A 45,103-nucleotide genomic window follows, 5' to 3' on the forward strand; every position below is an offset into this window, starting at 1 on the left:
TTTTCCTGTCCAGACACGAAATTTAATAACCCCCCAATTTCAACCAGCTCCAAAGGCCAATGAGCGACAAGAAAATAGCGACATGAAGAAACCACAAGCTAACCAGCATGCGGCGCAATCCACCAGGAAATTTTTTTACATCCTGAACGTCTAGAAGGCCTTTACGAACGCAAATCGCCCTCATCGACAACATCACGGATGCCGAGCCGGTACGCATCACTTTACCTACCAAACCTGCATGACCAAAAATCTTTTTATTACCAGAAACCATCAAACTATTAGAAAGCAACGACTCTATTTTACTCAAATAGCGAACCGAAACATAAACCCATATAAATATGACTATGAACATAGCCACCATCAAGGGAAGGCCTAACCACCTGGCGTCGAACTCAATCATTGCGCCACCTCATATATCAACTCACCAAGCATTTCACCGATATCACCTACGATCGAACCGCCTGTAGCGCCACCCACGGCACCGCCAATGACAGTGCACGCGAGAGCCCCCGGACCGCCTGTCGTCACTCCAAGGAAAAGCACGCAACCAGTTCCCCCTAGAAATCCACCAATCGCCCCGCCAGTGATCGATCCCCCCGTACTGCCAACCAGAGAGACGCCTTCCACATATTTAGCCTTTCTGCAGTCTTCAGAGCGTCCAAAGGTACATGCATGATGGATACTCAGCCCTGTTGAAGCCACGTCGAGCCCCAAGCCGATATAAGTACCCTTCTTTATCAAATTGGCTGCTCTCGAGATTCCTGCGATCTTCTCGGCGTACCCAGCAATCTCACCCGTATGCAGGTAGCTCTTGGTTGATATCTCGAGGACTCTCTTCACCGAACCTCTATTTCGCAGGCCTGAACCGTACGCAGCCAATTTATTCAGCTGCTCTTCTAGCTTCATGAATAAGGTCATTCGCCTGGTATAAAACTCATTACGCCCCTTAATTGTGCCATCTCTCAAATATTGACGATGTAAGACCTCAATATCTTCCAGGGTCTTCTTGATCGACTCAAGGTGCCTACTCCAGCCATCGCTTACAGCGCCAGCCCCCATGGAGGCGTGGGTGAGGAAACTTTTCAGCATCTCGTAGTTGTCCAGAAAGAAGTCATCCACCCCAGCACCATTGACCTCCAGCTGATGATGTATTCCCGCTGCCTTCGCCATTAAAAAAGCCTCATGGCTCGTACACAATGGCGTACTGGGGTCACCAACAATCACCAGTTCCCCTCCAACAACCACGCCATTGGCGATATGCGCATTTAGCACATCAAACTTGGCCCGCTGATTGGCCGACATGGGCGTGCCGGCCTTCAGCGACTCAAACGATTGCGCCTGAGGATTGATAAAGCTGCGTGCCTCGGACATGGTCGCACCTCACGCATACTTCTTGTTGGCGATGCGGTCCCAGCCGCCGGTCACGTTGCCGCCCGCGCTGCCGTCGCGGCGCTTCTGCCGCGTATAGGTGGTCTTGATGCGGCCGTAGTTCAATTGAATCACTTCTATCGGCACCCCGGCGCTGGCGCTCTGGGCGTAATCGGCGATGATCACTTCTTCGAGAATGACTTCGTAGTACTTGAGCTTTTCGGTACCGGCCCGGCACACCACCAGCTTCACTTCCTTCAGGTGCTGGCCGGCACAGCTGGCCTCAAGCAGCTTGCAGCTGGCGCTGTCCAGATACTTGGTAAAGGTGAAGTTGGTGAGCGTGGTCCGCCCGGAAGATGCGCCGCCCGCGGAGCTTGCGGTGGCAGAGGTGCTCTGGTTGGCGCCGAACTTGTAGCCGATGATCTCGATCCAGTTGGCGTACTGCTCGTCCAGTGCTTCGCCAGTGATCTCTGCGATTTGAATATAAGCATCGAAGGCCATGCTTACCTCTCCTTGGTAAGGATTGGGCTGATAACGACGGCATTTCGAGATCGCCGTCTTGAGGTAGTTCCCGAAGGCGAAGGGCGGATTGCGCTGCGTGCCCTCAGGTGCGATTGACCCTAGCTCCCCACACCTGGCGGGGCAATAGAACGCGAGCAAACAAGGCTACTTTGGGAAATTGCTTACAGATTTGCCGATGAAGTCAGCCCGCTCTCAAAGGGTTCGAGCAAATTTTTAGATCTCGACCAAGACCGTTGTGACGACAAAAAATCTCTGCACGCGATACTGGGGAAAAAGGGCTGCGGATTGTGTGTGGGGAGATTGCGCAAATCGAGCGCCGCCCGCGCGGCGCTCGGTCTCCCAAGGACCACCACCAAAGAAATCTTCCATCGGTCGCAAGCCCTGAACTTCCCTGCCCCCACAGCCCTCCACCGGGCATCACCACCGCCGGAGGTTGGAAGGATGAAACCGCTACTGCCCATAGCCTATGCCACTGCCCTGCTCTGCGCCCTGCCCGCTTGGGCATGCACACGTGAAGAAGCAACGCAGAAACGTGAGGAGCTGGCCGGGCTGGTCACTCAGTTGACCGAGCAGAACCCGCAAAAGGCCAAGGAGATCAATGATGAGCTTCAGGGGATGGATCTGGGGACGGCGAGCAAGGACTTGCCCGACAAGTGTCAGCTGATCGACCAGCGGATCAAGGAGTTGAAACAGGCAGAGAAAAAGGCGGAGTGATCGTTCGTCGCCTGCGCACGCCCTTCGCAGATGCGAACTTGCGTCGCTTCTGCAAAGGGCCTGCGTGAGTATTATTCAGCAGCAGGCTTGCGCTTCTTCAGCGGCGCCAGGCCGTCAGCACTGGCCAGAGGCGCGTTGGCCTTCGGCTTGGCAGTAGGCTTGCGCTTGGCGGCAGCTTTCTTGTCGCCAGTCTTCTTCTCGACCTTTTTCTTCTTGCTACCGGCCGCCTTGCCCGAGGCCTTGACCTTCTTCGGCCCGTTGTAGGTGCCCTTCACTTCCTTGATGACCCGGCGCTCGAACTGCTGCTTGAGGTAGCGCTCGATGCTCGACATCAGGTTCCAGTCGTTGTGGGTGATCAGCGAGATCGCCAGGCCTTCACCACCGGCACGGCCGGTACGGCCCACACGGTGGACGTACTCGTCACCGCTGCGTGGCATGTCGAAGTTGATCACCAGGTCCAGGCCGTCGATATCCAGGCCACGGGCTGCCACGTCGGTCGCAACCAGCACTTTGGAGCTGCCCTGCTTGAAGCGCTCGATGGCCAGCTTGCGGTCCTTCTGGTCCTTTTCGCCATGCAGCACGAAAGCCTTCACGTCCTTGGCCACCAGGTGACCATAGATACGGTCGGCCATGGCACGGGTATTGGTGAAGATGATCGCCTTGTCGAAGGTTTCATTGGCCAGCAACCACTGCGCGATCTGCTCTTTATGCTGGTCGTGGTCGGCGGTGATGATCTGCTGGCGGGTGCCTTCGGCCAGTTGCGAGACACTGTTGAGCATCAGGTGCTCAGGGTCTTTCAGCACCTTGCCGATGATATCGCGCAGGGCCGCGCCACCGGTGGTAGCCGAGAACAGCAAGGTCTGCTCGCGGTTTTCGCACTCCTTGCACAGGCGCTCCATGTCTTCGGCAAAGCCCATGTCGAGCATGCGGTCGGCTTCGTCCAGAATCAGGACCTGCACGTGGGACAGGTCGAGGTTACCCGCATTGAGCTGCTCGAGCAGGCGACCCGGGGTGCCGATCAGCACGTCGGGCACCTTGCGCAGCATGGCGGCCTGTTCCTTGAAGTCTTCACCGCCAGTAACCAGGCCCGACTTGATGTAGGTGAACTGCGAGAACAGCTGCACCTGCTTGAGGGTTTGCTGGGCCAGTTCACGGGTCGGCAGCAGGATCAACGCGCGAATCTCGACACGCGGGCCGCTGAGGTCGACCAGACGGTTGAGCAGCGGCAATACGAAGGCCGCCGTCTTGCCGCTGCCGGTCTGCGCAGTCACACGCAGATCACGCCCTTGCAGGGCCAGGGGGATGGCCGCGGCCTGCACCGGGGTTGGCTCGACAAATTTAAGCTCGGCCACGGCTTTAAGCAGGCGTTCATGCAGGGCGAATTGGGAGAACACGGAGGTAACCTCAGACAAGTGCGGGAAATTCAGTTGCATAGGGTAACGTTTTCTGCCGCCTTAGCCGAATTTCTTTTGGCAACTTTGTCGCTATCCGCGCTCTAATACAGCTTCGTTTCGCAACAAGACTGTACGCAAGCCCATGGATATCCAACAAATCTGGCGCGATTCCCTCGACCTGTGGGGCACCCTCGACCAACATCCAATGCTGCACGCCGCCATCGGCCTGGCGGCACTGCTGCTCATTTCCCTGATAGTCGGCCGCCTGGCGCGCTTCCTGGTACTGCAAGGCGGGCGCCTGCTGGCCCGTCAGCATGCGCTGAAGTGGCTGGACGACCTGCGCCACAACAAGGTATTCCACCGCCTGGCACAAACGACCCCGTCACTGGTGCTGCAATTCGGCCTGAAGCTGGTGCCTGAGCTGTCCGACACCGCCCAGCACTTCCTCGGCAATGTCGCCCTGGCCTTTACCCTGCTGTTCATGACCATGGCGCTGTCGTGCCTGCTGGATGCCCTGCTCGACATCTATGCCCGCACCGAACACGCCCGCACCCGCTCGATCAAGGGCTACGTGCAACTGGCCAAGTTGATGTTGTGGATCTTCGCCTCGATCGTCATCGTCGCCACCCTGATCGACCGCTCGCCGCTGTTGCTGCTGTCCGGCCTGGGTGCGATGTCGGCGGTGCTGCTGTTGGTGTACAAGGACACCCTGCTGTCATTCGTCGCCAGCGTGCAGTTGACCAGCAACGACATGCTGCATGTGGGTGACTGGATCGAAATGCCGCAGGTAGGCGCCGATGGCGACGTGGTAGACATCACCTTGCACACGGTGAAAGTGCAGAACTTCGACAAGACCCTCGTTTCCATCCCCACCTGGCGCCTGATGAGCGAGTCATTCCGCAATTACCGCGGCATGCAGCAGTCCGGTGGCCGACGGATCAAGCGCAGCCTGTTCATCGACGCCGGCGGCGTACGCTTTCTCTCCCGCGAAGAAGAGCAGCGCCTGAGCCAGGTGCGGCTGCTGGGTGACTACCTGACCGCAAAGCGCCAGGAACTGCAGAGCTGGAACGAGGCGCTGGGGCCGGTGGCGGAGCTGTCGGCCAACCGCCGCAAGCTGACCAATATCGGTACCTTCCGTGCCTTTGCCCTGGCTTACCTGCAGAACCACCCCAACGTGCACAAGAACATGACCTGCATGGTGCGGCAGATGCAGACCACGGCCGAAGGCGTGCCGCTGGAGATTTACTGCTTCACTACCACCACGGCGTGGGAAGAGTACGAGCGGATTCAGGGGGATATTTTCGACTACCTGCTGGCAGTGTTGCCGGAGTTCGGCTTGAGCCTGTATCAGCAGCCGAGTGGCAATGACATGCGGGTGGGGTTGGCGGGGCGCTCGGTTGAAGCGCTGCCGCATCGCCTGGAAGAAGTGAGCGAAGCTTGAGAGTGCCGGGGCTGCCTAGCAGCCCCCGGATCAAAGGGCGCGTCAGGCCTTGCCGGCCAGCGGCGCCTGTGCGCGCCCACCCAGGCGGCTCAGCCACACCGACGCCAGGATGATCCCCCCACCGATGAACAGCCGCCCCAGCGGCTCGTGCTGGTTCCAGATCAACAGGTTCAGCAGCAGCCCTACCGGCACATGCAGGTTGTTCATGACCGCCAGCGTACCGCCAGAAACCAGGCATGCACCTTTGTTCCACCAGTACAGCCCCAGCGCCGTCGGGCACAGGCCCAGGAACAGCAGCACCAGCCATTGCACATCCGTGCTCGGCAGGTGCTGAGTGTTGCCGAACAGCAAGAAGGCCGGCAGCACCACCAGCAACGCGCCGAGGTAAAAATACCCGAAGCGGGCGTAGTGTGGCAGGTCACTGGGGTAGCGAGCGACCAGGTGACGGTACAGCACCTGGCCGGCAGCGTAGGTGAAGTTGGCCAGTTGCAGCAGCAGGAAGCCGATGAAGAACTCGCCGCTGATGCTGTCGAAGCGGATCACGGCGGCGCCGGCCACGGCGACCAGCGCGGCCACTAGCGCCCAAGCGTTGAAGCGCCGGTTCAGGGCATCTTCGATCAAGGTCACGTGTAGCGGCGTGAGGATCGTGAACAGCAGCACCTCCGGTACAGTAAGCACCCGGAAGCTCAGGTACAGGCAGACATAGGTGATGCCGTACTGCAGCGCGCCAATCAGCAGCATGGAACGCATGAAGCGTGGCTCGACCTGGCGCCAGCGGGTCAGCGGCAGGAACACCAGGCCGGCCAGCAGCACCCTGGCGAGCACCGCGAAATAGCTGTCAACGTGCCCGGCCAGGTACTCGCCGATCAGGCTGAAGGAAAACGCCTGGATCAGCGCGACGATTATCAGGTAGCCCATGGTTGCCTCTCGTGAATCAAGGCGGCGACCTTAGCGGGTTGCGGCGAATGAGTTCAACCATGAGGAATGTAGGGGCTGTCCCGGCCTCTTCGCGGGCACGCCCGCTCCCACAGGGACCTGCATATCTTCCGGCGAGCGAATAGGCCGGCACTGGCGACCTCAAAACCCCAGGCATAAAAAAACCCGGCCATACAAGCCGGGCAGGTACACCCAAAGGAGCAAAAACAGGTGTCAGGGTTGGGAATTCGTGAGCCTCAGGCCACCGCCGCCAGCTTGGCCTTGGCCTGGTTGACGCCCTTCTCGTGGAACTCGCCGCTCATGTTCAGGCCCTCGGCATGGATGAAGTCGACATCGTGGATGCCGATGAAAGCCATTACCTGGCGCAGGTACGGTTCCTGGTGGTCACTGCTGGCACCAGCATGGATGCCGCCGCGGGCAGTCAGGACGATGGCGCGCTTGCCGGTCAGCAGGCCTTGCGGGCCGGTCGGGGTGTACTTGAAGGTGATACCCGCACGCAGCACGTGGTCCAGCCAGGCCTTGAGAGTGCTGGGGATGGTGAAGTTGTACATGGGCGCCGCCATCACCAGCACGTCGGCAGCCAGCAATTCATCCGTCAGCTCGTTGGAACGGGCCAGGGCCTCCAGTTCGGCGGCGGTGCGCTGTTCTTCGGGCTTCATCCAGCCACCCAGCAGGTTGGCGTCCAGGTGCGGCACCGGGTTTACAGCCAGGTCACGCACGCTGATCTGATCGACTGGGTGAGCGGCCTGCCATTGCTGGATGAAATCCTTGGTCAGCTGACGGGAAACGGAATCCTGCTGGCGGGCGCTGCTTTCGATGATCAGTACGCGGGACATGGGGTGCCTCCATCGGCAAAAAGGGAGCGATTCGATGGAGGTGAGATTAAGGCTTGACCTATCGATAAAAAAGCGTAAAAAGTGGGTCCAATCTATCGATTAATCAGTTTATTCCGCACTGCAGTTCAAGGCGATCCGCAGTTTGATGATTTGCCGATTGAATTTGGCAGTGACATCGACGCTTTTACCTGCCGGTACGTTCACACGGCGCACCCGCGGTGCCTCCGGGCCATTGCGAAAGGTCACCTTGCACGCCGCCGGGACCTGCCCATAGTTGTTGAGGGTGATGGCGCCAATGTCATAGGCCGTGTCATAGGCGGTGTAGTCGAGCTTGACCCCGGTCAGCTCCTTCTCTACATCGATGGGATAAGCCATGGCCCCGAGGGGCAGGCACATCAGTATTGCCGCACAACATTTCTTCATGGGCCGTTCTCCTTGAAAGAGCGCAGCTTAGGACAACAGGAGCGAAAGATGAAAGCGCCACGCGTAACCCTTGACCAGTGGCGAACCCTGCAAGCAGTGGTCGATCACGGCGGGTTTGCCCAGGCCGCCGAGGCCTTGCACCGCTCGCAGTCATCGGTCAGCTACACCGTGGCCCGCATGCAGGAGCAACTGGGCGTGCCGCTGTTGCGCATCGATGGCCGCAAGGCGGTGCTGACCGAAGCCGGCAATGTGCTGCTGCGCCGCTCGCGCCACCTGGTCAAACAGGCCAGCCAGCTCGAAGACCTGGCCCATCACATGGAACAAGGCTGGGAAGCCGAGGTGCGCCTGGTGGTCGATGCCGCCTACCCCAGTGCCCGCCTGGTGCGCGCGCTGGCTGCGTTCATGCCGCAAAGCCGCGGCTGCCGGGTGCGCCTGCGTGAAGAGGTACTGTCTGGCGTGGAGGAAGTGATGCACGAAGGCATCGCCGACCTGGCCATCAGCAGCTACAGCATCGGCGGCTACCTGGGTGCCGAATTGAGCGCAGTGGAGTTCATCGCCGTCGCCCACCCCGAGCACAGCCTGCACCGCCTGGGCCGTGAACTGACCTTCCAGGACCTGGAAAGCCAGCTGCAGGTGGTGATCCGCGATTCCGGCCGCGCCCAACCGCGTGACGTAGGCTGGCTGGGCGCCGAGCAGCGCTGGACTGTCGGCAGCCTGGGCACCGCCGCCACCTTCGTCAGCAGCGGCCTGGGCTTTGCCTGGCTGCCCCGTCACATGATCGAGCGTGAACTGCGCGAAGGCGTGCTCAAGCCCTTGCCGCTGGATCAGGGTGGCAGCCGCCACCCACTGTTCTACCTTTACTCGAGCAAAGAGAAGACCCTGGGCCCGGCCACGCAGATTCTCATCGACCTGCTGCGCAATTTTGACACCGCGCCACTGGACGTGCCCTTCGCAGCCCCCCCGCAAGCCTGAGAGGACCGCGCCCATGGCCTATTTCGAACACGAAGGATGCACACTGCATTACGAGGAATATGGCCAGGGCGAACCCCTGGTATTGCTGCACGGGCTGGGCTCCAGCTGCCAGGACTGGGAGTTGCAGGTGCCAGTGCTCAGCCGCCACTATCGGGTGATCCTCATGGACATCCGCGGCCACGGTCGCTCCGACAAACCCGCTGACGGTTACCAGATCGCCACCTTCAGTGCCGACCTGCTGGCCCTGCTCGAACACTTGCACACAGGCCCGGTGCACTTCGTCGGCCTGTCCATGGGCGGCATGGTCGGCTTCCAGTTTGCCGTCGACCACCCGCAATGGTTGCGCAGCCTGTGCATCGTCAACAGCGCCCCCGAGGTCAAGCGCCGCACCCGCAGTGACTGGCTATGGTGGTTCAAGCGCTGGAGCCTGGCGCGCGTCCTCAGTGTCGAAACCGTCGGCAAGGGGCTGGCCGAACGACTGTTCCCCAAACCACAACAAGCAGACCTGCGGCAGAAGATGGCCCAGCGCTGGGCGCGCAACGACAAACGCGCCTACCTCAAGAGCTTCGACGCTATCGTCGACTGGGGCGTGCAGGAACGCATCGGGCAGATTCGCTGCCCTACTCTGGTGATCGCCGCCGACCACGATTACACGCCGATACAACTCAAAGAGCGCTACGTCGCCCTAATACCCAACGCCAGGCTGGTCGTCGTCGACGATTCCCGGCACGCTACACCCCTCGATCAACCCGAGGTCTTCAACCAGACCCTGCTGCAGTTCCTCGCAGCCGCTTCCACCTCTCAAGGATCTTTGAGCCCATGCTGAAAAAACTCCTGCTCACCGCCTGCTCGGTTGCCTTCGCCACCAGTGTCATGGCTTCCGACAAGACCCCGCACGTCATGCTGGACACCAGCTTCGGCCAGGTCGAAATCGAGCTGAACGCCGAGAAGGCACCGATCAGTACCAAGAACTTCCTGGAGTACGTCGACAGCGGCTTCTACAACAACACCATCTTCCACCGCGTGATCCCGGGGTTCATGGTCCAGGGCGGCGGTTTCACTGACCAGATGGTGCAGAAGAACACCAACGACCCGATCAAGAACGAGGCCAGCAACGGCCTGCAGAACACCCGCGGCACACTGTCGATGGCGCGCACGTCCAACCCGAATTCAGCCACCAGCCAGTTCTTCATCAACGTCGCCGACAACGACTTCCTCAACCCGGGCCGCGACGCCGGTTACGCCGTGTTCGGCAAAGTGACCAAGGGCATGGAAGTGGTCGACCAGATCGTCAACTCGCCCACCACCATCAAAAAAGGCATGCGCGACGTACCGGCCGATCCGGTCTATATCAAGTCCGCCAAACGTATCGACTGACTGCAGGCTTCACAAGGATGTGAAACCGCCTGAGGGTCGGACGAACAGGAGTGTTGTCGACCATGCTGTACCGTCGTTTCGAAAGACTGATCGATATTTTCCGCGCGGCACCGAGCGAAGCCCCACCGAGCACGGTGTGGCCGTTCTATCTGTACTACCTGCGCCAGGTATGGCCTGCTTTTCTCGCCCTGCTGGTGGTTGGCCTGTTCGCCTCGCTGATCGAGGTGGCGATGTTCAGCTACCTCAGCCGCATCATCGACCTGGCCCAGGGTACGCCCAATGCCAACTTCTTCAGCGAGCACAGCGGCGAGCTGATCTGGATGCTGGTGGTGATCCTGCTGCTGCGGCCAGTGTTCTTCGGCCTGCATGACCTGCTGGTGCACCAGACTATCAACCCTGGCATGACCAGCCTGATCCGCTGGCAGAACCATACCTACGTGCTCAAGCAGAGCCTGAACTTCTTCCAGAGCGACTTTGCCGGGCGCATTGCCCAACGCATCATGCAGACCGGCAACTCGCTGCGCGACTCCGCCGTACAGGCCGTGGACGCGCTATGGCATGTACTGATCTACGCCATTACGTCGCTGGTGTTGTTTGCCGAGGCCGACTGGCGCCTGATGCTGCCGCTGCTGTTGTGGATCATCGGCTACATCGCCGCGCTCTGCTACTTCGTGCCGAGGGTGAAGGAACGCTCGGTGATTTCTTCCGACGCCCGCTCCAAGCTCATGGGGCGTATCGTCGATGGCTACACCAACATCGCCACCCTCAAGCTGTTCGCCCACACCGACTACGAACAGCAATACGCTCGCGAAGCAATCCGCGAACAAACCGAAAAAACCCAGCTGGCCTCACGGGTGGTCACCAGCATGGACGTGGTCATTACCACGCTCAATGGCCTGCTGGTGGTCACTACCACCGGCCTTGCCCTGTGGCTCTGGAGCCAGTCGCTGATCACCGTTGGCGCCATCGCCCTGGCCACTGGCCTGGTGATCCGCATCGTCAACATGTCAGGCTGGATCATGTGGGTGGTCAACGGCATTTTCGAGAACATCGGCATGGTGCAGGACGGCCTGCAGACCATCGCCCAGCCGGTCACCGTCACCGACCCGCCCAATGCGCCGGCACTGAAGGTCAGCCGCGGCGCGGTGCGTTTCGATGACGTCGACTTCCATTACGGCAAGGCTGCCAATGTCATCGAAGGGCTCAACCTGGACATCCGCTCTGGTGAGAAAATTGGCTTGATCGGCCCGTCCGGGGCAGGCAAGTCGACCTTGGTCAACCTACTGTTGCGCCTGTACGACGTGCAGGGTGGGCGCATCCTGATCGACGGCCAGGACATTGCCGAGGTCAGCCAGGCCAGCTTGCGTGCGCAGATCGGCATGATCACCCAGGACACCTCGCTGCTGCACCGTTCGATCCGCGACAACTTGCTGTATGGTCGCCCAGACGCCAGCGAGGCGGAGTTGATAGAAGCCGTGCGCCGTGCCCGCGCCGACGAGTTCATCCCGCAACTGTCGGACGCCCAGGGGCGTACCGGCTTCGATGCCCATGTGGGGGAGCGCGGGGTCAAGTTGTCGGGCGGTCAGCGTCAGCGTATCGCCATTGCCCGGGTACTGTTGAAGAATGCGCCGATCCTGATCATGGACGAAGCCACTTCAGCGCTGGATTCGGAAGTGGAAGCGGCGATCCAGGAAAGCCTGGAGACGCTGATGCAGGGCAAGACGGTGATTGCCATCGCCCACCGGCTGTCGACCATTGCCCGGATGGACCGGCTGGTGGTGCTGGACAAGGGGCGAATTGCCGAGAGTGGCAGCCACAGTGAGTTGCTGGAGCAGCAAGGGCTGTATGCCCGATTGTGGCACCACCAGACCGGAGGCTTTGTCGGGGTCGACTGACACCTGTGCGGCCTTTTCGCGGGTAAACCCGCTCCTACACACTGATCTGCGGTGGACACACACCGTGGGTTGAACACAGGCCGTTGTAGGAGCGGGTTTACCCGCGAAAAGGCCGGCACAGGCAACCCAGATCAGTCCCGGCGGTAGGGCAACATCCCCCGCGCCTCCTCGGCATACCCCTTGACCCCTTCCCGTTCCTGGAGCAGAAAGTCCTCCACCGCCCGCCGCAACCCCGGGTGCAGCAGGTAATGCCAGGACCGCGTCAACACCGGCTCGAACCCGCGAATCAGCTTGTGCTCGCCCTGCGCCCCGGCATCGAAACGCTGGTAACCCTCGGCAATGGCAAAGTCCATGCCCTGGTAGAAACACGTCTCGAAATGCAGCCGATCGAACTCATCCAGGCAGCCCCAATAGCGGCCAAACAGGCTGTCCCCCCCCACCAGGCTCAGGGCCATTGCCACATCACGCCCGCCTTGGCGCGCCATCACCACGCGCACCGCTTCGGGCATGCGTTCGGCCAGCAGGCTGAAGAATTCGCGGGTCAGGTAAGGTGCCCGGCGGCGTACCGCATAGGTGTTGGCGTAACACAGGAAGACGAAGTCCCACTGCGCCTCGTCCAGCTCTTCGCCGCGGTACCAACGGAATTCGATGCCCTGCCCGGCCACCTGCTCGCGCTCCTTGCGCATCTGCTTGCGCTTGCGCGAGCTGAGGCTGTCGAGAAAGTCCTGGAAGTCGCGATACCCCCGGTTTTGCCAGTGAAACTGGCAACCCAGGCGTTCCATCCACCCTGGCAGGCCCGCCAACTGCGCGTCCAGCGCCTGGTCGGTGAAGTTGATGTGCGCTCCGGAAAGCCCACCCTTGCCCAGATACTCCGGCAGGGCCTGCAGCATCAACAAACCGTCAGCCGGATCGGCCGCCAGCAGCCGAGGGCCGCTGACCGGACTGAACGGTACAGCGCCAAGCAGTTTTGGATAGTAGGCGATACCGGCCCGCTGACAAGCATCGGCCCAACCATGATCGAACACATACTCGCCAAACGAGTGCCACTTGCGGTAAGCGGGCAACAGCGCCCGCACCTGCCCGTCACGCTCCAGCACCAGGTGCTCGGGAGCCCAGCCAGTGCTGCGCGCCACGCTGCCGCTGTCCTCCATTGCACTGAGAAAAGCATGGCGCAGGAAGGGTTGACCGGCTGGCACATGGGCATCCCAGGTGGCTGTCGGGAGATCACGCAGATGGGCAAGGCTGTACAGGCTGGTCACGTTTTCGGCTCGCTGTCTGAAGACCGTCAGTATCCCCAAGGAAGGCCCTTCGCTCAAATGACGAACGCCGGGTTGATCCCTTCATTCTCAATTACTTAACAAGAGTGCCACTAATCAGACATTAATCTGTCATTGACCCCCGCAATACTTGCGCCTGTTTTCCGGATCCACAGAACCTGTCTACTCAGGCCCTTTCCGAAGACATGCCAACGCAGGGGCAGGCGCTTGAGCCTCCCCCATTTTTTTCAGTAGGGAGAACCTTATGCGTCTTGTTTCCACACTTACCGGAGTAAGCCTCACCGGCATGATGCTGGCCCTGAGTGCCCCGGCCAGTGCTGCTGTCGACGCCAAGCTGCTCGAAATGCTCCGCGCCAATGGCTCGATCAACCAGGCGCAGTACAACGAACTGCAGGGCGACCTGGCAAAAGAAACCAAGGAAAAGGCCGACCAGAAAGCTCAGTCCGAACGTATGAGCTCCTTTGAACAAAAAGTGGCATGGGCCGCCAAGACCCAGATCAAAGGTGACGTACGCCTGCGTTACGAAGACGTCAACGTCGACGACCCGAACAGCAGCAGCGGCAACCAGGATCGCCAGCGCGTGCGTGCCCGTGTCGGCTTCTACAGCGAGATCAACCCGCAGGTCGACGCAGGGGTTCGTATAGCCACTGGCAGCAGCGCCGACCGGCGCTCGACCAACCAGAGCCTCGATAACTACTTCGACAAGAAGTCGCTGTGGGTCGACCTGGCCTACCTCGACTGGCACCCGACTGCAGTCCCTAACCTGCACCTGATTGGCGGCAAGATGCCACAGCCTTGGGTGAGCATGGGCGACATCATCTGGGATGGCGACATCAACCCGGAAGGTGTGGCTGCCACTTACAAGGCTGACCTGGGCGGGGCCGAGGTCTTTGCCAGCGCCGGTCAGTACACCCTGAAGGATAACGTCGATGGTGACGGCGTCCAGTACAAGCACGATGCGCAGGTCTACCACGGCCAGCTGGGCGCCAAGTTTGCGCCGGCCGACGTGCTCAAGCTCACCGTGGGTGCCAGCATCTATGGTTACGACAACGACAAGGAAGCAGCCATCCTGCAGTCGTTCGGCAACACCACCAACGAGTTCAATCTGGTGGAAGGCTTTGGCCAGATCGACTTCACCGGCTTGGCCATTCCGTTGTCGGCCTATGGCCAGTACGTGAAGAATACCGAGAGCACCGATGGCGAAGATCAGGCCTGGCTGGCTGGCTTGAAAACCAAAATGGGCGCCTGGAGCCTGGACTACAACTACCGCGATGTGCAGCGTAACGCGGTGGTCAGCCTGTTCACCGATTCGGACTTCGGCAACGGCTTCACCGGTTCGCGTGGTCACAAGTTCAAGGTCGGTTACGAAATCGACAAGAACTTCTCCCTGGGTGCTGCCTATCTGATGGCCAAGACCGACCTGTCGCAGCTGCCGAACAGCAATGCTGACGTAGACACCCTGCAGGTTGATCTGGAAGCCAAGTTCTAAGCGACACCCTGCTCTGCTTCACCTGAAGCGGGAAATGCCGACCCCATCCGGCGTTTCCCGCTTTTTTGCCTGCCAGAAATGCATCGGCCACTTTCTACCGGGCGTTCACCGGTGCCGGCGCTACCGTATTCGCGGGTGAACCCGCTCCTACAACGGTCGGTGGTGTACACGCATGGGCGGTCCGGCACGGCCCGTCGTAGGAGCGGGTTTACCCGCGAAAGGGCCGGAACAGGCTTCTGCTCAATCAGCGCTTGCGCAAAATCACGCTACCGATCGAATACCCCGCACCAAACGAGCTCAACACGCCCAACGAGCCCTTTGCCAGGTCATCCTGGTACAGGTGGAAGGCAATCACCGACCCCGCCGAGCTGGTATTGGCGTAACGGTCCAGAATCACCGGTGCCTCTTCCTCGGCCACCTCACGCCCCAACAGTTTCTTGACGATCAGCTGGTTCATGCTGAGGTTGGCCTGGTGCAGCCAGAAGCGCTTCACGTCGCCCGGTTGCAGCCCGTTCTCCTGCAGGTGCTCACCGATCAGCTCGGCCACCTTCGGGCACACCTCGCGGAACACCTTGCGGCCTTCCTGGATGAACAGCTTGTCCGCAGCGCCTTCGCCCTCTTCCGCCGCACGGTTGAGGAAGCCGAAGTTGTTGCGGATGTTGTTGGAGAACTCAGTCCAGAGCTTGCTGCTGACGACGTCGAACTGGTGCGCCGAAGTGGCCTGGTCGGCACGCTCCAGCAACACGGCGGTGGCAGCATCGCCAAATATGAAATGGCTGTCGCGGTCACGGAAGTTGAGGTGGCCGGTGCACACTTCGGGGTTGACCATCAGCACTGCCCGCGCCTGGCCCAGCGCTACGCTGTTGGCGGCGGTCTGGATGCCGAAGGTGGCCGACGAGCAGGCCACGTTCATGTCGAAGGCAAAACCCTGGATACCCAATGCCTGTTGCACTTCGATGGCGATGGCCGGGTACGGGCGCTGCAAATTGGAGCAGGCGACGATCACCCCGTCGACATCGGCCGCCGTTCGGCCAGCGCGCTGCAGGGCCTGACGGGCAGCGGCCACGGCCATTTCACAGAGCACCGACGGTTCATCGTTGCTGCGCTCGGGCAGGCGCGGCTTCATGCGCTGCGGGTCTAGGATACCGGCCTTGTCCATGACAAAACGGCTCTTGATGCCCGAGGCCTTTTCGATGAACGCCGGGTCGGAGAGCGGCGCCGCTTCGACCTCTCCGCGCTCGATGGCGGCAGCGTTGTCCTGGTTGAACTGCTGCGACCAGGCGTTGAAGGAAGCCACCAGCTCTTCGTTGGAAATGCTCTGGGCCGGGGTGTACAGGCCGGTGCCGCTGATCACGACGTTATGCACGGTCGTTCCTCTGGTCAAAGGCCATCGCCACAAGGCGCTGGCTGGGAATATGACAGGTTAATGGCACTTTAGTGCCAATTCAGGGGCGTACATTTACCCCCGCAGGGCGGGCTTACCCGCCAAGGGCCGCAAAGCGGCCCCAAACGCCCCAAAGTTTGCCACAAATAATGAAGGTTAGCCTTCCACCTGACTCCATTGTTTGCTCAATCGCTTGTCAGAAATCGGCACCTTGGTCCCCAACTGCTGGGCAAACAGCGACACTCGATACTCTTCCAGCCACCAGCGGTACACGGTCAGTTGCTCATCGCGCTTGCCTTCCTGGGCATGCTTGTCGGCACGGGCCTTGTACTGCGTCCACAAATTGGCCAGCTCGCCGCTCCACACCCGGTCCTTCTGTACTTGCGAGCCAAGTTTCTCGAGGCGCAATTCAACCGCCTTGAGGTAACGCGGCAACTCCTTGAACCACACCCCAGGCGTTTCGCGCACGAAGCCCGGGTACACCAGGTTGCCCAGCTGCTGCTTGATGTCGTTCAGTGCCACCGCTTGGCTCAGGTCGATCTTGCCCTTGAAGCGTTTCTGCAGCCCATGCCACAGTTTCAGCACTTCCAGGGTCTGCCTGGCCAGGCGCTCGGCATGCTCGGCCCAGCTGCCGCGCTTGCGTTCAGCCAGCCCGGCCAAGGCCGCGCCATCACGTGGCAACGGTTGTTCGCCTTCGAGGATGCAACTGTCCAGGCTAGCCAGCAGAATGTCTTCGACCAGCGCCTCTACTCGCCCCATTTCACGGTACAGCAGGCCCAGCTCGGTCAGCCCCGGCAGCTTGCCGCGCAGGAACTTGGCCGGCTCGGCCAACTGCTGCAGCAACAGCCGTTGCAATGCGCGGCGGTGCTGGAACTCGGCTTCGGCCTGGGTCGAGAAGCGCCCTTCACGCACGGTGCCGTTGTCTTCCACCAGTGCCGGGTACACGGTCATCGACAGGCCGGCGATCTTCTGCTGGGCGGTCTGCTTCACTTCGCTGAAGGCCTTGGCCTGCACCGGCTGCTCACCCTTGGCGTCACGCGGCACGGCCAAGGCAGCCTGGCTGGCGGCAGCAAAGCGCGCGGTCAGTTCTGCCAGGTCGCGGCCTTCGCCAAGGAACTTGCCCTGGCCATCGACCACTTCGATGTTCATGCGCAGGTGGCCTTCGACCTGGTTGACCGACTCGTCCCAGGCCTCGTCCGACACACGTGCACCGGTCATGCGCAGCAGTTCCTGGCCCAGGGCCTGCGGCAGCGCCCCTTGGCCGAAGGTCATGCGCGCCAGCGAAGCCTTGACGAAGTCTGGCACCGGGACGAAGTTCTTGCGCAAGGCCTTGGGCAGGTTACGCACCAGCGCCACGCACTTGGCCTCCAGCAGACCTGGCACCAGCCACTCCAGGCGCTCGCCCGGCAGGCTCGGCAACAGCGGTGCCGGCACCCGCACCGTCACACCATCGCGGGGGTGGCCGGGCTCGAAGTGGTAGCTCAGCGGCAGACGCAAATCGCCCACCTGCATACTGTCGGGGTACTGTGCGGCGGTCACTTCGCTGGCCTCGCGGGCCAGCACGTCCTCCTCGCGCATGATCAGCAGGTTGGCGTCCTTCTGGCTGCCCATGCGGTACCAACTGTCGAAGGTCGCCGTCTGGTGGATTTCCGCCGGCAAGCGCGCTTCGTAGAAAGCGTACAGCGTTTCTTCGTCAGCCAGGATGTCACGCCGGCGAGCCTTGGCTTCCAGCTCGTCCAGCTCTTCAAGCAGGCGCTTGTTGGCCGTCAGGCACTTGGCCCGCGACTGGATTTCGCCACCCACCAGGCCTTCGCGGATAAACAGCTCGCGCGAGGTCGCCGGGTCGATCGGGCCGTAGTGCACTGGCCGGCGGCCGACCAGGATCAGCCCGTAGAGGGTGATCTGCTCGTAGGCCACCACCTGCCCGCGCTTCTTCTCCCAGTGCGGCTCGAAATGGTTTTTCTTGATCAGGTGGCCGGCCAGCGGTTCGATCCAGTCCGGCTCGATCTTGGCCACCATGCGCGCATACAGCTTGGTGGTTTCGACCAGCTCGGCAGCCATGACCCACTGCGGGCGCTTGCGCCCCAGGCCCGACGACGGATGCACCCAGAAGCGCCGCTGGCGGGCGCCCTGGTAGTCGCCCTCTTCGGTCTTCTGGCCAATCTGGCTGAGCAGCCCGCTGAGGATTGCCTTGTGCAGCTTCTGGTAATCGGTCGGTTCCTTGTTCACCGTCAGTTGCAGGTCGCGGCAAATCAGCGCCAACTGACGATGAGCATCGCGCCACTCGCGCAGCCGCAAGTAGTTCAGGAACTGCTTGCGGCACCAGTTGCGCAGCGGGTTGGCGGTCAGCGCCTGGCGTTGTTCCTCGAAACCACGCCACAGGTTGACCAGCGCAGCGAAGTCCGAGTCCACGTCCTTCCACTGTGCGTGCGCCTGATCGGCGGCCTGCTGGCGTTCTGGAGGGCGTTCACGCGGGTCCTGCACCGACAGCGCGCTGGTGACGATCAGCACTTCCTGCAGGCTGCCCAGGCGTGCGCCTTCAAGCAGCATGCGGCCCAGCCGAGGGTCGATCGGCAAGCGCGCCAACTGGCGGCCAATTGGCGTCAGCTGGTTCTCGCGGTTGACCGCCGAAAGCTCCTGCAACAGGTTGAAGCCGTCGCTGATGGCTTTGCCATCTGGCGGCTCGATGAACGGGAAGGCATCGATTGCACCCAGGCGCAGGTGCAACATCTGCAGGATCACCGCCGCCAGGTTGGTGCGCAGAATCTCCGGGTCGGTAAACGCTGGCCGGCTGTTGAAGTCCTCTTCGCTGTAGAGACGCACGCAAATGCCAGGCTCGACCCGGCCGCAACGGCCTTTACGCTGGTTGGCACTGGCCTGTGACACTGCCTCGATCGGCAGGCGCTGGACCTTGGCGCGGTAGCTGTAGCGGCTGATGCGCGCAGTACCGGTGTCAATCACATAGCGGATGCCCGGCACAGTCAGCGAGGTTTCGGCGACGTTGGTGGCCAGCACCACGCGGCGCCCGGTGTGCGGTTGGAAGATACGCTGCTGCTCGGCCGGTGACAGGCGCGCGTACAGCGGCAAAATCTCGGTATGGCGCAGTTGCGCCTTGCGCAGAATCTCGGCGGCATCACGGATTTCCCGCTCGCCCGGCAGGAAGATCAGCACATCGCCGGGGCCCTTGCCTTCGCTGCGTTCGTGCTGTGCCAGCTCATCGAGGGTGGCAAGGATGGCCTGATCGACGGTGAGGTCGTCCTCGATCTGGTTGCCCTCTTCGTCCTGTTCGCTGGTCAGCGGGCGGTACCAGGTGTCCACCGGGAAGGTGCGCCCGGACACCTCGATGATCGGTGCGCCGTCGAAGTGCCTGGAAAAGCGCTCCAGGTCGATGGTGGCCGAGGTAATGATCAGCTTCAGGTCCGGTCGGCGATGCAGCAACGTTTTCAGGTAGCCGAGCAGGAAGTCGATGTTCAGGCTGCGCTCGTGCGCTTCGTCGACGATGATCGTGTCGTAGCGTTCAAGGAAGCGGTCGTGCTGGGTTTCGGCCAGGAGGATGCCGTCGGTCATCAGCTTGACCAAGGTGTTGGAATCGCTCTGGTCTTCGAAACGCACCTGGTAGCCGACCAGCGCGCCCAAGGGCGTGCCCAGCTCTTCGGCGACCCGCGCTGCCACGCTACGCGCTGCGATCCTGCGTGGCTGGGTATGGGCGATCAACCCATGGCTGCCACGGCCAAGCTCAAGGCAGATCTTCGGCAACTGGGTCGTCTTGCCAGAGCCGGTTTCGCCGGCAATCACCAACACCTGGTTTTCGGCCAGGGCCTTCTTGATTTCGTCACGCTTGGCGGCGATGGGCAGGTTGTCGTCGTAGCGTACGGTCGGCACGCTCTGCTGACGCGCGGTGACCTGAGCGCAGGAGGCCTGGACCTTCTCCACCCACTGCGCCAGCTTCGCCTCGTCGGGGCGCTTGCGCAGTTCGTGCAGTTGCCGGCGCAGGCGATGGCGGTCGGCAATCATGGCGTGGTCGAGGTTTTGCAGCAGTTTGTCGATGGCGTGGTCAGTCATGGGGCTTTTTAGTGATGCAGGTGAGCCTGCTTTTTCATGATCGGCATTCGGAAAGTCGGGCGATTGTCGCAGATTTGCGGATTCTCTGCTGCCTGCACGCTCCCTGTGGGAGCGGCCTTGTGTCGCGATAGGGCCGCAAAGCGGCCCCAGCAATTTCTGCGTGGTCGCTGATGGCCGGGGTCCGCTACGCGGCCCTTTCGCGACGCAAGGCCGCTCCCACTTTGACCGTGATGCTTTCAACACGAATGTTTAGCCAAGTGCGATGTAAAGGTTGCCATTCACTGCTTTAATCAACCTTACGCCGCATGTGAGTATCAAAGGCATGACTCCCGCCCAGCCCATCGCCCCACCGTCGTCCCGCCCTTCGCTGCCGAAGGCCCGGAGGCGTGCCGGGGAAAATCCGCTGGTCCACATCATCCTCGCCTTCTGGGCCTTGTGGCACTGCCGTCACGCGCGCCCACCGGACACCTCGCTCACGCCATTGTGACCAGACCCGGCCACCTTCTGGCCGTTTGACTCAACCGGGCCGCCTGCTTGCGCGGTGGCCCTGCGCGTCTATGAGCGAATTGATCATGCACTTTGCCCCTGTAGAGCAGGCTACCCGTTTTCTGGCCGACAACCCCGATATCGAGCTGTTCGAACTGTTCATCCTCGACGCCAACGGCGTGCCACGCGGCAAGCTGTTGCACCGCGAGGAACTGCTGGCCGTGTACCAGACCGGCCGGCCACTGCCCAGCACCATCCTGGGCCTGACCCTCAATGGCGACGACGTGGAAAACTCCGGCCTGGTGTGGGACGTCGGTGATATCGACTGCCGTGCCTACCCGCTTGACGGCAGCCTGGTGCGCCTGCCCTGGCGCCGGGTGCCAACTGCCGCAGTGCAGGTGAGCATGCACCCCAGCGAGGGGCTGCCGGCCAGCATCGCTGACCCACGCCATGTGCTGCTGCGCACCATCGAAGCGCTGAAGGCTGACGGTTATCACCCGGTGATGGCCTGCGAGCTGGAGTTCTACCTGCTTGACCAGCAGCGTGATGCCCAAGGCCGCCCACAACCGGCGCTGGACAACGATGGTGGTCGCCCCCGCAGCACCCAGGTCTATGGCCTGCGCGAACTGGAGCAGATCGAACCGTTCCTCGCCGACCTGTACGCTGCCTGCAAGGCCCAAGGCATCCCGGCGCGCACGGCCATTTCCGAGTACGCCCCCGGCCAGGTAGAAATCACCCTGGAGCATGGCGATGCGCTGCAGGCGATGGACCAGGCGGTGCGCTACAAGCGCCTGGTAAAAGGTGTGGCCCATGCTCACGGCATGCAGGCTTGCTTCATGGCCAAGCCATTCGCCCAACTGGCCGGCACCGGCATGCACATGCACCTGAGCCTGGCCGACAGCGCTGGCAACAACCTGTTCGCCAGTGAAGACAAGGCCGGCACCCCGTTGCTGCGCCAGGCCGTGGCCGGCATGCTGCGTCACCTGCGCGACTCGCTGTTGCTGTTCTGCCCCAACGCCAACTCGTACCGCCGTTTCCAGGCCAACAGTTATGCGCCCCTGGCGCCAACCTGGGGCGTGGACAACCGCACCGTGAGCCTGCGCGTGCCGGGTGGCCCGGCCAACAGCCGGCATGTGGAGCACCGCATCTGTGGCGCTGATGCCAACCCTTACCTGGCTGCAGCGGCGATCCTTGCTGCCAGCCACCGGGGCATCCGCGAACAGCTTGACCCAGGCGCCCCCGTTGAAGGCAACGGCTATGCCCAGGCCACCGAACACTTGCCCACCGACTGGCTGACCGCCCTCGACGCCCTGCAACATTCCGATTGGGCCCGCGAAGCATTGGGCGAAGACTTCCTTGGCGTGTACCTGAAGGTCAAGCGCGCCGAGTACCGCCAGTTCATGGCCGAAGTCAGCGAACAGGACTGGCGCTGGTACCTGCACCAGGCCTGAGCCCCCACATAACAAGGAACACCCATGAACGCAGCATTGAACAACGGCCCGGCGCAGCGCGCGCCGTCCTATTACAGCGCTACCCTCAACGACCACAGCGAGTACCCGCAACTCAAGGGCACAGTGCAGGTGGATGTGGCGATCATCGGCGGTGGCTTTACGGGCGTGGCCACGGCGGTGGAACTGGCCGAGCGCGGCCTGAAGGTCGCCATCGTCGAAACCAACCGCATCGGCTGGGGCGCCAGCGGGCGCAACGGTGGCCAGGTCACCGGCAGCCTGTCGGGCGACGAGGCCATGCGCGCGCAGATGCGCAACCACCTGGGCGCCGAAGTCGACGATTTCATCTGGCACTTGCGCTGGCGCGGGCACCAGGTGATCGAGCAGCGCGTGGCGCGCTATGGCATCGATTGCGACCTCAAGCGTGGCCACCTGCATGCAGCCATGAAGCCTTCGCACATGAACGAGCTGCGTGCGTTCGAGGCCGAAGCACGACGCCGTGGCATGGGCGAGCAGGTGCAACTGCTCGACCGCTCTGCAGTGGCGGAGCATCTGCAAAGCCCGCTTTATCTGGGCGCGCTGAAGAACCTGCGCAACCTGCACCTGCACCCACTCAACCTGTGCCTGGGCGAAGCCCGTGCCGCGCATGGCCTGGGTGCACTGATATTCGAAAATTCGGAAGTGCTGGACATCGTCCACGGCCCGCGCCCGGCGGTGGTTACCGCCCACGGCCGGGTGGAAGCACGCCAGGTGATGTTGGCCGGTGATGTGTATCACAAGCTGGAAAAGCGCCAGCTCAAGAGCAAGATCTTCCCGGCCATGGGCGGTATCGTCACCACCGCGCCCCTGGGTGAGCTGGCCGAGCAGATCAACCCACAGGACCTGGCGGTGTACGACTGCCGCTTCGTCCTCGACTACTATCGCCTGACAGCCGACAAACGCCTGCTGTTCGGCGGCGGCGCCAACTACTCCGGCAAGGATTCACGCGACATCGAAGGCGAATTGCGCCCCTGCATCGAACGCACCTTCCCGGCATTGAAGGGGGTGCCGATCGAATTCCAGTGGAGCTGCGCCATGGGCATCGTGGTCAACCGCATTCCGCAGTTGGGCAAGCTGTCGGACAACGTGTGGTACTGCCAGGGTTACTCAGGGCACGGCATCGCCACCAGCCACATCATGGGTGAGATCATGGCCGAAGCGTTGACCGGAACGCTGGAGAAGTTCGACACCTTCGCCCAGTGCAAGCATGTGCGGGTACCGATGGGGGACTTGCTGGGGAACCCGCTGCTGGCGGCGGGGATGTGGTATTACCAGATGCTCGAGAAGCTGCGCTGAGTTGCGCGGATGTAGGAGCGGGTTTACCCGCGAAAGGGCCGGCCCTGCTGACCGATCTCCACCCGCCGTTCACCGTTGTCGCCACTACCGTATTCGCGGGTAAACCCGCGCCTACAGGGGCTCACAATGTCTGAAGACGGCGCCGCATCTTATTGTGGGGCCTTGTGTCGCGAAAGGGGCGCATAGCGCCCCCAACCATTGTCGCATCGCCGCCAAAATCCCAGGGCCGCTTCGCGGCCCTTTCGCGACACGAGGCCGCTGCCACACTGAGCGTGCAGGCTTATGGTCAGGCGATTTTCTTCAAGCCTTGCTTCTTGAGCTCTTCATCACGCAGTTCGCGGCGCAGGATCTTGCCCACGTTGGTGGTTGGCAGCGAATCGCGGAACTCGATGTGGCGCGGTACCTTGTAACCGGTGACGTTGGCACGCATGTGCTCCATCACCTGCTCCTTGGTCACGGTCATGCCCGGCTTGACCACGATGAAGACCTTGATCACTTCACCCGACTTCTCGTCCGGCACACCAATGGCTGCGCACTGCAGCACGCCCGGCAAGGCCGCCAACACATCTTCCAGCTCGTTGGGGTACACATTGAAGCCCGAGACCAGAATCATGTCTTTCTTGCGGTCGACGATACGCATGTAGCCATCGGCCTGTATCAGGGCGATGTCACCGGTCTTCAGCCAGCCTTCGCTGTCGAGAATCTCGGCCGTGGCGTCTTCACGCTGCCAGTAGCCCTTCATCACCTGCGGGCCCTTGACGCACAGTTCGCCCACCTCGCCAAGCGGCAGCTCTTTGCCGGCGTCGTCGATGATCTTGCACAGGGTCGACGGCACCGGAATACCGATAGTACCCACCTGGTTCGCTTCCGACGGGTTCACCGCCGCCACCGGGCTGGTTTCGGTCATGCCGTAGCCTTCGCAGATGGCGCAACCGGTAACGGCCTTCCAGCGCTCGGCCACACTCAGCTGCAGGGCCATGCCACCCGACAGCGTGATCTTCAGCGCCGAGAAATCCAGGGCACGGAATGCCTCGTTGTTGCACAGGGCAACGAAAAGGGTGTTGAGGCCGACAAAGCCGCTGAACTTCCACTTGCCCAGTTCCTTGACCATCGCCGGCAGGTCTCGCGGGTTGCTGATCAGCACGTTGTGGTTGCCGATCAGCATCATCGCCATGCAATGGAAGGTAAACGCATAGATGTGGTACAGCGGCAGCGGGGTGATGAGGATTTCGCAGCCTTCGTGCAGGTTGGAGCCCATCAGTGCCCGGCACTGCAGCATGTTGGCCACCAGGTTGCGGTGGGTCAGCATGGCGCCCTTGGCCACGCCGGTGGTACCGCCGGTGTATTGCAGCACCGCCACGTCGTTGGCCTGCGGGTTGGCTTCGGTCACTGGCTGGCCCTTGCCCAACGCCAGGGCGTCATTGAAACGCACGGCCTGCGGCAGGCTGTAGGCCGGCACCATCTTCTTCACGTACTTGATCACGCTGTTGATCAACAAGCGCTTGAGTGGCGGCAGCAGGTCGGCCACTTCGGTGACGATAACGTGCCTGACCTGGGTTTTTGGCAGCACTTTCTCGGCCAGGTGAGCCATGTTGGCCAGGCACACCAGGGCCTTGGCACCGGAGTCGTTGAACTGGTGTTCCATCTCCCGCGCGGTGTACAGCGGGTTGGTGTTGACCACGATCAGCCCGGCACGCATGGCACCGAAGACCGCGACCGGGTATTGCAGGACATTGGGCAATTGCACGGCAATGCGGTCACCCGGCTTGAGGTCGGTATGCTGCTGCAGCCAGGCGGCAAACGCCCCCGACAACGCATACAACTCGCCATAAGTGATAGTCTTGCCCAGGTTGCTAAAGGCCGGTTTGTCGGCAAAGCGTTGGCAGGATTGCTTGAGTACCGCCTGGATATTGGGGAATTCGTCAGGATTGATTTCCGCCGTAATCCCGGCTGGGTACTTATCCTTCCAAAAATTTTCGATCATGGAAGCCCACTCCTTCAGCAACAGCGAAGTTCGATTCACGCGTCGATGCGCTTATTATTGATATGAGATGACGGTTCGTTGCAAACCGCATCATCTGGAAGCGGGCCGAGAGTAACAGCTTTGTCCGGGGTCGCCTAGAGGCCAAAACAGGCCTTACGGTCACAAAAATGACTCAATGAACAATACAGGTCATTTTTAGAGTAATTATCCAAAATGTCGCAGATAAGGCTGTATACAGCCTGTTAGAGCGGTTTAAGGCATTCGCGGGTAACCCGCTCCTACATTGGGCGGTGTAGGAGCGGGTTACCCGCGAAGACGCCATCCCCGTATCAAGCTATATCGCGCAACTCCCGCCGCAATATCTTGCCCACCGGCGTCATCGGCAACGATTCGCGCAGCACGATGTGCTTGGGTACTTTGTAGCCGGTGAAGTTGGCCTTGCAGTAGGCCTTCAGCTCATCAACGCTCACCCCGCCCTCGCGCGGCACCACGAACAGCTTGACCGCCTCGCCTGAACGCTCGTCCGGCACGCCGATAGCCGCACAGTTGGCGACCTTGGGATGCCCCATCACCACATCCTCGATTTCGTTGGGGTACACATTGAAGCCCGAGACGATGATCATATCCTTCTTGCGGTCGACGATGCGGGTGAAGCCGTCCGGGTCGATCACCGCGATATCACCGGTCTTGAACCAGCCTTCTGCATCCAGTGCCTGGGCCGTTGCCTCGGGCTGCTGCCAGTACCCCTTCATGACCTGCGGGCCTTTGATGCAAAGCTCGCCCCGCTCGCCCAGCGGCAGTTCGTTGCCGTCATCATCGATGACCTTGAACGCAGTACCCGCCACAGGGATGCCCACCGTCCCCAGACGCGCCAGCTGGCCGTATGGGTTGGTGCTGGCTACAGGCGAGGTTTCTGTCAGGCCGTAGCCTTCAACGATGCGGCACCCGGTAAGGTTTTCCCAGCGCTCGGCGGTGGCCTTGACCAGCGCTGTGCCACCAGAATTGGTGACCTTCAGCGCCGAGAAGTCCAACTGACGGAAGCCCGGGTGGTCCATCAGTGCGACAAACAGGGTATTGAGGCCCAGCAAGCCAGAGAAACGCCATTTGCCCAGCTCCTTGATGAAGCCGGGAATATCCCGCGGGTTGGTAATCAGCACATTATGGTTGCCGGTCACCATCATGCACATGCAATTCGCGGTGAATGCATAGATGTGGTAAAGCGGCAGCGGCGCGATCATCACCTCCTGGCCGTCCTTCAGCAGCTTCTGCCCATCGGGGCCGTGCTGCGAAAAGCAGGCCAGCACCTGCAGCATGTTGGCCACCAGGTTGCCGTGGGTGAGCATGGCGCCCTTGGCCAGGCCAGTGGTGCCGCCGGTGTACTGCAGCACAGCGATGTCATCGAGGTTCAGCGACACCGGTTTGGGCGACAGCCCGCGGCCCTCGCGCAGCACCTGCTTGAACGGCACCGCTTGAGGCAACTGGTAGGCCGGCACCATCTTCTTCAACTTGTCGACCACGGTGTTGACCAGCCAGCCCTTGGCGGTCGGCAGCAGGTCGCCCATCTTTGCCTCGATCAGGTACTCGATACCGGTATCGGGCAGCACCTCCTGCACGCGCTTGCCGAACATGTTAAGGTACACCAGCGCACGCGCGCCGCTGTCCTTGAACTGGTGGCGCATCTCGCGCTCGGTGTACAGCGGATTGGTGTTGACCACGATCAGTCCGGCGCGCATGGCACCGAAAACGGCGATGGGGTACTGCAGCACGTTGGGCATCTGCACGGCGATGCGCTCACCCGGCTTGAGGTCGGTGTGCTGCTGCAACCAGGCAGCGAAGGCTGCCGAATGGCGCTCCAGTTCCGCGTAGCTGAGGGTCACGCCCAGGTTGCTGAACGCCGGGCGGTCCGCAAAGCGCTTGCAGGAGCGTTCGAACACCTCGACGACCGAGGCGTAGGCATTGATGTCGATGGTGGAAGGCACGCCCGCCGGGCGCTTGTCATTCCAGAAGTCGGCTTGCATTTATTATTGTTCCTCTGCCTGGACCTGCACTGCGTCCTTTAGTCCTTTGCCTGACCGCCTGCTGGCGAAAAGGCGTTGATTCGACGTTAGCAGGTAAACCCAAGGTGGCATATACGCCAAGTCCCGCCATTAACATTGTGAATCTTATTTGTGCCCCTCCTGCAATCCGGCCGGTTGTGCATACACTGTTCGGGTAACCGCGCGCACAAGGACCCGCCATGCACCACGACGCCTTCTGGCTGCCCGCCAGTGAGCACTGCAGCCTGTACGTATACCAATGGCTGCCGGCCACACCGGTAAAGGCCGTGGTGCTGCTGGCCCATGGCATGGCCGAGCATGCCGGGCGCTACCAGCGCCTGGGCCAGGCCCTGAGCGAGGCCGGCTTTGCTCTGTTCGCTGCCGATCAGCGTGGCCACGGGCGCACTGCCGAACTGGGCAACCTCGGCCTGTTCGCCCGCCATCATGGCTGGAATGCCGTGGTCAACGACCTGGGATGCGTGGCCCAGCACATCGGCCAGCAGTTCCCGTGCACGCCGCTGTTCCTGTTCGGCCACAGCATGGGCAGCTACATCGCCCAGGCCTACCTGCTGCATCACAGTGGCAGCCTGCACGGGGCGATCCTCAGCGGCTCCAACTACCAACCGGCCGTGCTGTACCGCGTTGCGCGGCTGATTGCCCGGCTGGAGTCCTGGCGCCAGGGGCCACTGGGCAAGAGTGCACTGATCGAATGGTTGTCCTTCGGTTCGTTCAACAACGCCTTCAAGCCCAACCGCACGGCATTCGACTGGCTCAGCCGCGACCCGGGCGAGGTCGATCAGTACGTGAATGACCCGTTATGCGGCTTTCGCTGCACCAACCAGTTGTGGCTCGACCTGCTGCAAGGCTTGGCGCAGATCAGCCAGCCGGGTAACCTCGCGCAGATCGATCCCAACCTGCCGATGCTGGTGATCGGCGGTGAATGTGATCCGGTCAGTGCCGGCAAGCGTCTCACCCATCTGGCCGACGCCCTGCGCGCGACCGGCAATCGACATGTACAGCTGCGCGTCTATCCTGATGCGCGGCATGAAGTACTCAACGAAACCAACCGTGGCGAGGTCATCGCCGACATTCTCGGCTGGCTTGAACAGGCGCTGGCCCTTGGCCGCCCTGCGCGCAGTGAATGATAGTCGCCCTCGCCCAACGCTTAAGGAAGCATCGATGTCCCAGGTCACCAACACGCCTTACGAAGCCCTCGAAGTCGGCCAGAAGGCCGAGTACAAGAAGTCCGTAGAAGAACGCGACATCCAGCTGTTCGCTGCGATGTCCGGTGACCACAACCCGGTTCACCTGGATGCCGAGTTCGCCGCCAAGAGCATGTTCCGCGAGCGTATTGCCCATGGCATGTTCAGCGGCGCGCTGATCAGTGCTGCAGTGGCCTGCACCCTGCCGGGCCCTGGCACCATCTACCTGGGCCAGCAAATGAGCTTCCAGAAGCCGGTGAAAATTGGCGACACCCTGACCGTGCGCCTGGAAATCCTCGAGAAGCTGCCCAAGTTCAAGGTGCGCATCGCCACCAATGTGTACAACCAGAACGATGAGCTGGTGGTCGCGGGTGAAGCCGAGATCCTGGCGCCGCGCAAGCAGCAGACCGTCGAGCTGGTGTCACCGCCGAATTTTGTGGCTAGCTGACGTGTGATGCAGCCAGCCTCTTCGTCGAGGCTGCTCTCCTGGGTAACCCGCTAATTCGTTGATTTAGCGGGAATCCTGCGGAAGCGGGCTTGCCCGCGAAGAGGCCGGCGCCCCCCACATCACTCGATAGCCTGCAAGCGCCGCTCGATATGCCGCCGTTCTGGCGCCTGCCGTGTCAAGGCCAGCGCCTTCTGCCAGGCCGCACGCGCCGCTTCCACCTGCCCCAGCTGGCAATGCAGCTCGGCCCGCGCCGCATGTGCCAGGTGATAGTCCAGCAACTCCCCCCGCGCCAGGATCCCTTCGACTTCCCGCAAGCCAACCTCCGGCCCATCCCGCTTCGCCAGCGCCACCGCCCGGTTCAGCTCCACCACCGCTGATGGCCAATACCGCTGCAACACATCATACAGCCCAACGATCTCCCCCCAGTCCGTCTCTTCAGCCGTCGCCGCTTCGGCATGCACAGCAGCAATCGCCGCCTGGACGGTATAGGCCCCGAACGCACGGCTCTGCAGGGCCTGGCGCACCAGCTCACAGCCCTCGGCAATGAACTGCCGGTCCCACAAGCTACGGTCCTGCTGCTCCAGAACCACCAGATTGCCTTGGCCATCGATACGCGCCCGCTGCCGGGACGCCTGCAGCAACATCAACGCCAACAGGCCGACCGCCTCCGGGTCGGGCAGCAACTGCACCAGCAACCGCGCCAGGCGAATGGCTTCATCACTGAGCGCCTGCTGCAGCAGTGTCTCGCCCGATGACGCCGAATAACCCTCGTTGAACACCAGGTAGATCACCCGCAACACGCTTTCCAGGCGCTCGGGCAGCTCATTCAGCTCTGGTACCTGGTACGGTATGCCGGCATCACGGATCTTGGCCTTGGCGCGCACGATACGCTGGGCAATGGTGGCCGGGCTTTGCAGAAAGGCCCGGGCAATCTGCTCGGTGGTCAGGTCGCAGACTTCGCGAAGGGTCAATGGCACCTGAGCGTCGGACGACAGGGCCGGATGGCAACAGGTGAAGATCAGCCGCAGGCGGTCATCCGCCAGCAGCTCTTCTTCACTGGGGTCCTGCGCCTGACCCTCCAGCAGCATGCTCAAGTCAGCCTGGGAGCGGTCGAAGCGGGCGCGCCGGCGCAGCGCATCAATGGCCTTGAAGCGCCCCACAGAGACCAGCCACGCTCGCGGGTTGACGGGGATACCGTCGCGTTGCCAGCGCTCGACGGCAATGAAGAAGGCATCATGCATGGCCTCCTCGGCCAGGTCGAAATCACCCAGCAAGCGGATCAGTGTCGCCAGGATCCGCCGCGACTCCTGCCGGTACACGGACTCGACTTCGGTGCGCACCAGGGCCAATGCGGTCATCAGTCGGGCATCCGCTGGGTCACCACCTCCACCAGGCGGTCCAGGCTTTCTCCCCAGCCTTGGTAGAAGCCCATTTCTTCATGAGCCTGGCAGTCAGTGGCATTCCAGTGCCAGGCACGGGCGGTGTAACGGGTTTTGCCCTGTTCCTCGTCAAAGCTGATCACGGCGGTCATGAAGGCCTTGTCCGACGGTACCCAACCGGGGCCGAAGGCATCGGTGAACACCAGCCGGCGTGGCGCTGCAATTTCCAGAAAAACGCCTTGGTTCGGGTACTCGCTGCCATCCGGCGCCCGCATCAGGGTACGAAACAGGCCACCGGCCCACAGCTGCATTTCACATTCCGGGGTGGTCATGCCGTGCGGCCCCCACCACTGCATCAGCCACTGGGGTTCGGTCCAGGCGCGGAATACCTTGGCCGGTGGTGCGTCGATCAGACGGCTGATGGACAACTCGTATTGCGCTTGCGCAATGGGTGCAAGGCTCATGCTGATGGTTCTCCTTGGCTGTCAGGGTTGCAGCTCGCGCACTGGTCGCACCTCGACACTGCCGACCCGCGCGGCAGGGATGCCCTTGGCGATATTCAGCGCTTCGTTGAGGTCGCGGGCCTCCACCAGGTAAAAGCCGGCCAGTTGCTCCTTGGTTTCGGCAAACGGGCCGTCGGTCAGGCTCATGTGCCCGTTACGCATGCGCACCGTGGTGGCAGTCTGCACCGACTTCAGCGCCTCGGCCGCGAGCATTCGCCCGGAACCGTGAATGGCTTCGGCGTAAGCCAGGCACTCGGCGTCTGCCGGGCTGTCGGGCAGGCTGTGCAACAGCCCCTCGTCACAATAGACCAGGCACAGGTATTTCATGGTCGCCTCCAGGGCATTGGCAAAGTGCGTTTGGCGATAACGGCTCAGGGCTTGAGATCGAACAGGGCTTTTTGCGTTTCCATGTCGAAAGGCGCCGACCAGTGTTCGTGGATTACCTGCCACTGGCCGCCTTGACGACGATAGCTCACCGTGGCGCGCATGAAGCCGCACTGGCTTTCGTCGTCGCCTGGGCCGCAGCGGTTCAGCCAATGGGCCAGGGCCAGATCGCCAGCGGCGTGCACGGTAAGTTCGGCAAGTTCGAAGACCATGGGGCCAGTGCACATGCCCATGCACATTTCCCAGTGCGCCGTGTAGGCGGACTTGCCTTTGAATTGCAGGGCCTGGATGGCATCGAAGGCGACGATATCGTCGGCGTAGGGGGCGATGATGCCCGGGATGTCGCGATCGCGCACGGCTTGCATCCAGCGCTCGATCAATTGGCGGATTTCGGATTCGGCTGCGGTGCTCATCGGGGGGGCCTCCGACAGATCATAGGGGGTGCGGCACGGTGTGACGCGTGCCTTCAGCTATGGTCGAACGGGAAACGGAGGATTCGACAGGCGGAGAAATTATCTGTATTGGCGGTGCACCTGGGAGGTCGCATCAAGGCCAGCAAGTGCCCGCCACGGCGTTTTCAGCGCCTGCGGCGGGCACAACCAGTCAACCCTGCTGGCAACCTTCACCCATGGCCCGGTACTGAATGGTGTGCACCTGGCCCTGGTGGTCTTCATAGGTCATGGTCGCAGGTACCACTTCGCAGACGTTGGGTATGGTCGACAGGTTGATCACCCGCTTGATGTCCAGGTTCATCGAGTAGTCGTACTGCTGAGCCACAGGCTCGCTGGAGACGGGTTTGGCCTCATCGGCGAGGGCGAACGAGGACATACCGACCAATGCAAGAATCAGTAATGGTTTCATGTGGTTTTGCCTTTTGAGCGTTCAAGCTGATCGATTGACTTCTATTGCCGTATCCGGCGCGGAGAAGTTGTCATCTATGGTCTAGATGGCACGAAGTACCGATCCCGCTTCGTACTGCCAGGGGGGATGAACAAAATTCTACTCCCGGCCAGCAATAGTTGAACCCCGGAGTCGGATATTCACCCTTGCCGGTTTTGCAACAATCTGCGACAAAGTGGCCGCAAATCATCAGGCCAGAGCCCCTGGCCACGTTTCAGGGTAGGACTCACCATTTCTGACCAATTGTCCTGTTCGAAGCTATCGGACACAGAACGCCGTTTGCTGGACCACTTCTACCGCCAGCACAGCTCACGCATGCGCGCTGCAAGCGACGCCGAACTGTGGGTAGCACGGGCCCCTGGCATCATCGCCGGGCTGAGCTTGAGTGCGGTGAGTGAGGGGTTCTGGCTGACCGGCCTGTTCGTCGACCCGCAGCGACGCAGCCAAGGGGTGGCCGCGCGGTTGGTCGAGGCAGCGCTGGCGCAAGTTGGCGGGCCTGTCTGGCTGTTCTGTCATCCCGAGCTGACGCCCTTCTACCAGCGCCTGGGCTTCGACCTGGCCCAACAGCTGCCAGAAGCCCTGGCCAGCCGCCTGCTACGCTATCAGCGCAGCAAACGCCTGGTAGCCCTGCAGCGAGGTCAGTCGTCGCTGACCTCGAGCCCAGGGAACAGCACCTCGGTGTAGCCGAACCTGGCAAAGTCCTGGATGCGCGAGGGGTACAGCCGGCCGATCAGGTGGTCGCACTCATGCTGCACCACCCGCGCATGGAAGCCATCGGCAAAGCGGTTGATCGGGTTGCCGTGGGGGTCGATGCCTTGATAGCCGATGTGCTTGAAGCGCGGCACCACGCCGCGCAGGCCAGGCACCGACAGGCAACCCTCCCAGCCGTCCTCGACCTCGGTGGAGGTCGGAGTGATGACCGGATTCAGCAGAATGGTCTGCGGCACCGCCTCGGCCTCGGGGTATCGCTCACTGCGCTCGAAACCGAAGATCACCAACTGCAGGTCGATGCCGACCTGCGGGGCGGCCAGGCCCACACCGCCTACGTGACGCATGGTTTCGAACATGTCGTCGATCAGTTGCTGCAGTTCGGCACTGCCAAGCATGTGCTCGGGCACTGGCGGAGCGATGCGCAGCAGGCGTTCGTCGCCCATCTTGAGAATGTCACGGATCATCAGGGGTTCGGCTCGACGCTATGAGGCTTGCTCGGGTTCGGGTGCTCGTGACCCAGTACAGTCAAGGTTTCCTTGGGCTTATCTTCGTCGAAGTCTTTCTCGCCCGGATTCTTGCCTTCGGCTGACATGTGCTCGATCACCGCATTCATTTCGGCGCCGAGCAACAACACGGCAGCCGAAATATAGAAATACAGCAACAGCACGATGATTGCACCAATGCTGCCGTACATGGCGTTGTAGTCGGCAAAGGTCTTCACGTAGTAGGCAAAGCCCAGCGAGGCCACGATCCACACCACCACCGCCAGCACAGAGCCCGGGGTGATGAAGCGAAACTGTTGTTTCACGTCAGGCATCACGTAATAGATCAGGGCCACTGCCACCATCAGCAGAATGATGATCACCGGCCAGCGCAGGATGGTCCACAGTGTGACGATGAACTCCTGCATGCCGATCTGGGCGGCGATCCATTCCATCACCTGGGGGCCCAGCACCATCAGTGCTGCGGCCGCCAGCAGCATGCCAGCCAGGCCCACGGTGTAGAAAATGGAAAGCGGGATACGCTTCCACACCGGGCGACCTTCGGGCACATCGTAAGCGGCGTTCATGGCGCTCATCATCAGGCGCACGCCAGCGGAGGCGGTCCACAGGGCGATCACGATACCCACCGACAGCAGCCCACCCTTGGATTGTTGCAACTGGTCGATCACCGGATTCACCTGCTCCAGCGCCTGAGGCGGCAATACCAGTTCCGATTGCAGACGCAGCCAGGAGAAAAAGTCCGGCAAATGCAGGAAACCGATCAGGGCAATCAGGAACAACAGGAAGGGGAACAGCGAGAACAGCGCCTGGTAGGCCAGCGCTGAGGCATAGGTGGACATCTCGTCGTCGAGGAATTCCTTGACGGTACGTACCAGCACGCGGTGCAGGGGCAAGCCGCGCAGGTCGGGGAAAATCATAGCGTCTCCTTTCGCCGCTTGATCGTTACAACAGACAAGTCTAATAGACCCTGCCCGTGCTGTGCTGCTCCCGGCCATGGTTGAAGGCTTTGCTTACATATAGTCCCGGCCTCTTCGCGTATCACCCGGAAGAGGCCGGCACAGGCCGCCTCAAGTCAAGGCTTCTTCACCGCATCCTTCACATTGCCCTTGACCTGTTGCGCCTCGCCTTTGAGCTCCTGCGCCTTGCCTTCGGCCCGCAGCTTGTCGTTGTCGGTCACCTTGCCAACACCCTGTTTCACGTTGCCGATCGCTTCGTTGGCCAAGCCTTTCGCTTTGTCTTTAGTACCGCTCATGGCAAAACTCCTGCAAATGGAGACACGTGAACCGTGTCGACATTAGGTGGACCCAACGCCTTCGCCAGGAGTTTCAACGGATCTCCCGCTCAGAAGCCGGACGGTAAGACTGCGGGGGAATACCGCACAAGCCGGTGAAGAGGCCCGCACAGGCACCGCAAGTTACAAACCTTGCCCCGCCCCGTGCCACCCCTCACAATGCAGGCCTTCATAGCGTCAACCCGCAGGAACCTGCATGAAACTCGACAAACCCGCCGCCATCGCCCGGCGCAACGAAGCACTGGCCCGCCCGGTGCTGACCAGCAGCAATACGCTGTTCGCCATCCTGGACAACAAACGCAACCTGTGGTGGTTCGAAGTGCCAGTGGCACTGCTGGGCAAAGGCCAGGCCGACTGGGTCAACCTGCTGCTGCACACGCCGGAAAGCGATGAGCTGCAGCACCTGAAGGTGCCCACCAATTTCCTCAAGGCCCACCTGGAGCAGATGGAAGTGCGCAAGCCTGGCAAGCGCCGCTCCACCATCAGCCTGGCCCTCAGCGCCGACCGTGACTCGCTGCTGCGCGACACCCGTCCGGGTGGCGAGCAGTTGGACTTCCGTAACTTCGTACAGGCGTAACGCGGTCAGGCTTTCTCGATACGATCGTCATGGATGACGATCAGGCCCTGCTTGAACAACCCGCCAATGGCCTTCTTGAAGTTGCCCTTGCTGACGTTGAACAGCTTGCTGATCAGCGCAGGGTCACTCTTGTCGCACACACCCAACACCCCGCCCTCGGCTTCCAGGCGCGCCATGATCTGCTCTTGAAGGGTGTCCGCCAGGGCAGCGCCTACCGGCTGCAGGCTCAGTGAAATCTTGCCGTCCTGCCGCACTTCCTTGATGAAGCCTTTCTCGTGCATGCCCGAGCGCAAGAACTTGAACACTTCGTTCTTGTGGATCAGGCCCCAGTGGCGGTTGTTGATGATGGCCTTGAAGCCCATCGGCGTTTCGCCGGCCACCAGCAGCTCGACCGGCTGGCCAACCTTGTAGTCGGCCGGGGTGACATCGAGGTAGCGGTCCAGGCGCGAGGTGGCAGTGATCCGGCGGGTGCGCTTGTCGAGGTACACGTGCACCACGCAGTAATCACCGATCTTCAGCGGCCGTGCCTCTTCCGAGTACGGCATCAGCAAGTCCTTGGACAGGCCCCAGTCCAGGAAGATACCGGCACCGTTGATGTCCTTGACCTTCAGGCTGGCAAACTCGCCAACCTGCACCTTGGGCTTCTCGGTGGTGGCGATCAGCTGGTCTTCGCTGTCCAGGTAGATGAACACGTTCAACCAGTCATCGACCTCGGTCTCGGCGTTTTTCGGGATATAGCGCCCGGGCAGCAGGATCTCGCCATCGGCGCCGCCGTCCAGGTACAGACCGAAGTCCACGTGTTTCACGATTTGCAAACTGTTGTAACGCCCAAGCAGAGCCATTTCCGATGATCCTCAAGACAAGGCGACTATTCTACACCTGAAGCCACCACATGGCCCGACCACTCATGCAGTGGAACCGCCAGCCCGCACTTGCATCTACCTTCTGGCCAGCCTGAGGAAGGAACAGCACATGCCGCTACGCCTGCCCAAAGCCCTGCTTATCGCCATCGGCTTGGCCTTGGCCTTGGCCGCCTGCAGCCGCATCGACCTGGCCTATCGCAACCTCGACCGCCTGGTGCCGTGGTCGCTGAGTGACTACCTGGACATGAACCGCGAGCAGAGGGCGCTGCTGGATGATCGGTTGCGCGAGCACCTGGCCTGGCATTGCAAGACTCAACTGCCCGGCTACCTCGACTGGCTCGACCGGCTACGTGGCCTGGTCGTCGCCGGCCAGCTAACCGACCAGGCCCTCCAGCAAACCACCCACGACGTGCGTGAAGCGATTGGTCGGGTGACCGAGGAAATCACCCCTTCGGCCACCGAACTGCTGCGTGGCATGAGCGACGACCAGGTAGCAAAAATGCGTGAAGCTTTCCGCGAAGACATCAGTGAGCGGCAGAAGCAGTATGTGGATACGCCCTTGCCGAAGCAGATTGCCCGCCGTAGCGAGCGCATGGAAAAACGCCTGGCACCCTGGTTTGGCGAGTTGACTGCGGTACAGAAGCAACGCATCCAGACCTGGTCTCAAGCGCTGGGTGACCAGAACCGTGAATGGATCGCCAACCGCGCCCACTGGCAGCAGCAATTGCTGTTGGCGATGAACCAGCGCAACGACTCCAGCTTCGAGCCGCGCCTGGCGACCTTGTTGCAGCGCAAGGAAAGTTTGTGGACACCCGAGTACCGGGCGGCGTATCGGAATACCGAGCGCCAGGCGCGCAGCCTGCTGGTTGACCTGGTGCAGCAAAGCACTCCGCAGCAGCGGCGGTTCCTGCAGGAACGGTTGGGCAAGGTGCGCACCCATTTGAGCGATATGAAGTGTTTGAAGGGCTGACAGCCCTGTTCGACCTGATTCACCGGGCCTTGCGCCGATACGGAAACACATCGATCACTTTCCCTTCACGTATCGCCGCCTGCAGCCCCTTCCAGTAATCCGCGTCATACAGTTCCCCATGCAAGCGGCTGAACAACCGCCGCTGGCCCATATCGGCAAACAGAAACGGCGGAAACTCTTCGGGGAACACATCATGCGGCCCGATCGAGTACCACGGCTCGCCCGACATTTCGTCCTCCGGGTAACGCGGTGGCGGGATGTGGCGGAAATTCACCTCGGTCAGGAAGCTGATTTCGTCATAGTCGTAGAACACGACCCGGCCATGGCGGGTCACGCCAAAGTTCTTCAGCAGCATGTCGCCGGGGAAGATATTCGCCGCCGCCAGTTGCTTGATGGCCAGGCCGTAGTCCTCCAGTGCCTCCAGCACCTGGCCCTCGGTGGCCTGCTCCAGGTACAGGTTCAACGGCGTCATGCGCCGCTCGGTCCAACAGTGGCGGATCAGCACCGTATCGCCCTCCAGCGCCACCGTCGACGGTGCCACCTCCAGCAACTCGGCCAGGCAATCCGGCTCGAACTTGCTGCGCGGAAAGCGAAAATCGGCAAACTCCTGGGTGTCGGCCATACGGCCCACCCGGTCGACGCTTTTCACCAGCCGGTACTTGTCGATCACCGTGGCGCGGTCCACGGTTTTCGATGGCGAAAAGCGGTCCTTGATGATCTTGAACACCGTATTGAAGCCAGGCAAGGTGAATACACTCATGACCATGCCCCGTACCCCTGGCGCCATGACAAAGCGGTCATCACTGCTGGCCAGGTGGTTGATCAGCGCGCGGTAGAACTCCGACTTGCCCTGCTTGTAGAACCCGATCGAGGTGTATAGCTCGGCAATGTGCTTGCCTGGGAGGATGCGCTTGAGGAAATTGACGAACTCGGCCGGCACCGGTACATCGGCCATGAAGTAAGAGCGGGTGAACGAAAAGATGATCGACACCTCGGCCTCGTCGGTGATCAATGCATCGGCCTCGATGCCGTGGCCTTCGCGGTGCAGCAAGGGAATCACCAACGGCCACTGCTCATCGCTGTTGTACAGGCGGCCAACCAGATAGGCCCCCTTGTTGCGGTAAAGCACGGGTACAAACAGCTCCAAGGCCAGCGCCGGGTCCTTGCACACCCAGTCGGGCAGGCATTCACGCAATTGTTCTTCCAGCCGCGTCAGGTCGCCTTCCAGGTCGCCATACGGCATGTCGAACGGGTAATCGGCGAACACCGCACGCAGCAAGTTCCTGAGACTGCCGTCAAGCCGATAGGTACGTGTTTGCGCGGCGCGCTCACGGCCGCGCATGGAAGGCCGGGTGGTGTGGATGAACATGCAGCCGTCGCTGATCTGGTCATGGCTGAACAGGCTGCAGAACAGCGAGTTGTACCAGGTCTCTGCCAGCTCGTCGTCCAGGCGGGGGTCAATCAGGTGGATATAGGCGTTTTTCACCAGCGGCCACTGCTCCACGTCCAGCAGCACCTCCGTGGCAAAGGCCTGGCGCAGCCAGCCGTTGACTTCAGCGACTTTCTCTTCATAGAGATTGATGCGGGCGGCGGCGGCCTGCTGGATATCCTGCCAGCGCGCCTGCTCGAAGCGCTTGCGGGCTCCGAGAGTGATGCGCTGGAAATGATCGCGGTAGTCGTCGAAGCCGGCGAGGATCATCCGGGCGATTTCGACAGCGGGCCAGGGCTGGGACATGCGTGGGGCCTCGGAGCAGGGATTGAGTACAGAGCTTAGCCGCCCTTGGGTGCATGGGTTACTGCCATTGAAGGCCCGAGCTGGCGTAGTTACAGCAGCGTTGTCCAACGCCGGCAGCCCGAGAGGAATTACACAGCAAGAAAGCACAAGAATCCCCCCGCCCCCTGGCGTACACTCGCGCCCCTGCCTTGCCTTCGGAGACCGTTGTGAGCCCCATCGCCCTAGCCCGCCTGCTGACCCTTGCCGCCGTCTGGGGAGCGAGTTTCCTGTTCATGCGCATCATCGCTCCCGAACTGGGCACGGTGCCGACCGCGTTCTTCCGGGTCTCCATCGCCTGTCTGGGCCTGATCGTGCTACTCGCCGCCGCCCGCGTGCGCTGGGACTTCCAGGGCAAGCTCGGCGCGTGCCTGGTGCTGGGCATGATCAACTCCGGCATCCCCGCCACCTTCTACTCGGTGGCGGCCCAGGTGCTGCCTGCCGGCTATTCGGCGATCTTCAACGCCACCACCCCGTTGATGGGCGTGCTGGTCGGCGTACTGTTCTTCCGCGAGCCAATGACCCTGGCCAAACTCTGCGGCATCTTCCTTGGCCTGTTCGGCGTCGGCATTCTCAGCGGTGCCGGCCCGGTGGCGCTAGACATGGCCCTGCTGCAAGGCGCCCTCGCCTGCCTGGCGGCCACCACCTGCTACGGCTTTGCCGGGTTCCTCGCCCGCCGCTGGGTCAGCGGCCTGGACAGCCGTCTTTCCGCGCTGGGCAGCATGCTCGGCGCCACGCTGATGCTGACCCCGCTGTTCGGCTGGAGCGCACTCACCCAACCGCCCGCCAGCTGGGGGGGCTGGGAGGTGTGGTTGTCGTTGCTGGGGCTGGGGCTGCTATGCACCGCCTTTGCCTACATCCTGTACTTCCGCCTGCTGGCCGAGATCGGACCGGTCAAAGCCAGCACCGTGACCTTCCTGATCCCGGTGTTCGGTGTATTGTGGGGGGCATGGCTGCTGAACGAGCCGTTGTCGATGGCGCATCTTTACGGCGGCCTGCTGATTGGCCTGGCCTTGTGGCTGGTGCTGCGCCCAGCGCGCCGCTGAAGCGGGGTACTGCATGAACAGCGCGTACAAGAAGGTCCTGTTCCGCCTGGAACAGGACGAGAACGGCTACCCACCGGCCTCGGTCGAGGGCCTGTGGGCCAAGGCCGTGGAAGGCGGCTATGCCATCGACAACATACCCTTCCATGTCTACGGCATCGCCCCAGGCGATGTGATCGACACCCGTGAAGAAGAAGGCGAAACCTGGTTCGCAGAACTGCGCCACAGCAGCGGCAGCTCGGTGTTCCGGGTGGTCGTCAAACCACCGGAAACCCTCGACCAGGTGCGCGCGGCATTGCTGGATTTCGGCTGTGCCTGTGAAACCGAGCAAGCAGTGAAGATGTTGGCTGTCGAGGTCCCGCCGCAACGCTCGCTCGACACCCTGCTCTACTACCTGCTCACCCAGCGCGAAGCCGGCCTGCTGGACTTCGAGGAAGGCGTGTTGCGCCACGCCATCCCCGAAGAATTCCGCTAGGGCCTACGCTTCCGCCAGGCGCGCCGCGGGCTTGCGAAACACGAACAGCAGCCCAACAACGATCAGCCCCATGCCCAGCAAGCTTAGCGGCGCCAGGCGATTACCGAAGATCAGCAAGTCCATCACTGCAGTCACTGCCGGCACCAGGTAGAACAGGCTGGTGACATTGACCAGGTTGCCCTTGGCGATCAGCCGGTACAGCAGCAAGGTTGCCAGCAGCGAGACCACCAGGCCCATCCACAGCAGCGCACCGACGAAGCTGCCGGTCCACTCGACATGGAGCGGTTGCAAAGGTGCGAACAGCGCGCACATGGCAAAGCCGGCCAGGTACTGCAGCGGCAGTGTGCCCATGGGGTTGTCGGTAATGCGCTTCTGCAGGATCGAGCCAAAGGTCATGCTGACCAGCGCCAGCAGGGCGAACAGCATCCCCGCCAGCGATACCCCGCCCAGGTTGATGCCCTGGTAGACCACCATGATCAAGCCGCCCAACCCCAAACCCAGGCCGAACAAACGGCTCCAGGAACGCTGGCGTTCCATCAGCACCACGGTGAGGATCGGTTGGACGCCCATCACCGTGGCCATGACACCAGGGGTGACATGGGTATCAAGCGCCAACAGATAGAAGATCTGATAGGCACCGAGCAGCACACACCCGGTACCCAGGGCGCGCAGAATGCTCCCGCGAGTACGCGGCCAGCGCAACCCTAGCAACGGGCCGATCAGCAACAGGCCAGCCAGTGCCAGCGCCGAGCGCAACAGCAGAAAGGCGAACGGGCTGGCATGCGCCAGGCCAAGTTTGGAGACGATCGCCCCGCTGCTCCACAGCAGGACGAACAGGCAGGTAGTGGCCGCCGAGGCCACGGACGCTTTGGTAAAGACAGACATGAATTGCCACCTGATAGTAGGCAGATAAGCCAAACGGACGGCGTGCGCTTCGACGTAAGAAGTGGCCGACCGTGTTCAGTAGGTTGCGCGTGCGAAGGGTTGCGGCACGAAGCCGATCAGCCCAGCACAACCACGCAATGAGGCGGAGCTACGCCGCCTACGACGCCACTGACAGGTGGTGGGGAGTGACAGATCATGACCGGCTGCTGGCTACCACGCACGACCATGCCCGCGACTGGCGCGATGGCAAAGCGTGTGGTGGAAGGAATGGCAGGCATGACAGCGGTCTTTGAAGAAGTGAATGTTCTGGAATATAGCGAGTGATTCTTCGCGGCACAAGCCTGCTTTCACAGGTTCTGCTCATCCTTCAAGGAGGGTGATGCACTTGTGGAAGCGGGCTTGGCCCCGCGAAGAGGCCCGAACAGACTACAAAAAATCAGAACAACCAGCGATACAGCAGATACGCCACCACCACCGCCAGTACCGGCCGTAGCACGCGGTAAGCCTTGGGGTTGGCGCGCTTGAACTGCTTCACATGGCTGCTGATCCTGTTGCTGAAGCGCTTGCTCCAGGCGTACGCCTGGTTGATCCCGCCCACGCGCTCTTCGTCAGTGTTCTGCGGCGCGGTGGCGCGGCCGAGGAAGGCACTGACCTTACGGTTGATGCGCGTCATCAGCGGGCTACTCAGCGGGCGCTCGATGTCGCAGAACAGGATCACGCGGGTTACGTCGGTTTCGTTCTTGACCCAGTGCACGTAGGTTTCGTCGAACATCACGTCTTCGCCATCACGCCAGGCGTACTGCTCACCGTCCACGTAGATGCGGCATGCGTCGGAGTTCGGCGTGGACAACCCCAGGTGGTAGCGCAGCGAGCCTGCGAACGGGTCACGGTGCGGGTTCAGGTGGCTGCCGCCGGGCAGCAGGGCAAACATTGCGCCCTTGACATTGGGGATGCTGCTGACCAGCTCGACGGTGCGCGGGCACAGGGTTTGCGCCGAAGGCAGCGGTTTGTCGTACCACTTCAGGTAAAAGCGCTTCCAGCCCTTCTTGAAGAACGAACCAAAGCCGGCGTCGTTATCCTTCTCGGCGGCACGGATATAGCCTTCGTCGAACAGGCGCATGGCCTCTTCGCGGATTTCCTGCCAGTTGTCCTTCAGCACGTCCAGCTCCGGGAAGCGCTGACGATCCAGATAGGGCTTGGACGGCACGCCGGAAAACAGGTACATCAACGCGTTGTAGGGGGCGAACAGCGCCGAATGGTTGACGAACTGGCGCAACACCGGCAGGCGGGCCTTGCCGCGCAGGTGCACGAACAGCACGCTGCCGAAAAACACCAGCAAGACACCCGCCTTGGCTGCAAAGGAAAAGGTCATGCTTTCACTCCTTGGGGAAGAGCCAGGGCTGCGCTGCCTGCTCTCCAGAAAATCATCCTGCCATCATAAACCGATCCCGCCGCGGTAAAAACAACCCGGGCGGGATCGCATTCATGAAGATTCTGCAATAAACCCGGCCGCCGATTGTTGCGCCGGGTCAGCGGCAAGGCCGGTTACTGTTGGTTTTCCTGCTCGCTGAACATGTCGCTGAACAGCATGCTCGACAAATATCGCTCGCCCGAATCGGGCAGGATTACGACGATGGTCTTACCCTGCATTTCCGGTTTCTCGGCCAGGCGCACCGCCGCCGCCATTGCCGCACCGCAGGAAATACCACAAAGGATGCCCTCTTCCTGCATCAGGCGAATAGCCATGGCCTTGGCCGCTTCGTCGGTCACCGTCTCCACTTGGTCGACGATCGAAAGGTCGAGGTTTTTCGGCACGAAGCCGGCGCCGATACCCTGGATTTTGTGCGGGCTTGGCTTGAGCTCTTCGCCGGCCAGGGTCTGGCTGATCAGTGGCGATGCCACGGGTTCCACTGCCACCGAAAGGATGGCCTTGCCTTGGGTATGCTTGATGTAACGCGACACGCCGGTGATGGTGCCGCCAGTGCCCACGCCCGCCACCAGCACGTCGATGGCGCCGTCAGTGTCGCTCCAGATCTCCGGGCCGGTGGTTTTTTCATGAATGGCGGGGTTGGCCGGGTTTTCGAACTGGCCCGGCAGGAAGTACTGGTCCGGCGCGGAGGCGACGATTTCGTTGGCCTTCTCGATGGCGCCCTTCATGCCCTTGGCCGGATCGGTCAGCACCAGCTCGGCGCCCAGTGCCTTCAGCACCTTGCGGCGCTCCAGGCTCATCGAGGCGGGCATGGTCAGTATCAGTTTGTAGCCGCGGGCGGCGGCGACGAAGGCCAGGCCGATACCGGTGTTGCCCGAGGTGGGCTCGACGATGGTCATGCCCGGTTTGAGCTTGCCGCTGCTCTCGGCGTCCCAGACCATGTTCGCGCCAATGCGGCATTTGACCGAATACCCCGGGTTGCGCCCTTCGATCTTGGCGAGGATGGTCACGCCGCGTGGGGCGATGCGGTTGATCTGCACCAGCGGCGTGTTACCGATGGAGTGGGCATTGTCTGCAAAGATACGGCTCATGGCAGGGGTCCTTGGCATGAAAAAGCAGGGAAATGCCTCAAGGGTAAGCCTGCGGCAGTGGCCCGTAAAGCCTGTTCGAACTCAGCTGGGCACGTTGCGGTCAACCGCACATCCCGCCTTGGAGACCGCCTCATGAAAGCCCGCTATCGCTGGCCGCTGGTCGGCCTGGCCAGCCTGACCGTGCTGCTGGTGGCGCTGCACCTGGCCCTGCCCTACCTGGTGCGCAACTACCTCAACGACAAGCTGGCCGACATGGGTGACTACCGCGGCCAGGTGGCCGATGTGGACCTGGCCTGGTGGCGCGGTGCGTATCAGATCAATGGGCTGAAGGTCGTCAAGACCACCGGCAAGGTGCCAGTACCGCTTCTCGACGCCCCACTGATCGACCTTTCGGTGAGCTGGCGCTCGTTGTGGTACGACAAGGCAGTGGTGGCCGAGGTGACCTTCGTGCGCCCCGAGCTGAATTTTGTCGACGGTGGTAGCAAACAGGCATCGCAGACCGGCCAAGGTACCGACTGGCGCCAACAGCTGGAAAAACTCCTGCCCATCACCCTCAACGAAGTGCGTATCGACAACGGCGTGCTGACGTTCCGTAACTTCAATTCCAAACCACCGGTCGACCTCAAGGCCACCCGGTTGAATGCCAGCATCCACAACTTGACCAATGTGCGCGACCAGAAAGGCCGTCGCGATGCCAGTTTCGAAGGTACGGCGCTCATCGCGGGTGATGCGAAGGTAGAAAGCCGTGCCACCTTCGACCCGTTCAGTGATTTCGATGACTTCGAATTCAGGCTTCGCGCCACCGGCATCGAGCTGCGCAAACTGAATGACTTTGCCAGCGCCTACGGCAAATTCGACTTCAATGCCGGGCACGGTGACGTGGTCATCGAGGCCCAGGCAGAAAACGGCCGGCTGAACGGCTATATAAAACCGTTGCTGCGCGATGTCGACGTGTTCGACTGGCAACAGGACGTCGAGGAAAAGGACAAGGGCTTCTTCCGCTCGGTGTGGGAGGCCCTGGTGGGGGCGACCGAGACGGTGCTGAAAAACCAGCCGAAAAACCAGTTCGCCACCCGGGTGGAACTCAGCGGCAGTGTGCGCCAACAGGATATCAGTGCCTTCGAGGCGTTCTTGCAGATCCTGCGCAACGGGTTTATCCAGGCGTTCAATGCACGCTACGAGCAGCCAGCGCCGAAGTCTGACTGAGAGAACGTGACGGGGCATTCAGGGACTGAATGCCCGGTCTGCGTTTGCAGCCGCCTGGCCCCGCGTTATAGTCGGAAACAAATCCAGATTATG

At 61.6% G+C, this 45,103-nt stretch carries 43 protein-coding genes; 18 read left to right on the forward strand and 25 right to left on the reverse strand.

What is annotated here, in order from left to right:
- Positions 1-22: 22 nt before the first annotated feature.
- The 3 genes from ACF8GF_RS25390 to ACF8GF_RS25400 are packed head-to-tail and all read right to left on the reverse strand — an operon-like array spanning position 23 to position 1,869.
- A complete protein-coding gene (locus tag ACF8GF_RS25390; protein WP_176685196.1) occupies positions 23-400 on the reverse strand; it encodes a hypothetical protein in 378 nt (125 codons plus the stop codon).
- Entirely contained in the window at positions 397-1,371 is a 975-nt protein-coding gene (locus tag ACF8GF_RS25395; protein ID WP_176685195.1) for a hypothetical protein, read from the reverse strand. Before ACF8GF_RS25395 ends, ACF8GF_RS25390 begins: the two co-directional genes overlap by 4 nt.
- Before the next feature lie 9 nt (positions 1,372-1,380).
- Entirely contained in the window at positions 1,381-1,869 is a 489-nt protein-coding gene (locus ACF8GF_RS25400) for a type VI secretion system tube protein Hcp (RefSeq protein WP_176685194.1), read from the reverse strand.
- A gap of 462 nt (positions 1,870-2,331) precedes the next feature.
- Between ACF8GF_RS25400 and ACF8GF_RS25405 the strand changes: the two genes are divergently transcribed.
- Positions 2,332-2,604 (forward strand): hypothetical protein, encoded by a 273-nt coding sequence (locus ACF8GF_RS25405; RefSeq protein ID WP_176685193.1) that lies wholly within the window; start codon positions 2,332-2,334, stop codon positions 2,602-2,604.
- 71 nt (positions 2,605-2,675) lie between these two features.
- On the opposite strand, the gene ACF8GF_RS25410 is transcribed toward ACF8GF_RS25405, so the two are convergent.
- On the reverse strand, positions 2,676-4,037 hold the full coding sequence (locus tag ACF8GF_RS25410) for a DEAD/DEAH box helicase (protein WP_012051553.1): 1,362 nt from the start codon (positions 4,035-4,037) through the stop codon (positions 2,676-2,678).
- Between the two features lie 103 nt (positions 4,038-4,140).
- Between ACF8GF_RS25410 and ACF8GF_RS25415 the strand changes: the two genes are divergently transcribed.
- Entirely contained in the window at positions 4,141-5,439 is a 1,299-nt protein-coding gene (locus ACF8GF_RS25415; RefSeq protein WP_176685192.1) for a mechanosensitive ion channel family protein, read from the forward strand.
- Positions 5,440-5,481: 42 nt separating this feature from the next.
- Here ACF8GF_RS25415 and ACF8GF_RS25420 read toward each other — a convergent pair whose 3' ends face one another.
- The 3 genes from ACF8GF_RS25420 to ACF8GF_RS25430 form a co-directional block, all read right to left on the reverse strand.
- Entirely contained in the window at positions 5,482-6,357 is an 876-nt protein-coding gene (locus ACF8GF_RS25420; RefSeq protein WP_014861230.1) for a carboxylate/amino acid/amine transporter, read from the reverse strand.
- A 254-nt stretch (positions 6,358-6,611) separates the two neighbouring features.
- Complete coding sequence (locus tag ACF8GF_RS25425; protein ID WP_176685573.1) at positions 6,612-7,211, reverse strand: FMN-dependent NADH-azoreductase; 600 nt, start codon at positions 7,209-7,211, stop codon at positions 6,612-6,614.
- A 108-nt stretch (positions 7,212-7,319) separates the two neighbouring features.
- Positions 7,320-7,634 carry a hypothetical protein gene (locus ACF8GF_RS25430; RefSeq protein WP_012051530.1) on the reverse strand — a complete coding sequence of 105 codons (315 nt, stop codon included), beginning with the start codon at positions 7,632-7,634 and terminating at the stop codon, positions 7,320-7,322.
- A 48-nt stretch (positions 7,635-7,682) separates the two neighbouring features.
- Here ACF8GF_RS25430 and ACF8GF_RS25435 point away from each other — a divergent pair, with 48 nt between their 5' ends.
- From ACF8GF_RS25435 to ACF8GF_RS25450, 4 genes are all read left to right on the forward strand, one after another.
- Complete coding sequence (locus tag ACF8GF_RS25435) at positions 7,683-8,606, forward strand: LysR family transcriptional regulator (protein WP_003254610.1); 924 nt, start codon at positions 7,683-7,685, stop codon at positions 8,604-8,606.
- A 13-nt stretch (positions 8,607-8,619) separates the two neighbouring features.
- Positions 8,620-9,432 (forward strand): alpha/beta fold hydrolase, encoded by an 813-nt coding sequence (locus tag ACF8GF_RS25440; protein ID WP_176685574.1) that lies wholly within the window; start codon positions 8,620-8,622, stop codon positions 9,430-9,432.
- Positions 9,426-9,983, forward strand: coding sequence for a peptidylprolyl isomerase (locus tag ACF8GF_RS25445; RefSeq protein ID WP_021783413.1), 558 nt, complete (start codon positions 9,426-9,428; stop codon positions 9,981-9,983). Before ACF8GF_RS25440 ends, ACF8GF_RS25445 begins: the two co-directional genes overlap by 7 nt.
- A 62-nt stretch (positions 9,984-10,045) precedes the next feature.
- On the forward strand, positions 10,046-11,878 hold the full coding sequence (locus ACF8GF_RS25450; protein ID WP_392487634.1) for an ABC transporter ATP-binding protein: 1,833 nt from the start codon (positions 10,046-10,048) through the stop codon (positions 11,876-11,878).
- A gap of 131 nt (positions 11,879-12,009) precedes the next feature.
- On the opposite strand, the gene ACF8GF_RS25455 is transcribed toward ACF8GF_RS25450, so the two are convergent.
- On the reverse strand, positions 12,010-13,137 hold the full coding sequence (locus ACF8GF_RS25455; RefSeq protein ID WP_392487635.1) for a GNAT family N-acetyltransferase: 1,128 nt from the start codon (positions 13,135-13,137) through the stop codon (positions 12,010-12,012).
- A 262-nt stretch (positions 13,138-13,399) separates the two neighbouring features.
- On the opposite strand from ACF8GF_RS25455, the gene ACF8GF_RS25460 reads away from it, so the two are divergent.
- Positions 13,400-14,644, forward strand: a complete 1,245-nt coding sequence (locus ACF8GF_RS25460) for a putative porin (RefSeq protein ID WP_176685577.1) — start codon at positions 13,400-13,402, stop codon at positions 14,642-14,644.
- A gap of 244 nt (positions 14,645-14,888) precedes the next feature.
- Here the strand turns inward: ACF8GF_RS25460 and ACF8GF_RS25465 are convergent, their stop codons facing one another.
- A complete protein-coding gene (locus ACF8GF_RS25465) occupies positions 14,889-16,010 on the reverse strand; it encodes a beta-ketoacyl-ACP synthase III (RefSeq protein ID WP_176685578.1) in 1,122 nt (373 codons plus the stop codon).
- A 174-nt stretch (positions 16,011-16,184) separates the two neighbouring features.
- The gene (gene hrpA, locus ACF8GF_RS25470; RefSeq protein ID WP_209967506.1) at positions 16,185-20,090 is read right to left on the reverse strand and encodes an ATP-dependent RNA helicase HrpA; all 3,906 of its coding nucleotides are present in this window, start codon (positions 20,088-20,090) and stop codon (positions 16,185-16,187) included.
- Positions 20,091-20,662: 572 nt separating this feature from the next.
- Between hrpA and ACF8GF_RS25475 the strand changes: the two genes are divergently transcribed.
- Together ACF8GF_RS25475 and ACF8GF_RS25480 are read left to right on the forward strand one after the other, a co-directional pair.
- Positions 20,663-22,027 (forward strand): glutamine synthetase family protein, encoded by a 1,365-nt coding sequence (locus tag ACF8GF_RS25475; RefSeq protein WP_339443854.1) that lies wholly within the window; start codon positions 20,663-20,665, stop codon positions 22,025-22,027.
- A 24-nt stretch (positions 22,028-22,051) separates the two neighbouring features.
- Positions 22,052-23,359 (forward strand): NAD(P)/FAD-dependent oxidoreductase, encoded by a 1,308-nt coding sequence (locus ACF8GF_RS25480; protein ID WP_392519797.1) that lies wholly within the window; start codon positions 22,052-22,054, stop codon positions 23,357-23,359.
- A gap of 286 nt (positions 23,360-23,645) precedes the next feature.
- On the opposite strand, the gene fadD1 is transcribed toward ACF8GF_RS25480, so the two are convergent.
- Both fadD1 and fadD2 read right to left on the reverse strand, forming a co-directional pair.
- A complete protein-coding gene (fadD1, locus tag ACF8GF_RS25485; protein ID WP_392487636.1) occupies positions 23,646-25,343 on the reverse strand; it encodes a long-chain-fatty-acid--CoA ligase FadD1 in 1,698 nt (565 codons plus the stop codon).
- A 329-nt stretch (positions 25,344-25,672) separates the two neighbouring features.
- A complete protein-coding gene (gene fadD2 / locus ACF8GF_RS25490; RefSeq protein WP_176685581.1) occupies positions 25,673-27,361 on the reverse strand; it encodes a long-chain-fatty-acid--CoA ligase FadD2 in 1,689 nt (562 codons plus the stop codon).
- 218 nt (positions 27,362-27,579) lie between these two features.
- Here fadD2 and ACF8GF_RS25495 point away from each other — a divergent pair, with 218 nt between their 5' ends.
- The gene (locus ACF8GF_RS25495; protein WP_209967513.1) at positions 27,580-28,524 is read left to right on the forward strand and encodes an alpha/beta hydrolase; all 945 of its coding nucleotides are present in this window, start codon (positions 27,580-27,582) and stop codon (positions 28,522-28,524) included.
- 34 nt (positions 28,525-28,558) lie between these two features.
- Positions 28,559-29,029, forward strand: a complete 471-nt coding sequence (locus tag ACF8GF_RS25500; protein ID WP_003254624.1) for a MaoC family dehydratase — start codon at positions 28,559-28,561, stop codon at positions 29,027-29,029.
- A 119-nt stretch (positions 29,030-29,148) separates the two neighbouring features.
- Here ACF8GF_RS25500 and ACF8GF_RS25505 read toward each other — a convergent pair whose 3' ends face one another.
- The 5 genes from ACF8GF_RS25505 to ACF8GF_RS25525 form a co-directional block, all read right to left on the reverse strand.
- Positions 29,149-30,387, reverse strand: a complete 1,239-nt coding sequence (locus tag ACF8GF_RS25505; protein ID WP_392487637.1) for an RNA polymerase sigma factor — start codon at positions 30,385-30,387, stop codon at positions 29,149-29,151.
- The gene (locus ACF8GF_RS25510; RefSeq protein ID WP_176685584.1) at positions 30,387-30,872 is read right to left on the reverse strand and encodes an SRPBCC family protein; all 486 of its coding nucleotides are present in this window, start codon (positions 30,870-30,872) and stop codon (positions 30,387-30,389) included. Before ACF8GF_RS25510 ends, ACF8GF_RS25505 begins: the two co-directional genes overlap by 1 nt.
- A gap of 21 nt (positions 30,873-30,893) precedes the next feature.
- On the reverse strand, positions 30,894-31,238 hold the full coding sequence (locus tag ACF8GF_RS25515) for a YciI family protein (protein ID WP_176685585.1): 345 nt from the start codon (positions 31,236-31,238) through the stop codon (positions 30,894-30,896).
- 44 nt (positions 31,239-31,282) lie between these two features.
- On the reverse strand, positions 31,283-31,708 hold the full coding sequence (locus ACF8GF_RS25520) for a YybH family protein (RefSeq protein ID WP_392487638.1): 426 nt from the start codon (positions 31,706-31,708) through the stop codon (positions 31,283-31,285).
- A gap of 190 nt (positions 31,709-31,898) precedes the next feature.
- Positions 31,899-32,156: a DUF2790 domain-containing protein gene (locus ACF8GF_RS25525; protein ID WP_003254632.1), complete on the reverse strand. Its 258-nt coding sequence runs from the start codon at positions 32,154-32,156 to the stop codon at positions 31,899-31,901.
- A 318-nt stretch (positions 32,157-32,474) separates the two neighbouring features.
- On the opposite strand from ACF8GF_RS25525, the gene ACF8GF_RS25530 reads away from it, so the two are divergent.
- Positions 32,475-32,879 (forward strand): GNAT family N-acetyltransferase, encoded by a 405-nt coding sequence (locus ACF8GF_RS25530; protein ID WP_176685587.1) that lies wholly within the window; start codon positions 32,475-32,477, stop codon positions 32,877-32,879.
- On the opposite strand, the gene def is transcribed toward ACF8GF_RS25530, so the two are convergent.
- The 3 genes from def to ACF8GF_RS25545 all read right to left on the reverse strand — a co-directional run bounded on the left by def (position 32,834) and on the right by ACF8GF_RS25545 (position 34,661).
- Positions 32,834-33,370, reverse strand: coding sequence for a peptide deformylase (gene def / locus ACF8GF_RS25535; RefSeq protein ID WP_176685588.1), 537 nt, complete (start codon positions 33,368-33,370; stop codon positions 32,834-32,836). The genes ACF8GF_RS25530 and def overlap by 46 nt on opposite strands.
- The gene (locus ACF8GF_RS25540; RefSeq protein ID WP_021783396.1) at positions 33,370-34,326 is read right to left on the reverse strand and encodes a YihY/virulence factor BrkB family protein; all 957 of its coding nucleotides are present in this window, start codon (positions 34,324-34,326) and stop codon (positions 33,370-33,372) included. Before ACF8GF_RS25540 ends, def begins: the two co-directional genes overlap by 1 nt.
- 155 nt (positions 34,327-34,481) lie before the next feature.
- The gene (locus ACF8GF_RS25545) at positions 34,482-34,661 is read right to left on the reverse strand and encodes a CsbD family protein (protein WP_012051514.1); all 180 of its coding nucleotides are present in this window, start codon (positions 34,659-34,661) and stop codon (positions 34,482-34,484) included.
- A gap of 235 nt (positions 34,662-34,896) precedes the next feature.
- Between ACF8GF_RS25545 and ACF8GF_RS25550 the strand changes: the two genes are divergently transcribed.
- A complete protein-coding gene (locus tag ACF8GF_RS25550) occupies positions 34,897-35,277 on the forward strand; it encodes a hypothetical protein (RefSeq protein ID WP_003254641.1) in 381 nt (126 codons plus the stop codon).
- A gap of 5 nt (positions 35,278-35,282) precedes the next feature.
- Here ACF8GF_RS25550 and ACF8GF_RS25555 read toward each other — a convergent pair whose 3' ends face one another.
- On the reverse strand, positions 35,283-36,119 hold the full coding sequence (locus ACF8GF_RS25555; RefSeq protein ID WP_010955234.1) for a S1 RNA-binding domain-containing protein: 837 nt from the start codon (positions 36,117-36,119) through the stop codon (positions 35,283-35,285).
- Between the two features lie 130 nt (positions 36,120-36,249).
- On the opposite strand from ACF8GF_RS25555, the gene ACF8GF_RS25560 reads away from it, so the two are divergent.
- Positions 36,250-37,110, forward strand: coding sequence for a DUF6279 family lipoprotein (locus ACF8GF_RS25560; protein ID WP_392462479.1), 861 nt, complete (start codon positions 36,250-36,252; stop codon positions 37,108-37,110).
- Between the two features lie 19 nt (positions 37,111-37,129).
- Here the strand turns inward: ACF8GF_RS25560 and aceK are convergent, their stop codons facing one another.
- On the reverse strand, positions 37,130-38,845 hold the full coding sequence (aceK, locus tag ACF8GF_RS25565) for a bifunctional isocitrate dehydrogenase kinase/phosphatase (RefSeq protein WP_176685590.1): 1,716 nt from the start codon (positions 38,843-38,845) through the stop codon (positions 37,130-37,132).
- A 206-nt stretch (positions 38,846-39,051) separates the two neighbouring features.
- Between aceK and ACF8GF_RS25570 the strand changes: the two genes are divergently transcribed.
- Positions 39,052-39,927, forward strand: coding sequence for a DMT family transporter (locus ACF8GF_RS25570; protein ID WP_176685591.1), 876 nt, complete (start codon positions 39,052-39,054; stop codon positions 39,925-39,927).
- Between the two features lie 13 nt (positions 39,928-39,940).
- Complete coding sequence (locus ACF8GF_RS25575) at positions 39,941-40,399, forward strand: DUF4265 domain-containing protein (RefSeq protein WP_176685592.1); 459 nt, start codon at positions 39,941-39,943, stop codon at positions 40,397-40,399.
- Positions 40,400-40,402: 3 nt separating this feature from the next.
- Here the strand turns inward: ACF8GF_RS25575 and ACF8GF_RS25580 are convergent, their stop codons facing one another.
- Positions 40,403-41,284 carry a DMT family transporter gene (locus tag ACF8GF_RS25580; protein ID WP_392462481.1) on the reverse strand — a complete coding sequence of 294 codons (882 nt, stop codon included), beginning with the start codon at positions 41,282-41,284 and terminating at the stop codon, positions 40,403-40,405.
- A 195-nt stretch (positions 41,285-41,479) separates the two neighbouring features.
- Here ACF8GF_RS25580 and ACF8GF_RS25585 point away from each other — a divergent pair, with 195 nt between their 5' ends.
- A complete protein-coding gene (locus ACF8GF_RS25585; protein WP_256122406.1) occupies positions 41,480-41,608 on the forward strand; it encodes a hypothetical protein in 129 nt (42 codons plus the stop codon).
- Between the two features lie 112 nt (positions 41,609-41,720).
- Here the strand turns inward: ACF8GF_RS25585 and ACF8GF_RS25590 are convergent, their stop codons facing one another.
- Together ACF8GF_RS25590 and cysK are read right to left on the reverse strand one after the other, a co-directional pair.
- Complete coding sequence (locus ACF8GF_RS25590; RefSeq protein ID WP_176685594.1) at positions 41,721-42,656, reverse strand: aspartyl/asparaginyl beta-hydroxylase domain-containing protein; 936 nt, start codon at positions 42,654-42,656, stop codon at positions 41,721-41,723.
- A 173-nt stretch (positions 42,657-42,829) separates the two neighbouring features.
- Positions 42,830-43,804 carry a cysteine synthase A gene (gene cysK, locus ACF8GF_RS25595; protein ID WP_176685595.1) on the reverse strand — a complete coding sequence of 325 codons (975 nt, stop codon included), beginning with the start codon at positions 43,802-43,804 and terminating at the stop codon, positions 42,830-42,832.
- A gap of 132 nt (positions 43,805-43,936) precedes the next feature.
- Between cysK and ACF8GF_RS25600 the strand changes: the two genes are divergently transcribed.
- Positions 43,937-45,010: a DUF748 domain-containing protein gene (locus ACF8GF_RS25600; RefSeq protein ID WP_392487639.1), complete on the forward strand. Its 1,074-nt coding sequence runs from the start codon at positions 43,937-43,939 to the stop codon at positions 45,008-45,010.
- Positions 45,011-45,103 lie beyond the last annotated feature (93 nt).

This window comes from Pseudomonas sp. yb_5, assembly GCF_043103865.1.
GTDB classification, from domain to species: Bacteria; Pseudomonadota; Gammaproteobacteria; order Pseudomonadales; family Pseudomonadaceae; genus Aquipseudomonas; species Aquipseudomonas putida_Y.

Excerpts from the sequence above, each read along its gene's own strand:
- ACF8GF_RS25480 (WP_392519797.1), top strand. The coding sequence starts at position 22,052 with ATGAACGCAGCATTGAACAACGGCCCGGCGCAGCGCGCGCCGTCCTAT.
- ACF8GF_RS25395 (WP_176685195.1), bottom strand. The coding sequence starts at position 1,371 with ATGTCCGAGGCACGCAGCTTTATCAATCCTCAGGCGCAATCGTTTGAG.
- ACF8GF_RS25390 (WP_176685196.1), bottom strand. The coding sequence starts at position 400 with ATGATTGAGTTCGACGCCAGGTGGTTAGGCCTTCCCTTGATGGTGGCT.
- ACF8GF_RS25405 (WP_176685193.1), top strand. The coding sequence starts at position 2,332 with ATGAAACCGCTACTGCCCATAGCCTATGCCACTGCCCTGCTCTGCGCC.
- ACF8GF_RS25590 (WP_176685594.1), bottom strand. The coding sequence starts at position 42,656 with ATGACCTTTTCCTTTGCAGCCAAGGCGGGTGTCTTGCTGGTGTTTTTC.
- ACF8GF_RS25445 (WP_021783413.1), top strand. The coding sequence starts at position 9,426 with ATGCTGAAAAAACTCCTGCTCACCGCCTGCTCGGTTGCCTTCGCCACC.
- ACF8GF_RS25460 (WP_176685577.1), top strand. The coding sequence starts at position 13,400 with ATGCGTCTTGTTTCCACACTTACCGGAGTAAGCCTCACCGGCATGATG.
- ACF8GF_RS25600 (WP_392487639.1), top strand. The coding sequence starts at position 43,937 with ATGAAAGCCCGCTATCGCTGGCCGCTGGTCGGCCTGGCCAGCCTGACC.
- ACF8GF_RS25545 (WP_012051514.1), bottom strand. The coding sequence starts at position 34,661 with ATGAGCGGTACTAAAGACAAAGCGAAAGGCTTGGCCAACGAAGCGATC.
- ACF8GF_RS25500 (WP_003254624.1), top strand. The coding sequence starts at position 28,559 with ATGTCCCAGGTCACCAACACGCCTTACGAAGCCCTCGAAGTCGGCCAG.
- ACF8GF_RS25510 (WP_176685584.1), bottom strand. The coding sequence starts at position 30,872 with ATGAGCCTTGCACCCATTGCGCAAGCGCAATACGAGTTGTCCATCAGC.
- def (WP_176685588.1), bottom strand. The coding sequence starts at position 33,370 with ATGATCCGTGACATTCTCAAGATGGGCGACGAACGCCTGCTGCGCATC.
- ACF8GF_RS25415 (WP_176685192.1), top strand. The coding sequence starts at position 4,141 with ATGGATATCCAACAAATCTGGCGCGATTCCCTCGACCTGTGGGGCACC.
- ACF8GF_RS25425 (WP_176685573.1), bottom strand. The coding sequence starts at position 7,211 with ATGTCCCGCGTACTGATCATCGAAAGCAGCGCCCGCCAGCAGGATTCC.
- fadD2 (WP_176685581.1), bottom strand. The coding sequence starts at position 27,361 with ATGCAAGCCGACTTCTGGAATGACAAGCGCCCGGCGGGCGTGCCTTCC.
- ACF8GF_RS25520 (WP_392487638.1), bottom strand. The coding sequence starts at position 31,708 with ATGAGCACCGCAGCCGAATCCGAAATCCGCCAATTGATCGAGCGCTGG.
- ACF8GF_RS25450 (WP_392487634.1), top strand. The coding sequence starts at position 10,046 with ATGCTGTACCGTCGTTTCGAAAGACTGATCGATATTTTCCGCGCGGCA.
- ACF8GF_RS25540 (WP_021783396.1), bottom strand. The coding sequence starts at position 34,326 with ATGATTTTCCCCGACCTGCGCGGCTTGCCCCTGCACCGCGTGCTGGTA.
- fadD1 (WP_392487636.1), bottom strand. The coding sequence starts at position 25,343 with ATGATCGAAAATTTTTGGAAGGATAAGTACCCAGCCGGGATTACGGCG.
- ACF8GF_RS25410 (WP_012051553.1), bottom strand. The coding sequence starts at position 4,037 with ATGCAACTGAATTTCCCGCACTTGTCTGAGGTTACCTCCGTGTTCTCC.
- ACF8GF_RS25400 (WP_176685194.1), bottom strand. The coding sequence starts at position 1,869 with ATGGCCTTCGATGCTTATATTCAAATCGCAGAGATCACTGGCGAAGCA.
- ACF8GF_RS25585 (WP_256122406.1), top strand. The coding sequence starts at position 41,480 with ATGACCGGCTGCTGGCTACCACGCACGACCATGCCCGCGACTGGCGCG.
- ACF8GF_RS25580 (WP_392462481.1), bottom strand. The coding sequence starts at position 41,284 with ATGTCTGTCTTTACCAAAGCGTCCGTGGCCTCGGCGGCCACTACCTGC.
- ACF8GF_RS25430 (WP_012051530.1), bottom strand. The coding sequence starts at position 7,634 with ATGAAGAAATGTTGTGCGGCAATACTGATGTGCCTGCCCCTCGGGGCC.
- hrpA (WP_209967506.1), bottom strand. The coding sequence starts at position 20,090 with ATGACTGACCACGCCATCGACAAACTGCTGCAAAACCTCGACCACGCC.
- ACF8GF_RS25495 (WP_209967513.1), top strand. The coding sequence starts at position 27,580 with ATGCACCACGACGCCTTCTGGCTGCCCGCCAGTGAGCACTGCAGCCTG.
- ACF8GF_RS25475 (WP_339443854.1), top strand. The coding sequence starts at position 20,663 with ATGCACTTTGCCCCTGTAGAGCAGGCTACCCGTTTTCTGGCCGACAAC.
- ACF8GF_RS25440 (WP_176685574.1), top strand. The coding sequence starts at position 8,620 with ATGGCCTATTTCGAACACGAAGGATGCACACTGCATTACGAGGAATAT.
- ACF8GF_RS25555 (WP_010955234.1), bottom strand. The coding sequence starts at position 36,119 with ATGGCTCTGCTTGGGCGTTACAACAGTTTGCAAATCGTGAAACACGTG.
- aceK (WP_176685590.1), bottom strand. The coding sequence starts at position 38,845 with ATGTCCCAGCCCTGGCCCGCTGTCGAAATCGCCCGGATGATCCTCGCC.
- ACF8GF_RS25575 (WP_176685592.1), top strand. The coding sequence starts at position 39,941 with ATGAACAGCGCGTACAAGAAGGTCCTGTTCCGCCTGGAACAGGACGAG.
- ACF8GF_RS25560 (WP_392462479.1), top strand. The coding sequence starts at position 36,250 with ATGCCGCTACGCCTGCCCAAAGCCCTGCTTATCGCCATCGGCTTGGCC.
- ACF8GF_RS25515 (WP_176685585.1), bottom strand. The coding sequence starts at position 31,238 with ATGAAATACCTGTGCCTGGTCTATTGTGACGAGGGGCTGTTGCACAGC.
- ACF8GF_RS25435 (WP_003254610.1), top strand. The coding sequence starts at position 7,683 with ATGAAAGCGCCACGCGTAACCCTTGACCAGTGGCGAACCCTGCAAGCA.
- ACF8GF_RS25420 (WP_014861230.1), bottom strand. The coding sequence starts at position 6,357 with ATGGGCTACCTGATAATCGTCGCGCTGATCCAGGCGTTTTCCTTCAGC.
- ACF8GF_RS25525 (WP_003254632.1), bottom strand. The coding sequence starts at position 32,156 with ATGAAACCATTACTGATTCTTGCATTGGTCGGTATGTCCTCGTTCGCC.
- ACF8GF_RS25505 (WP_392487637.1), bottom strand. The coding sequence starts at position 30,387 with ATGACCGCATTGGCCCTGGTGCGCACCGAAGTCGAGTCCGTGTACCGG.
- cysK (WP_176685595.1), bottom strand. The coding sequence starts at position 43,804 with ATGAGCCGTATCTTTGCAGACAATGCCCACTCCATCGGTAACACGCCG.
- ACF8GF_RS25550 (WP_003254641.1), top strand. The coding sequence starts at position 34,897 with ATGAAACTCGACAAACCCGCCGCCATCGCCCGGCGCAACGAAGCACTG.